Annotated in this window: 44 protein-coding genes and 1 tRNA gene; 27 read left to right on the top strand and 18 right to left on the bottom strand. The window is 73.9% G+C overall.

What is annotated here, in order from left to right; genetic code table 11:
• Both CGE01nite_RS11895 and CGE01nite_RS11900 read left to right on the top strand, forming a co-directional pair.
• Positions 1 to 694, top strand: a 694-nt coding sequence (locus CGE01nite_RS11895) for an endo-1,4-beta-xylanase (protein ID WP_174773449.1), incomplete at its 5' end; no start/stop codon positions are given.
• A gap of 115 nt (positions 695 to 809) precedes the next feature.
• Positions 810 to 1,211, top strand: a complete 402-nt coding sequence (locus tag CGE01nite_RS11900) for a RidA family protein (protein ID WP_141371174.1) — start codon at positions 810 to 812, stop codon at positions 1,209 to 1,211.
• A 56-nt stretch (positions 1,212 to 1,267) separates the two neighbouring features.
• On the opposite strand, the gene CGE01nite_RS11905 is transcribed toward CGE01nite_RS11900, so the two are convergent.
• The 3 genes from CGE01nite_RS11905 to CGE01nite_RS11915 all read right to left on the bottom strand — a co-directional run bounded on the left by CGE01nite_RS11905 (position 1,268) and on the right by CGE01nite_RS11915 (position 4,475).
• The gene (locus CGE01nite_RS11905) at positions 1,268 to 2,353 is read right to left on the bottom strand and encodes a serine hydrolase domain-containing protein (RefSeq protein WP_170210961.1); all 1,086 of its coding nucleotides are present in this window, start codon (positions 2,351 to 2,353) and stop codon (positions 1,268 to 1,270) included.
• A gap of 299 nt (positions 2,354 to 2,652) precedes the next feature.
• On the bottom strand, positions 2,653 to 3,588 hold the full coding sequence (locus tag CGE01nite_RS11910) for an aldo/keto reductase (RefSeq protein WP_048341935.1): 936 nt from the start codon (positions 3,586 to 3,588) through the stop codon (positions 2,653 to 2,655).
• A 20-nt stretch (positions 3,589 to 3,608) separates the two neighbouring features.
• On the bottom strand, positions 3,609 to 4,475 hold the full coding sequence (locus CGE01nite_RS11915) for an aldo/keto reductase (RefSeq protein ID WP_141371178.1): 867 nt from the start codon (positions 4,473 to 4,475) through the stop codon (positions 3,609 to 3,611).
• Between the two features lie 100 nt (positions 4,476 to 4,575).
• Here CGE01nite_RS11915 and CGE01nite_RS11920 point away from each other — a divergent pair, with 100 nt between their 5' ends.
• The 4 genes from CGE01nite_RS11920 to CGE01nite_RS11935 all read left to right on the top strand — a co-directional run bounded on the left by CGE01nite_RS11920 (position 4,576) and on the right by CGE01nite_RS11935 (position 8,677).
• Positions 4,576 to 5,475, top strand: coding sequence for a LysR family transcriptional regulator (locus tag CGE01nite_RS11920; protein ID WP_141371180.1), 900 nt, complete (start codon positions 4,576 to 4,578; stop codon positions 5,473 to 5,475).
• A 168-nt stretch (positions 5,476 to 5,643) separates the two neighbouring features.
• Complete coding sequence (locus CGE01nite_RS11925) at positions 5,644 to 6,177, top strand: MauE/DoxX family redox-associated membrane protein (RefSeq protein ID WP_170210962.1); 534 nt, start codon at positions 5,644 to 5,646, stop codon at positions 6,175 to 6,177.
• Positions 6,174 to 6,761 carry a TlpA family protein disulfide reductase gene (locus tag CGE01nite_RS11930; protein WP_141371184.1) on the top strand — a complete coding sequence of 196 codons (588 nt, stop codon included), beginning with the start codon at positions 6,174 to 6,176 and terminating at the stop codon, positions 6,759 to 6,761. The genes CGE01nite_RS11925 and CGE01nite_RS11930 overlap by 4 nt, the downstream gene beginning before the upstream one ends.
• Positions 6,758 to 8,677: an ABC transporter ATP-binding protein gene (locus tag CGE01nite_RS11935; protein WP_141371186.1), complete on the top strand. Its 1,920-nt coding sequence runs from the start codon at positions 6,758 to 6,760 to the stop codon at positions 8,675 to 8,677. Before CGE01nite_RS11930 ends, CGE01nite_RS11935 begins: the two co-directional genes overlap by 4 nt.
• A 390-nt stretch (positions 8,678 to 9,067) precedes the next feature.
• Here CGE01nite_RS11935 and CGE01nite_RS11940 read toward each other — a convergent pair whose 3' ends face one another.
• Positions 9,068 to 11,011: an AfsR/SARP family transcriptional regulator gene (locus CGE01nite_RS11940; protein ID WP_170210963.1), complete on the bottom strand. Its 1,944-nt coding sequence runs from the start codon at positions 11,009 to 11,011 to the stop codon at positions 9,068 to 9,070.
• A 266-nt stretch (positions 11,012 to 11,277) separates the two neighbouring features.
• Between CGE01nite_RS11940 and CGE01nite_RS11945 the strand changes: the two genes are divergently transcribed.
• The 3 genes from CGE01nite_RS11945 (at position 11,278) to CGE01nite_RS11955 (ending at position 14,361) form a co-directional block, all read left to right on the top strand.
• Positions 11,278 to 13,644 (top strand): carbon starvation CstA family protein, encoded by a 2,367-nt coding sequence (locus CGE01nite_RS11945; protein ID WP_141371190.1) that lies wholly within the window; start codon positions 11,278 to 11,280, stop codon positions 13,642 to 13,644.
• Entirely contained in the window at positions 13,644 to 13,844 is a 201-nt protein-coding gene (locus CGE01nite_RS11950; protein ID WP_048341932.1) for a CstA-like transporter-associated (seleno)protein, read from the top strand. The genes CGE01nite_RS11945 and CGE01nite_RS11950 overlap by 1 nt, the downstream gene beginning before the upstream one ends.
• Before the next feature lie 178 nt (positions 13,845 to 14,022).
• Positions 14,023 to 14,361: a cupin domain-containing protein gene (locus CGE01nite_RS11955; RefSeq protein ID WP_048341931.1), complete on the top strand. Its 339-nt coding sequence runs from the start codon at positions 14,023 to 14,025 to the stop codon at positions 14,359 to 14,361.
• A 29-nt stretch (positions 14,362 to 14,390) separates the two neighbouring features.
• Here the strand turns inward: CGE01nite_RS11955 and CGE01nite_RS11960 are convergent, their stop codons facing one another.
• On the bottom strand, positions 14,391 to 14,711 hold the full coding sequence (locus CGE01nite_RS11960) for a hypothetical protein (protein ID WP_141371192.1): 321 nt from the start codon (positions 14,709 to 14,711) through the stop codon (positions 14,391 to 14,393).
• The gene (locus tag CGE01nite_RS11965; RefSeq protein WP_141371194.1) at positions 14,711 to 15,232 is read right to left on the bottom strand and encodes a hypothetical protein; all 522 of its coding nucleotides are present in this window, start codon (positions 15,230 to 15,232) and stop codon (positions 14,711 to 14,713) included. The genes CGE01nite_RS11960 and CGE01nite_RS11965 overlap by 1 nt, the downstream gene beginning before the upstream one ends.
• A 164-nt stretch (positions 15,233 to 15,396) precedes the next feature.
• On the opposite strand from CGE01nite_RS11965, the gene CGE01nite_RS11970 reads away from it, so the two are divergent.
• Complete coding sequence (locus CGE01nite_RS11970) at positions 15,397 to 15,885, top strand: GNAT family N-acetyltransferase (RefSeq protein WP_048341928.1); 489 nt, start codon at positions 15,397 to 15,399, stop codon at positions 15,883 to 15,885.
• A gap of 38 nt (positions 15,886 to 15,923) precedes the next feature.
• On the top strand, positions 15,924 to 16,790 hold the full coding sequence (locus CGE01nite_RS11975; protein WP_141371196.1) for a hypothetical protein: 867 nt from the start codon (positions 15,924 to 15,926) through the stop codon (positions 16,788 to 16,790).
• Between the two features lie 10 nt (positions 16,791 to 16,800).
• Here the strand turns inward: CGE01nite_RS11975 and CGE01nite_RS11980 are convergent, their stop codons facing one another.
• Entirely contained in the window at positions 16,801 to 17,259 is a 459-nt protein-coding gene (locus CGE01nite_RS11980; protein WP_141371198.1) for a class I SAM-dependent methyltransferase, read from the bottom strand.
• 175 nt (positions 17,260 to 17,434) lie between these two features.
• Positions 17,435 to 17,749 carry a hypothetical protein gene (locus tag CGE01nite_RS11985; RefSeq protein WP_048341926.1) on the bottom strand — a complete coding sequence of 105 codons (315 nt, stop codon included), beginning with the start codon at positions 17,747 to 17,749 and terminating at the stop codon, positions 17,435 to 17,437.
• A 120-nt stretch (positions 17,750 to 17,869) separates the two neighbouring features.
• Here CGE01nite_RS11985 and CGE01nite_RS11990 point away from each other — a divergent pair, with 120 nt between their 5' ends.
• Positions 17,870 to 19,708: a lipase family protein gene (locus tag CGE01nite_RS11990; protein ID WP_141371199.1), complete on the top strand. Its 1,839-nt coding sequence runs from the start codon at positions 17,870 to 17,872 to the stop codon at positions 19,706 to 19,708.
• Positions 19,709 to 19,712: 4 nt separating this feature from the next.
• Here the strand turns inward: CGE01nite_RS11990 and CGE01nite_RS11995 are convergent, their stop codons facing one another.
• Together CGE01nite_RS11995 and CGE01nite_RS12000 are read right to left on the bottom strand one after the other, a co-directional pair.
• Entirely contained in the window at positions 19,713 to 20,708 is a 996-nt protein-coding gene (locus CGE01nite_RS11995) for a permease prefix domain 1-containing protein (RefSeq protein WP_048341987.1), read from the bottom strand.
• A gap of 2 nt (positions 20,709 to 20,710) precedes the next feature.
• Positions 20,711 to 21,046, bottom strand: a complete 336-nt coding sequence (locus CGE01nite_RS12000) for a PadR family transcriptional regulator (RefSeq protein ID WP_170210964.1) — start codon at positions 21,044 to 21,046, stop codon at positions 20,711 to 20,713.
• A 635-nt stretch (positions 21,047 to 21,681) separates the two neighbouring features.
• On the opposite strand from CGE01nite_RS12000, the gene CGE01nite_RS12005 reads away from it, so the two are divergent.
• Together CGE01nite_RS12005 and CGE01nite_RS12010 are read left to right on the top strand one after the other, a co-directional pair.
• Entirely contained in the window at positions 21,682 to 22,821 is a 1,140-nt protein-coding gene (locus CGE01nite_RS12005) for an SPFH domain-containing protein (protein ID WP_141371201.1), read from the top strand.
• A 2-nt stretch (positions 22,822 to 22,823) separates the two neighbouring features.
• The gene (locus CGE01nite_RS12010; protein WP_197080873.1) at positions 22,824 to 23,993 is read left to right on the top strand and encodes a hypothetical protein; all 1,170 of its coding nucleotides are present in this window, start codon (positions 22,824 to 22,826) and stop codon (positions 23,991 to 23,993) included.
• Between the two features lie 67 nt (positions 23,994 to 24,060).
• On the opposite strand, the gene CGE01nite_RS12015 is transcribed toward CGE01nite_RS12010, so the two are convergent.
• A complete protein-coding gene (locus tag CGE01nite_RS12015) occupies positions 24,061 to 24,609 on the bottom strand; it encodes a calcium-binding protein (RefSeq protein ID WP_141371213.1) in 549 nt (182 codons plus the stop codon).
• Positions 24,610 to 24,716: 107 nt separating this feature from the next.
• Positions 24,717 to 25,319 (bottom strand): phosphoribosylglycinamide formyltransferase, encoded by a 603-nt coding sequence (purN, locus tag CGE01nite_RS12020; protein ID WP_141371202.1) that lies wholly within the window; start codon positions 25,317 to 25,319, stop codon positions 24,717 to 24,719.
• Between the two features lie 190 nt (positions 25,320 to 25,509).
• On the opposite strand from purN, the gene pstC reads away from it, so the two are divergent.
• From pstC to CGE01nite_RS12075, 11 genes are all read left to right on the top strand, one after another.
• Positions 25,510 to 26,604 (top strand): phosphate ABC transporter permease subunit PstC, encoded by a 1,095-nt coding sequence (gene pstC / locus CGE01nite_RS12025; protein WP_229747324.1) that lies wholly within the window; start codon positions 25,510 to 25,512, stop codon positions 26,602 to 26,604.
• Positions 26,604 to 27,866 (top strand): phosphate ABC transporter permease PstA, encoded by a 1,263-nt coding sequence (gene pstA / locus CGE01nite_RS12030; protein ID WP_229747323.1) that lies wholly within the window; start codon positions 26,604 to 26,606, stop codon positions 27,864 to 27,866. The genes pstC and pstA overlap by 1 nt, the downstream gene beginning before the upstream one ends.
• Positions 27,863 to 29,692 carry a phosphate ABC transporter substrate-binding protein PstS gene (locus CGE01nite_RS12035; RefSeq protein WP_229747322.1) on the top strand — a complete coding sequence of 610 codons (1,830 nt, stop codon included), beginning with the start codon at positions 27,863 to 27,865 and terminating at the stop codon, positions 29,690 to 29,692. The genes pstA and CGE01nite_RS12035 overlap by 4 nt, the downstream gene beginning before the upstream one ends.
• Complete coding sequence (locus tag CGE01nite_RS12040) at positions 29,689 to 32,241, top strand: type 2 periplasmic-binding domain-containing protein (RefSeq protein ID WP_141371203.1); 2,553 nt, start codon at positions 29,689 to 29,691, stop codon at positions 32,239 to 32,241. The genes CGE01nite_RS12035 and CGE01nite_RS12040 overlap by 4 nt, the downstream gene beginning before the upstream one ends.
• Positions 32,242 to 32,376: 135 nt before the next feature.
• Positions 32,377 to 34,404, top strand: a complete 2,028-nt coding sequence (locus CGE01nite_RS12045) for an Ig-like domain repeat protein (RefSeq protein ID WP_141371204.1) — start codon at positions 32,377 to 32,379, stop codon at positions 34,402 to 34,404.
• 18 nt (positions 34,405 to 34,422) lie between these two features.
• Positions 34,423 to 35,319, top strand: coding sequence for a sortase (locus tag CGE01nite_RS12050; protein WP_141371205.1), 897 nt, complete (start codon positions 34,423 to 34,425; stop codon positions 35,317 to 35,319).
• Positions 35,320 to 35,499: 180 nt separating this feature from the next.
• On the top strand, positions 35,500 to 36,264 hold the full coding sequence (locus tag CGE01nite_RS12055) for a phosphate ABC transporter ATP-binding protein (protein WP_082156422.1): 765 nt from the start codon (positions 35,500 to 35,502) through the stop codon (positions 36,262 to 36,264).
• A 163-nt stretch (positions 36,265 to 36,427) separates the two neighbouring features.
• A complete protein-coding gene (locus CGE01nite_RS12060; protein ID WP_141371206.1) occupies positions 36,428 to 38,656 on the top strand; it encodes a glycoside hydrolase domain-containing protein in 2,229 nt (742 codons plus the stop codon).
• A 77-nt stretch (positions 38,657 to 38,733) separates the two neighbouring features.
• On the top strand, positions 38,734 to 40,041 hold the full coding sequence (locus CGE01nite_RS12065) for a glycosyltransferase (protein WP_141371207.1): 1,308 nt from the start codon (positions 38,734 to 38,736) through the stop codon (positions 40,039 to 40,041).
• A gap of 263 nt (positions 40,042 to 40,304) precedes the next feature.
• Positions 40,305 to 40,946 (top strand): hypothetical protein, encoded by a 642-nt coding sequence (locus tag CGE01nite_RS12070; RefSeq protein WP_218022624.1) that lies wholly within the window; start codon positions 40,305 to 40,307, stop codon positions 40,944 to 40,946.
• An 86-nt stretch (positions 40,947 to 41,032) separates the two neighbouring features.
• A complete protein-coding gene (locus CGE01nite_RS12075; RefSeq protein WP_141371208.1) occupies positions 41,033 to 41,875 on the top strand; it encodes a hypothetical protein in 843 nt (280 codons plus the stop codon).
• 12 nt (positions 41,876 to 41,887) lie between these two features.
• Here CGE01nite_RS12075 and CGE01nite_RS12080 read toward each other — a convergent pair whose 3' ends face one another.
• The 4 genes from CGE01nite_RS12080 to CGE01nite_RS12095 all read right to left on the bottom strand — a co-directional run bounded on the left by CGE01nite_RS12080 (position 41,888) and on the right by CGE01nite_RS12095 (position 46,735).
• Entirely contained in the window at positions 41,888 to 43,516 is a 1,629-nt protein-coding gene (locus CGE01nite_RS12080; protein WP_141371209.1) for a hypothetical protein, read from the bottom strand.
• Positions 43,517 to 43,618: 102 nt separating this feature from the next.
• Positions 43,619 to 44,518 (bottom strand): GNAT family N-acetyltransferase, encoded by a 900-nt coding sequence (locus tag CGE01nite_RS12085; protein ID WP_141371210.1) that lies wholly within the window; start codon positions 44,516 to 44,518, stop codon positions 43,619 to 43,621.
• A 95-nt stretch (positions 44,519 to 44,613) separates the two neighbouring features.
• Complete coding sequence (locus CGE01nite_RS12090) at positions 44,614 to 46,257, bottom strand: methyl-accepting chemotaxis protein (protein WP_141371211.1); 1,644 nt, start codon at positions 46,255 to 46,257, stop codon at positions 44,614 to 44,616.
• A 395-nt stretch (positions 46,258 to 46,652) separates the two neighbouring features.
• Positions 46,653 to 46,735, bottom strand: a tRNA-Leu gene (locus CGE01nite_RS12095).
• Between the two features lie 114 nt (positions 46,736 to 46,849).
• On the opposite strand from CGE01nite_RS12095, the gene CGE01nite_RS12100 reads away from it, so the two are divergent.
• The gene (locus CGE01nite_RS12100; protein WP_141371212.1) at positions 46,850 to 47,632 is read left to right on the top strand and encodes an SDR family oxidoreductase; all 783 of its coding nucleotides are present in this window, start codon (positions 46,850 to 46,852) and stop codon (positions 47,630 to 47,632) included.
• Between the two features lie 10 nt (positions 47,633 to 47,642).
• Here CGE01nite_RS12100 and CGE01nite_RS17360 read toward each other — a convergent pair whose 3' ends face one another.
• Together CGE01nite_RS17360 and map are read right to left on the bottom strand one after the other, a co-directional pair.
• On the bottom strand, positions 47,643 to 48,191 hold the full coding sequence (locus CGE01nite_RS17360) for a superinfection immunity protein (RefSeq protein WP_229747321.1): 549 nt from the start codon (positions 48,189 to 48,191) through the stop codon (positions 47,643 to 47,645).
• A gap of 14 nt (positions 48,192 to 48,205) precedes the next feature.
• Positions 48,206 to 48,967, bottom strand: coding sequence for a type I methionyl aminopeptidase (gene map / locus CGE01nite_RS12110; protein ID WP_141371217.1), 762 nt, complete (start codon positions 48,965 to 48,967; stop codon positions 48,206 to 48,208).
• A gap of 125 nt (positions 48,968 to 49,092) precedes the next feature.
• Between map and CGE01nite_RS12115 the strand changes: the two genes are divergently transcribed.
• On the top strand, positions 49,093 to 49,449 hold the full coding sequence (locus CGE01nite_RS12115; RefSeq protein ID WP_048343512.1) for a YciI family protein: 357 nt from the start codon (positions 49,093 to 49,095) through the stop codon (positions 49,447 to 49,449).
• Positions 49,450 to 49,708: the final 259 nt, after the last annotated feature.

Genomic DNA, 49,708 nt, shown 5'->3' on the forward strand with positions numbered 1-49,708 from the left:
CTTCCAGGCGCACTTCAACTCGGGCAACCCGGTGCCGTCGAACTACGACACCACGCTGCGCAACTTCGCCAACCTGGGCGTCGACGTGCAGATCACCGAGCTCGACATCGAGGGCTCGGGCAGCTCGCAGGCCCAGCAGTACCAGGGTGTCGTGCAGGCGTGCCTCTCGGTCGCGCGCTGCACCGGCATCACGGTCTGGGGCGTGCGGGACAGCGACTCGTGGCGCGCCTCGGGCACGCCGCTGCTGTTCGACGGCTCGGGCAACAAGAAGCAGGCGTACACCAGCGTCCTGAACCAGCTGAACTCGGGCGGCACGCCGGTGCCGGGCGAGACGACGGGCAACCCGACGCAGAACCCGACGGGCAACCCCACCAGCAACCCGACGACGCCCCCGCCCACCGGTGGTGGCAGCTGCACCGCCAGCTACTCCGAGGGCCAGAAGTGGAACGACCGCTTCAACGGCAACGTGACGATCCGCGCGAACGGCAACATCAGCTCGTGGACCGCCACCGTCCAGCTGCAGAACCCGCAGCTCATCAGCGCCGTCTGGGGAGCCCAGGCGAGCTGGCCGGCCCAGCGCACGATGGTCGTGACGGGTGGCGCGCTCGGCAGCGGGCAGTCGACCAGCTTCGGCTTCACCGTGAACCACGGCGGCAACTGGACCTGGCCGTCGATCAGCTGCTCGGCCTCCTGACCTCGCCGAGCTAGACGGGGGCGGACGCGGCACCGTGCGGTGTGCCGCGTCCGCCCTTCGTCGTCCCCGTGGCTCCCCCCGTGCCGGTGTCGGTGGCCGGTGGGACCGTGGCCGGATGGAGATCACGAAGCTGCAGCCGGCCGGGCTCGTCGTGAGCCCGGCCTTCAGTCACGTCGCCGTCGTGCCCGCGGGGGCGACGACGATCTACGTCGGGGGCCAGGACGGCGTCGACGAGAACGGCGCGATCGTCTCCGACGACGTCGCCGAGCAGTCGGTCCGGGCGCTCGACAACGCGAGCACCGCGCTCGAGGCGGCGGGTGCCACGCTCGCCGACGTCGTCCAGTGGACCGTGCTCATCCACGAGGACGCGGACCTGGGAGCCGCGTACGGCGCGATCGCACCGCGACTCGCCGCGGGCGCCGCGCCACCGCTCGTGATCGCCGCGCGCGTCGCGGGCCTCGGCGTCCCGGGCGCCCTCATCGAGATCGCCGCGATCGCCGCGACGCTCCCCGCCTGACCGCGTCACCCAGTCGTACCCGCGCGAGGCGGACCACGCGGCGTATCGGTCGGTGACTACCCGTGCTCGGTGCATGCGTCGGCGACCGCGCCGACCGCCGAGCCGTCCTGGTCCGTGCCCGGGTCGGAGCACATCATCGCGACGACGACGGAGCGCCGGTCGAGGTGCGCGCGCGCGACCGCCTGGAACCCCGCACCCCAGCCGTGCGTCTGGACGACCGTCTCGGTCCCGTGCCGCAGGAGGAACGCGCCGAGCGCCGCATAGCTCGTCGGTCCCGGCGCGGACCACAGGGTGCGCGCGCTCGTGGGCGTCAGGACGCCGTCCGACGACCCGTGCCACGAGTCCACGAGGTCGGTGAGCAGGAGCGCGAGAGCCGTGGGCGTCGCCCAGAGCCCCGCAGCGGCGAGCCCGCGGTACACCGCCCGGTCGCCGGCCACGACGCCACCGGACGTGGTGTGCCCGACCGCGGCGAGATCGTCGACGACCCGCTCGGCTCGCCCGCCCGCACCGGCATCGACGTAGGCCCACGCCGTGCTCGCACCCGGCCCGGCTGCCGGACCGGTCAGGCCGAGCGGCGCCAGCACCAGGTCGTCGACGACGTCCGCGTACGGCCGTCCGGTCGCGCGCGCCACGACGTGCTCGACGACCCAGTAGCCCACGTCGGAGTACGCGAAGCCCTCACCGGGCGGGACGGTGACGGGAACCGGGCCGGTGGTGCCGGGCCCAGTGCTGGTGCCGAGCCCGGTGGTGGTGCCGAGCCCGGTGCGCACGAGCGCGGCGACGTCCGGCGCCGGCCCCGGTGCGACCGGCTCGCCCGCGGCGTCGGGGTCGACGAACCCGGCCTGGTGCGAGAGCAGGTGCGCCAGCGTGACGGGGCGGGCGGGGTCGTCGTCGGAGCGTGCGAGGGGTGCGTCGAGGTGCCGCTCGACGTCGGCGTGCAGATCCACCGTCCCGAGCTCGGCGAGCCGCAGCACCGCGACGGCCGCGACGAGCTTGCTCATCGAGCACGCGTGCAGGAGCGTCCCTGGCCGCAGCGGCCGGCCGGTGCGGACGTCGGCCAGTCCCGTCGCGCCCGCGTCCGGCTCGAGGCCGCTGCCGCCGACGGCGACGCTCAGCCCGACCGAGGGACGGTCGGACGACACACCTGCGATCAGACCCTCCGCCGGCCGACCTCCAGCAGCTCGACGAGCGGGAAGCCCACCAGCATCAGGCCGACGAGCACGAGGCCGACCAGCATCAGGCCGACGAGCGGCAGGCCGGCGAGCAGCGGGCTGATCAGCGGGAACGGTCGACGTCGGAGGCTCGGTCACGCCGCGACAGTAGGCCCGAGCACCCACAACCCCCCGCGACCCAGCGCCTACTCAGGGGAGAGGCCGTGGGAGCCGGAGCAGGCGCTGGGTCGCGGGAGGGGTTCGGGGTGAGGAGGGGGAGGGGGCCGGGGTCAGGGGACGACGTAGCCCGCGGCGCGGAGCAGCTCGTACCACTCCGGGCGTGTGAGGGTCAGGTCGGAGCCGGCGGCCGCCGCGGTGACGCGCGACGGTGTCGTCGTGCCGAGCACCACCTGCGTGCGGCCGGGGATCCGGGTGATCCACGCGGTGGCGATCGCGAGCGGCTCGACGTCGTACTGGGCCGCGAGCCGGTCGATCACGGCGTTGAGCTCGGGGTAGCGGTCCGCGTCGAGGAACACCCCGTCGAAGAACCCGGCCTGGAACGGCGACCACGCCTGGATCGCGATCTCGTTCAGGCGGCAGTAGTCGAGCAGGCCGCCGCCGTCGCGGACGATCGACTGGTCGAGCCCCTGCATGTTGCCCGCGACGCCCTGCGCGACGAGCGGGGAGTGCGTGATCGACAGCTGCACCTGGTTGGCGACGAGCGGCTGACGCACGGACGTGCGGAGCAGGTCGATCTGCCGCGGCGTGTGGTTCGAGACGCCGAAGTGCCGGACCTTGCCCGCGGCCTCGAGCTCGTCGAACGCGCGCGCGACCTCCTCGGGCTCGACGAGCGCGTCGGGCCGGTGCAGCAGCAGGATGTCGATCCGGTCGGTGCCCAGCGCACGCAACGAGCCCTCGACCGTCTCCATGAGGTGCTCGTAGGAGAAGTCGAAGTACGGCCCGTCGGTGACGATCCCGGCCTTGGTCTGGATCGTCAGCTCGTCGCGCTGCGACGGCGTCAGCGCCATCGCCTCGGCGAACCGGCGCTCGCACGTGTGGACCTCGCCGCCGTAGATGTCGGCGTGGTCGACGAAGTCGATGCCCGCGTCGCGCGCGGTGCGCACGAGCTCGCGGATCTCGTCGTCGGACTTGTCCGCGATCCGCATGAGCCCGAGGACGACCTCGGGGGCCTCGATGTCGGTCCCGGCCAGGGTGAAACGCTTCACGGTCAGCTCACCTGCTCAGGTCAGTGCGCGAGCGCGGACAGGGCCGCGATCTCGTCGTCGGTCAGGGTCAGCTCCGCGGCGCGCAGCGAGTCCTGGATGGTCGCGGGGCGCGACGAGCCGGGGATCGGGATGACGACGGGCGCGAGCGCGAGCTCCCACGCGAGCGTCACCTGCTGCGGGCTCACGCCGTGGGCGTCGGCGACGTCCTGGAACACCGAGTGCCGCCCTCCGACCTCGCCTGCGCGGCTGATGCCGCCGAGCGGGCTCCACGGCAGGAACGCGATGCCGAGCGCGGCGCAGTGCTCGAGCTCGCCCTGCGACGACCGGAACGCGGGCGAGAACTGGTTCTGCACCGAGACGAGGCGTCCGCCGAGGATCTCGTTGGCCAGGTCGATCTGCTCGACGTTCGCGTTGGAGATGCCCGCGAGCTCGATGACGCCCTCGTCGAGCAGGTCGCGGATCGCGCCGACCGAGTCCGCGTACGGCACGCGGGGGTCGGGGCGGTGGAACTGGTAGAGGCCGATCGCCTCGACGCCGAGGCGCTTGGCGGAGGCCTTCGCGGCCTCCTTGAGGTACTCGGGGCGTCCGTCCTGCGTCCAGGTGCCGTCGCCCGGGCGCAGGTGGCCGCCCTTGGTCGCGACGAGCACGTCGGACGTGTCGCCACCGTAGGAGCGCAGGGCCGCGGCGATGAGCTCCTCGTTGTGCCCGACCTCGCCGGCGAGCAGGTGGTAGGCGTCCGCGGTGTCGATCAGGGTCACGCCCGCGTCGAGCGCGGCGTGGATCGTGGCGACGGAACGGGCCTCGTCGGGCCGGCCCTCGATGGACATCGGCATGCCGCCGAGGCCGATCGCCGAGACGGTGCGGGGGCCGAGGGTGCGCTGCTGCACGTCTGTCTCACTTCTCTCGTGGTGTGGCTCCGACCGTAGGTACGCTTGATCAAGAAGTCCAACAACTACAAGCGATGCCATTCACCACCGGAGTCGATCAATGGATCTGCGTCAGATGGAGTACCTCGTCGCGCTCGCCGACGAGCAGCACTTCACCCGGGCCGCCGCGATCGCGGGCGTCTCCCAGTCTGGGCTCTCGGCCGCGATCCGCAGCCTGGAGGACGAGCTCGGCACGCCGCTGTTCCTGCGCACCACGCGTCGCGTCGAGCCCACCGACGCGTGCCGCGCCCTGCTCCCGCACGCCCGCACGATGCTCGCCGAGGCGGTCGCCGGACGCGACGCCGTCGTGCGCGCGACGAGCGAGCTGTCGGGCCGCCTGCGCGTCGGCGCCGAGCAGTGCCTCGGGATGGTCGACGTCCCCGCGCTGCTGTCGCGGCTGCAGCGGCGATACCCGCAGGTCGACATCGACTTCACGCAGGGCGGCTCGCACGCGCTCGCCACGCAGGTGCGGGCGGGCGCGCTCGACATCGCCTTCGTCGCGACGACCGACCACCTCGGGGCCACCGCGCGGACCGTGCTCGGCCAGCGCCCCGTGGTGCTCGTCTGCCCGCCCGAGCACCCGCTCGCCTCGACCGGCCGCATCGACTGGCCCGAGCTCGCCGACACCGACTTCGTCGACTTCCACCCCTCGTGGGGCGTGCGCTCGCTCAACGACGCCGCGTTCGCGGCCCGCGGCGTGCACCGGCGCGTGCGGTGCACGGTCGACGACATCCACACGCTGCTCGAGCTCGTCGACCGGGGCATGGGCGTCGCGCTGGTGCCCGAGCACATCGCCGCCAAGCCCCAGGCCGCGCGGCTCACCACCGTCCGCATGGTCCCCGAGGCCGAGCCGCAGTGGATCGTCTCCGCGGTGCATGCCACGCCGGCGAGCCCCGCGGCGCTCGCGCTGCTCGAGCTCCTGGACGCCGCCGAGGTGCCGCGCGAGCCAGTCCCGGCCTGACGGCACTGCTCTGGTCGCCCGGGACTGCGTCGGGGCGGCCGACGTGACGGACCCCGGCACACCCGCGGCTGTATCGGCGCTGTATCGCCCCCGGTGGCGCGCGACCTAGCCTCGCCGCGCGCGCCCAGCACACCGACGACGGGCGCCCGGAGCCCGACGAGGAGTGCCGTGGAGACGCTGAGCCTGGCCTGCCGCTGCCTGCTCGTCCTGGTCTTCCTCGCGTCGTCGACCGGCAAGCTCCGCCGCGAGGCGTTCGGCGAGTTCCGCGCGTCGGTCCGCGCCGCTCGCCTGCTGCCCGAGGCCGCCGTCTCGCCGGCGCTCACGACGGTGGTCGCCGCCGAGCTCGCCGCCGCCGTCCTGCTCGTCGTGCCGCCGACCGTGCGGTTCGGTGCGGTGCTCGCCGGAGGGCTGCTCGCGGGGTTCGTCGTCGTGATCCTGGCGTCCGCACGTCGCCGCACGGGACTCGCGTGCCGGTGCTTCGGGGGCGACGGCGCCGTGCTCGGCCTGCGCCACGTCGCCCGCAACGTGGTCCTCCTGGCCGCGTGCGCGGTCGTCGTGCTGGTGCCGCCGTCGCTGCCCGCGCGCGTGGAGCCCGGCGTCCTCGCGTTCGTCGCCGCGGGCGTGCTGGCCGTCCTGGCCATCCGGCTGGACGACCTCCTGGACCTCGCCGCCCCGCCCGCCCGCACCTGGGAGCCCTCGTGACCTACCTGGCCGCCACCGTCGTCCTGCTCGCCGCCGTCGTCCTCCTGCAGCTGTGGGTCACGCTCGACCAGTCGCGCCGCATCGAGGCGCTGCGGGCGGGCATCGACCGTCTCGAGGCGCGGTTCGACGCGGGCCCCGGCAGCGCCGGCCTGGCCGGGATGCACCCCGTGGGTCTGCCCGTCGCCGAGTTCGACGCGGTCACGGTCGACGGTGAGGTGCTCACGCGCGAGGACCTGACGGGCTGGACGCTCGTCGCAGCCGTCAGCCCGAACTGCCCGCCGTGCCAGGAGCGCCTCCCGGAGTTCCTCTCCGCTGCCGCCCTCGTCCCTGGGGGCCGCGCCCAGGTCCTCGCCCTCGTCATGGACGACGGCGGTCTGCCTCCCGCGCTCGTCGCGCAGCTCCAGGACGTGGCGCGGGTCGTCGCGATCCGACCGGACAGCGCGGTGTTCCGTGCGCTCGGGCTGCAGTACCTGCCGACCTTCCAGTGGGTGTCGCCCGATCGCGTGGTGGAGCTCGCCGGCCCCACGGTCGACCTCGGTGTGGTCGCGCACCTGCTCACGCCCCCGGTCGGGGCCCCCACGTGACGCACGGTCCGCGCGAGGTCACCGGGGAGTCCGAACCCGCACCCGCGGGCACGGGTCGGCTCGCGGGGCGTGCGCTGCGTCTCGCGTGGGACGCCTCGCGCGGTGTCACGTCCGCCTACTTCCTGGTCGCGCTCGCGGCACCGGCGTTGCCCGTGCTCGTCGCCTGGGCGACGAAGGGCGTCCTCGACGCGCTCCAGGCGGGTGCCCCCACCGACGAGCTGCTGCTCGGCGCGCTGGTGCTGGGCGGGCTCGGTCTGCTCGCGGGCTGGGCACCCCAGGTCCAGCAGTACCTGCGCGCCGAGCTCAACCGCGCCGCCGGCCTGCGCACGCTCGAGCTGCTCTACCGGGCCGTGGGACGGTTGCAAGGGCTCGTGCGGTTCGAGACCCCGCGCTTCCTGGACCGTCTGCGCCTCGCCCAGCAGTCCACGCACGGGGTGCCGACGATGGTCGTGCAGACCCTCTTCGGGCTGCTCGGCGGCAGCCTGACGATCGTAGGGTTCCTGACCTCGCTGCTCGCGATCAACGTCGTGATGAGCGTCGCGGTCGTGCTGTCCGCGCTCCCGGTGCTCGTCGTCGAGCTCGCGCTGGCGCGGCGGCGCGCCGACGTCATGTGGCGCACCACGCCCGCGCAGCGACGCGAGTTCGTGTACGGGACGTACCTCACCGACCCGCAGGCCGCGCAGGAGATCCGGCTCTTCGGGTTCGGTCCGTTCCTGCTCGGCCGGATCCTCGCCGACCGCCGCGGCGTGGACGCGGCCGACCGCCGCGTCGACCGCCAGGACCTGCGGCTGCAGGTCCCGCTCGCGCTGTGCTCGGCGCTCGTGGCGGGGGCCGGGCTGGTCTGGGCGGTGCTCGCGGCGCAGGCCGGACGGCTCACGATCGGGGACGTGACGCTCTTCGTCGCCGCCGTCGCGGGCGTGCAGCAGGCGTTGGTCGCCGTCGTCCAGTCGCTGGCGCAGGCGCACGAGAGCCTCCTGCTGTTCGGGCACCTCGACGCGGTGCTCGAGGCGCCGCCGGACCTCCCGGTGGCCGCTGAGCCCGTACCCGTCCCGCCCCTGCGCGACGGCATCCGGTTCGAGGACGTCTGGTTCCGCTACGCCCCCGACCTGCCCTGGGTCCTGCGGGGGGTGGACCTGGTGCTGCCTGCGGGTGACTCGCTCGGTGTGGTCGGCATGAACGGCGCGGGCAAGAGCACGCTCGTGAAGCTCCTGTGCCGGTTCTACGACCCGCAGCGCGGGCGCATCCTGTGGGACGGCGTGGACCTGCGCGACCTCGACCCCGCGGAGCTCCGGTCGCGGCTCGGCGCCGTGTTCCAGAGCTTCGTGACGTACGACCTCACCGCCGCGGAGAACATCGCGCTCGGCCGCGTTGACGCCGTCCGCGACCGCGCCCGCGTCGAGGAGGCGGCCGTCCTGGCGGGGGTCGACGACGTGCTGCGCACCCTGCCCCGCGGCTACGACACGCTCCTGACCCGCACGATGGCAGGCCTCGACGGCGACCAGGACCCGTCGGACGGGGACGCGGACGGCGCCGACGTGACCGGTGTACCGCTGTCCGGCGGCCAGGGCCAGCGGCTCGCGCTCGCGCGCGCGTACCTCGGGGACAGCGAGCTGCTCATCCTCGACGAGCCCAGCTCCGGCCTGGACGCCGCGGCCGAGGACGAGATCCACCGCAGCCTGCAGCACCTGCGGGCCGGGACCACGGCGCTGCTGATCTCGCACCGGCTCGGCGCGATCCGGGTCGCCGACCGGATCGTCGTGCTGGACGACGGCGTGGTCCGTGAGACCGGCGACCACGCCACCCTGATGGCCGCCGAGGGCCTGTACGCCCGGCTCTTCGCGCTCCAGGCCCGGGGCTACCGCGACCTGCTGCCCGCCTCCGAGCCGGGTGGTCCGCTGCCGGCCGGCCGACTGTAGGGGGAATGTGCGGCGGCTCCCTAGCGTCGGTGGCGCCCGGGCCGACCGGTCGGGCGGACGAGAGGAGAAGCCGTGAACGGCTACTGGCAGTACCGGTGTGAAGGAACGACGTACCAGCGGCGTTACTGCACGGGCAGCATCTGCTCGCCCTGGATGTACTACGGCCGCTGCGGCTGACGACTGGTCCCCGGCCGGGCGTCGCACGGACGCGACGCCCGGCCGGGCCTCACCGCCGGCCCACCCCACGGCCGGTCTGCCTCACCACCGACCCGCCTCGCGGCCGGCCTGCCCGACGAGGTCGGCAGTCTCGCGTGAGGTCGGTAGTCCGGACCGACGATCTCGCTGGAGAGTGCCGACCTCGTCGGCGTCGGGCGGCGGTGGCGTCGGGCCTCATCGCCGGTTCGGTGGCCCGCCTGGCTGTGCGGCCCGGAGATCGACCAGCCGACCCAGGGCCTGGGCGACGACCTCGGCGTCGCCCGCTCCGGATGCGACCAGGCCCGTCAGCTCGGTGCGCGACGACCGGCCGAGGGCGACGACGACCGCCGCGAGCAGCTCCCCGTCGGCCGCCGCGTACAGCTCCCCGTCGTCCGCCGCGAGCACCACGCCGTCGTCCGGCGCGAGCGCCTCATGGTCGTCCGGGGCGAGGGTCCGGCCCGCGAACGGCTCGTGGCTTGGGAGCGCTACCACGTTGCCGGAAGGCAGCGGGGCGGAGCGCCTCGACTCCTCGCGGAGGCGCCGTTCGAGGTCCTCGAGGGACACCGCCGTCCCGCCCGCGAGCCGCGCGCCCGCGAGACTGACCTGCCGGGGACGCCGGTCGCACAGCTCGACGACCCGCGCCGCCACCGCGCGCTGCTCTCGGGTGAACGGCCGTCGAGCCGCCGCCTCGAACAGCCTGATCGCCTCCGCCGCGCCGAGCGCCGGGACGGGGACGTCCGCGGCCGAGACCAGCGTCGCCGGGAGGGCGCGGCACGCGACGAGCACCGCCGAACCCTCGTCGCCGGGGAGCAGCGGCAGCACCTGGGCGGCGTCGACGGCGTTGTCGACGACCAGCAGGACCCGGCGGCCGTGGAGGGTCGAGCGCAGCCGGGCAGGTGCGTCGGCCCGCAGCGGCGCGGGCACGCCGGGCTCGGCCCCGAGCGAGCGCAGCGCGCCCTCGACGAGCGTCGCCGGGTCCCGACGCCCGTTCTGCAGGTCCAGGTAGACCTGACCGTCGGGGTACTGCGCCGCGACCGCGCGCGCGGCTGCGGCGACCACGCTCGACGTCCCGGATCCCGACGGTCCGTGCACGGCGACGACGACCGGAGCGACGCGGCGACCGCGCGACCCGTCGAGGGCGCGCACGGCGCGGGCGACCGGCTCGTCGGCACCCACCAGCAGGCCGGGTGGCGCGGGGACCTCGTGCGGGACGACGCCCCGCGGCGCCACCGGGAGCCGCGGCGCCGCGACGGGCTGGAGCGCGCCGTCTCGGGTCCCGGCGGGACCCTCGTGCGCGTCTCGAGCCGCGGCGGCCCGCAGGTGCTCGGCGACGGTCACCTCCACGGCGCTGGGGCCACCGGGCAGGGGAGGGGCCGCGACGTCACCGTTCAGGATGCCGCGCTGCACGCGCTGCAGCCCGGGCCCCGGTTCGATGCCGAGCTCGCCGACGAGCGCCGCGCGCGCGGCGGCGTAGACGCGCAGGGCACCCGCGTGGTCGCCGACGTGCCACAACGCGAGCATCAGCAGCTCCTGCGCCGACTCCGCGAGCGGGTTCGCCGCTGCGTGCTCGCGCGCGAGCGACACGACCTCGCTCCCGCGGTGCAGGGCGATGCCCACGCGCAGCCGCAGCTCCGTCAAGGACCGGTACTCGTCCTCCAGCGCCGTGCGCATGGCGTCGAGGCGGGGACCGAGGAGCAGCCCCTCGAGCGGGCGGCCACGCCACTCGGCGCACGCCGCTTCGAGCAGAGGGAGGGCGGCCGTGAGGTCGTGGTCGCCCACCGCCGCGCGGCCGCGCGCCGCGAGCGAGCGGGCCCGCGAGAGGTCGAGCTCGTGCTCGTGGGTCAGCAGCCGGTAGCCGGAGCCGACGGTCTGGAGCCGTCCGTGCGGCAGACATCGCCGGACCTGGGTGGCGTAGGTCCGCAGGTTGGCGACGGCCGAGCGGGGGCAGCCCTCGGGCCACAGGTCGTCGAGGAGGCCCTCGACCGTGGCGGTGCGGTCGGCGCGCAGCAGCAGGGTGGCGACGAGCGCCTTGACCTTGGCAGCGCGCAGCGGGACCGCGACGCCCTCCACCCGGATCTCCGGCTCGCCGAGCACGCGGCACTCCATCGGCGCGTGCGCCGCCACCTCGTCGGTGCCCATGACAGACATCCCGTGCCCCCTGCCCGGCCGCCGGCGCAGCCTCCGACGCTGGAGAGCCGGCACGACCGTGAACGGTTCGGAACATAGCAGCGCATCTGGTCGATTCGTCGGGATCGCGACGTCGGAAGGCGTCGGGGGGCCGGACCGGACCGGCACCCGCCGCCGGTCCGGCCGGCGGCGGAGTCGGACACGGGTCCAGTCGCCGAGCGCCCGTCGTGGCGTGAGCATGGCGGGGTCCCGACCTGTGCACCGACGGAGCTGCCACCATGACGACCACGACGCGGAACCTGCCCGAGTACACCGACGAGGAAGCCGCCGAAGTTCTGCGGGACGACACCGGGGTTCCGGTCGGGGTGGTCGAGAAGCCACGCTGGACACCCGGGAAGGTCGCGCTGTGGGTCGTGATCTCGCTGGTCGGCGCGACCGGCTGGACGATGCTCGCGATCATCCGCGGCGAAGAGGTCAACACGATCTGGTTCGTCGTGACCGCCGTGGCGACGTACGCGATCGCGTATCGGTTCTACGCGCTGTACGTGCAGCGCCGGATCATGCGGCCCGACGACACGCGCGCGACCCCGGCCGAGCGCATCAACAACGGCCGCGACTTCGACCCCACCGACCGGCGCGTCCTGTACGGCCACCACTTCGCCGCGATCGCGGGGGCGGGTCCGCTCGTCGGGCCGGTGCTCGCCGCGCAGATGGGCTACCTGCCCGGGACGCTGTGGATCATCTTCGGCGTCGTGGTCGCCGGCGGGGTCCAGGACATGCTCGTGCTGTTCTACTCGATGCGGCGCGGCGGGCGTTCGCTCGGGCAGATGGCGCGCGACGAGATCGGCAGGTTCGGCGGGACCGTCGCGATCGTCGTCGTGTTCGTCATGCTGATGATCGTCCTGGCCGTGCTCGCGCTCGTGTGCGTGAACGCGCTCGCGGACAGCCCGTGGGGCGTGTTCTCGGTGGGCTGCACCATCCCGATCGCGCTGCTCATGGGTCTGTACCTGCGGTTCCTGCGGCCCGGACGCGTCAGCGAGGTCTCGATCATCGGGTTCCTCGCGCTGCTCGCCGCGATCATCGGCGGGCGGTACGTCGCGGAGTCGTCGTGGGGCGAGTTCTTCCACCTGACGCCCACCACGCTCGTCGTCTGCATGGTGGTCTACGGGTTCCTCGCGGCGGTGCTGCCGGTGTGGCTGCTGCTCACGCCGCGGGATTACCTGTCGACGTTCATGAAGGTCGGCACGATCATCGTGCTCGCCGTGGGCATCGTGGTCGTGCGGCCGATCGCGCAGATGCCGGACTTCACGGAGTTCGCGTTCAACACCGAGGGGCCCGTGTTCGCCGGCGCCCTGTTCCCGTTCCTGTTCATCACCATCGCGTGCGGCGCGCTCTCGGGGATGCACGCCATGGTCGCCTCCGGCACGACGCCGAAGATGATCCAGAAGGAGTCGCAGACCCGGATGATCGGGTACGGCGGCATGCTCATGGAGTCGTTCGTGGCGATCATGGCGCTCGCGGCGGCGGTCTCGCTCAACCAGGGCATCTACTTCTCGATGAACATGTCCGCGGCGTCCATCCAGTCCACCGCGGGCTCGTCGTACTCCGCGCAGGCGACGCCCGAGGAGAACGCCGCCGCCGCCGTCGCGAACCTCGGCGTGTCCGACCCCGCCGGCAACCAGCCCGAGATCATCTGGGAGACGGTCGTCGACGGCGACGAGGTCACGCTCACCGGAGCCCCTGCGCTCGAGGCCGTGGCCGACGACGTGGGCGAGCCGTCCGTCGTGTCGCGCACCGGCGGCGCGCCGACCCTCGCGGTCGGGATGGCGAACATCATGCACAACGTCGTCGGCGGCAAAGCCATGATGTCGTTCTGGTACCACTTCGCGATCATGTTCGAGGCGCTGTTCATCCTGTCCGCGGTGGACGCGGTGACCCGTGTGGCGCGGTTCCAGCTCGGCGACGCGATCGGCAACGTGCTGCCCAAGTTCCGCGACCCCGGGTGGCGCGTCGGCTCGTGGCTGACCACGGGTGTCGTCGTCGCGGCGTGGGGATCGCTGCTGCTCATGGGCGTGACCGATCCCAACGGCGGGATCCGGACGCTGTTCCCGTTGTTCGGGATCGCCAACCAGCTCATCGCTGCCTGCGCGCTCACGATCGTCACGGTGATGGTGGTCAAGAAGGGCTACCTGAAGTGGGTGTGGATCCCACTGGTGCCGCTCGCGGTGGACACCGCCACGACGTTCACCGCGTCGTTCCAGAAGATCTTCTCGAGCGACCTGGCGCTCGGGTACTGGGCGCTGCACAACGCGACGAAGGACACGATCGCCGCGGGCGGGCTCGAGGGGCAGGCGCTCGCCGACGCGCACGCCACGGTCCGCAACACCGCGATCCAGGGGACGCTGTCGATCGCGTTCCTGGTGCTCGTGGCGCTGCTCATGGTCACGGCGCTGATGGCCGTGCTCAAGGCGGTGCGTGCGGGCGCGGGCCGGGGTGCGCCCGCCCAGTCCAGTGAGGACCCGTACGAGCCGTCGCACTTCTACGCACCGCAGGGGCTGCTCGTGCCGAGCCCGCTCGAGCGCAAGGTCGAGACGGAGTACGCGCAGGTCGGCGACCCGAGACTGCTCGCGGGAGGGCACCACTGATGTGGGCACGGCTGCTCGACGGCGCGCGCGGCGTCGCGACGAGCGTGCGGCGGTTCGTCCGTGAGTCCACAGGTGAGGCGGCGTACGACCGGTACGTCGCCGCGCACGCCGGCGCCGACCACCCGCCGCTGACCCGCGCGCAGTGGTGGCGTGCGCGCGACGACGCCCGCGAGCTCCTCACGCACGACCGCTGCTGCTGACGGCGGGCTCGTCCGACGAACGAGCGTCCGACGAACGCGGCTCCTGGCTCGGACGCGGCGTCCCGACCGGCCCACGGGTGGAGAACGGCACGCCTGGCGTGACCAGGTCCACCCGATACGCGCGCCGAGACGCCTCTCGTGCGGGAAGGTGGGGCTACCGACTGACGAAGGGGTGCAGATGGCTGACCTTGTGGGAGCCGGGCGTGAGCGGCTGGAGGCGGCGCGGGCGTCCGCGCACGGGAGAGACGCGCAGCTCGTCGTGCACGACGGGGTGCTCCGGCAGACCGTGCTCGCGCTCGTCGCTGGTACCGAGCTCGCGGAGCACAACTCGCCGCACGCGGCCAGCCTGCAGGTGCTCGTCGGGCGGGTGCGCGTGACCGGGATCGACGAGTCCGAGGTGGCCGAGGGCGAGCTCGTCGTGCTCACCCACGAGCGGCACGCGGTCCTGGCGCTCGAGGACTCCGTCTTCCTGCTCACGACCGTCACCGGGCTCGAGCCCGGCCAGCGCACCGGCTGACACGCGGGCGCGGGAGCGCGGCCGGGTGGTCAGCCGGCGGAGGACGGGCCGGCGGCGAGCAGGGCCGCGAGCTCGTCGAGCTGCGTCAGGATCGCGTCCCGACCGTCGCTCTGCGGCAGCTCGGCGCGTGCGGTCGTCGGGAGATCGGCGACGAGCCCCACGAGCTCGGTGCGCTGCTCGGGCGTGAGGTCGTCCAGGCTGAGCATGCCGAGGTTGTACTCGCTGATCTCCCGCAGGATCTCGGCGAGCGGCTCGGACGCACGGTCGGCCAGCGCGTCGAGCGTCCAGTAGAAGATCGACGACGACGTGCTCCAGTCGCGGCCGTCCTCGAGAAACACCGTTCCCGCCATCACTTGTCTCCCACGATGACGACCTGGACGTTCGCCAGGCCTCTCACGAACTCGCGGACGAGCACCCGCTGCTCCTCGGTGAACTGTGCCACGTCCACCGGCACGACCTGCGCCTTCTTGAGGTGCAGCACGATCTGCTCCTTCAGCTTGTCCCACTGCTTGTCGAAGAACTTCGCCGGGAAGTTGCCCACGGCGTCGTAGGTCGTGCCGTGCTGGTCGACCCAGTCGTGCCGGGCGCCCGGCTCGGCGCGGCGCAGCCTGACCTGCCGCTCGTCGATGATCCGCCGAGCGGTCTCGTACTCCGACTGCCGGAACTTGCCGACGGCCGGGTCGAACGCGAGCAGGTACGCGGGGGTCCCGGGGGTCGGCGAGGCGGGCAACGCGTCGTCCGGGCCGAGGAACTCGCCCCCGACCGGGAGGTGGCTGAGCGGTGCCGGGGTCAGGGCCGGTGTGGCGGGGGTGGGGACCGGCTCGGGCTCGGGCGCGCTCGGTGTCGCGATCTCGTGCGTCAGCTCACTCACGGAAGGCCCCCTCCGCCCCGACCCGCGGACTGCGTGCCGGTGACGTGGGCCAGCCTCGCGTGCGGCCGGCGGCCCGTGCGTCGGTATCCACTACGCAAAGCGCCGCGTCGGTGTCCGCTGTGCAGAGCGCCGCGCGGCGCCCGGCATCCGTATCGTCGGCAGGCATGAGCACCGAACCGCGGCAGGCAGGCACCGACGACGTCGTGGCGATCCACGCGCTGCGCCGTTCGCTCGAGGACTGGATGGCCGCGCGCGGGATCGACCAGTGGCCCGTCGGCTCGGTTCCGCTCGAGCGCATCGCGGCGCAGGTCGCGGACGGGCAGTGGTGGGTGGTGCGGGACGACGACGGAGTGGTCGCCGCCGTGCGACTCGTCGGTACGGACCCGGAGTACTGGGGCGACGACGACGCGTCGGCGCTGTACGTGCACGGGCTCATGGTCGGGCGGCGCGCGTCGGGCTCCGGGCTGGGCCGGGCGCTCGTCGAGTGGGCGGACTCGCGGGCGCGTGCGGCGGGGGTGACGTGGCTGCGCCTCGACCACCGCGCGTCCAACCCGCACCTGGACGACGTCTACCGCTCGTGGGGCTTCGAGCCCGTCGCGCAGACGGGCCGGCCCGGGTTCGAGGTCGTCCTGATGCAGCGACCGCTCACCTGACCCCCACGCCGTCCGACGGCGCCGTAGGCTCGCTCGGCATGGGGGCCACACCGCAGCAGCCGAACCAGCCTGAGCCGAACCCGTCGCAGCCGCAGCCGTACCCGGGCCCGCCCCCGGGCCAGCCGTACGCGGGTCCGCCATCCTCGGGTCAGCCATCCCCGGGTCAGCCGTACCCGGGTCAGCCGTACCCCGGTCAGCCGTACCCCGGTCAGCCGTACGCGGCGGGGGCGACCGTGCCCTACGGGCCGTACGGAGGGCCGCCGCCGGGCGTGCCGCCGCGGCCGGTCAAGACGTCGCTCGCCGGGCCGATCACGCTCACAGCCGTGGGAGTCTTCCTGGTCGTCGCGACGATCGTCGTCGCGTTCTTCGTCGTGCGGACGTTCGTGTCGATCGTGCCGCTCGGCGTGCTCGACGGCAGCGGGAACCCGGGTTCGTCGTCGCTCGCGTCGACCGACGCCCCCGGCACGACGACCGCCACGCTCGAGCCCGGCTACTACGACCTGTACCTCGTGGTCCCGGCGAGCGAGCGCTACGCGAACCTCGAGAGCACGGCGCAGCTCACCGGCCCCGACGGCGAGCTGGTGACCGCCGAGCCGCCCGGCGTGAACGGCAACGCGAGCATGGGGGGCAGCCGCGCGTTCACCGTCGCGGGGTTCCGCGTCGAGTCGGCGGGCGAGTACACGTTGACGGTCCCGGCCGCGTCGTCCGACGACGCGCTGGTCGTGCTCGTCGAGGGACACGACGTCGCGGGCTTCGTCTCGGGTCTGCTGGGCACGGTCGGGGGCGTGTTCGTCGCGATCGGCCTGGGCGTCGTCGGGTTCGGGCTGACCGTGGGCGGTGTGATCTGGTGGGTGGTGCGCGCCAAGGCGCGCCGCCGGTCGCTCGCGGGACCGCAGGCCGCGTAGCCGAGCGGGGTCAGTGCAGGACCGCGCCCCGACGACGAGCGTGCAGCACGGCGGGACCGTGAGCGCCCGGTCCGTCGGGCGGGGCGGTCTCGACCGTCCAGTCGCCCGGGCCGAGCAGCGCCGCGAGCTCGCCCTCGCCCGCGTCGGCCCCGACGACGAGTGAACCGCGCGGTGCGACGAGCGCCGCGAGCGCGCAGAGCCAGCGGTCAGGTCGAGGAGTGACGCTCGTCGACGTCACGAGGTCGAACCGCTGCGCGGTGAGCCAGGTCGCGGGGTCGGCGCACACCCAGGTGAACCGGCTCGTCGCACCCGCGTGCTCCCGGGCGCGGTCGAGCGAGTCCTGCGCCGGGTCGACGACGGTCACGGTCCAGCCGCGCTCGGCCAGCACCGTCGCGTCGGTGCCCGCGGCGCCGACGACGAGCGCGCGCCCAGGGGTGAGTCCCGCGAACCGCTCGGCGACGCCGCTCATCAGCCGCTCACCTCGTCGTCGGGCGTTGTCACGCGCCCATCCTGGGCCCGGGACGCATGCGCTGTCGACGCCACGGGGTGGTGCCGTTCGGTGCTGCCCGTTCGGTGCTGCCCGGTCGGTGCGCGGGGTCGGTGCTGCTGCGGTCGGTGCTGCTGCGGTCGGTGCCGGCTGGCGGTCAGTCGCCCACCTGGAAGACCGTCGCCGAGCGGGGGCGGCGTGAGCGACGCCGGCGCCACGCGGTCCGGATCCACACCTCGCGGCCCTCGGCGACGGTGTCCTGCGTGAACCGGACCCGCTCGACGCGCCCGTCGGGGAACGTCACGACGGCCTGACCGGGCACGTCCTTGACCTTGTTGCGGCCGTAGCGACGGCCGTCGGATCGGGCCTCGAGCGCCTGGGCGTAGTCGGCGAGGGAGACGCCGCGCGCGGGCGCGGTGCCGGGGCGGTTCTGCACGCGCGTGACCGAGGCGCGCTGGTAGGTCGAGTGCATCGGGTTCTCCCGGGGGGAGTCGTGCGGCGGGGGAGCCGGCGGGGAGGGCGGCGACGCTGCCGCCCGGGTGTCGGGGAGGAGCGGGCCGTGGCCGGCGTGATACCTCGCTACGTTGGCGCCATGCCCGACGGCCCGCCCGCCCCCTCGGCCCCGACGCCCCCGTCGACCGGTCCGGGCGCGCCGGCGTCACCGGCTCGGCCGGGCTCGCGCGGATCGCACGGCGGGCGGACGCAGGCGCGGTTCGCGCGGTGGGTGCGGTTCGCGCTCGGGGTGCTGGCGGTGCTCGTCGGGCTGTTCCTGGCGTTGCGGCCGTTCTCGTCGCTCGCGGTGCTGCTGATCGCGGCGGTCGTGGGGCTCGTCGTCGCGGGCGGCACGCAGCTCGTCGCGGCGGGTCGGGACGGTCGCCACCTGCGCTGGGTGTCCGGTGCGCTCTACCTCGCGGCGGCGGTCGTCGTGCTGGTGTGGCCCGGTCCGACGATCCGTGTGCTCGCGCTCGTCGTCGGCGTCGCGCTCGTCGTCGACGGGGCCCTGGACCTGTGGGCGGGGGTGCGGGCGCGCGGGACCGCGCGGTGGAACGCGTGCCTCGGGGGCGCGGCGTCGGTGCTGCTCGGGCTCGTCGCGCTCGCGTGGCCGGACGTCACGCTGCTCGTCGTGGGACTGGTCTTCGGGCTCAAGGTGGTGATGCTCGGCGCGCGTGCGATCGTCGCGGTGACCACGGGCAGACCCGCCCGGGCGGGCGCTCGCGAGCGGGCGCGCCCGGGACGGTGGCGGCTCGGCGGCAACGCGGCGGTGCTGCTGCTGGCGGTCGTCGTCGCGGTGGTCAGCGTGGGGCTGCAGCGCGGAGCGCACCGGCCCGACGCGTTCTACACGCCACCCGAGGCCGTGCCCGCCGAGCCGGGACGGCTGATCCGCAGCGAGCCCTTCGCGGCGGACTGGGTCCCGGACGGCGTCGCGGCCTGGCGGATCCTCTACACCACGACGCGTGACGACCGGACGCCCGCGGTGGCGTCGGGGCTGGTGCTCGTGCCGCGGTCGTCGGTCGGTGCGGGGGCGCCGCCCGCCGACGTCGTGACCTGGGCGCACGGCACCACCGGCGTCTCGCCGGGCTGCGCGCCGTCCGTGCTCGAGTCGGGGCTCGCGGCCGGGGCGATGTTCGTCGCCGACCAGGTCGCGGCGCACGGCTGGGCGATGGTCGCGACCGACTACGTGGGCCTCGGCACCCGGGGCCCGCACGCGTACCTCGTCGGCGACGCCACGGCACGCTCGGTCCTCGACTCGATCCGCGCCGCGCACCAGCTCGGGGGCGTCGCGCTCGCGGACCGGACGGTCGTGTGGGGGCACTCGCAGGGCGGGGGAGCCGCGCTGTGGACGGGCGTGCTCGCGTCGTCGTACGCGCCCGAGCTCACGCTCGACGGCGTCGCCGCGCTGGCGCCCGCGGCCAACCTGCCGGAGCTCGTGCACAGCCTCGACGGCATCACGGGCGGGGAGCTGTTCGCGGCGTACGTCGCGGAGGGCTACACGAGCACCTACCCGGACGTGCGGTTCGACGACTACGTGCGCCCGGCTGCGCGCACGCTCGTGCGGGAGATGGCGCAGCGGTGCCTCGAGGACCCGGGCGTCCTGGTCTCGGTGCTCTCGACCCTCGTGCTCGACAAGCCCATCTGGGACGGCGACCCGGACCGCGGCGCGCTGCACGACCGCCTCGCGCAGAACGTGCCGTCCGGCCCGATCGACGCGCCGGTGCTCGTCGGGCAGGGCGCCGACGACTCGCTCGTCCTGCCGGCCGCGCAGGACGCCTACGTGCGGGCGCGCTGCGACGCCGGGTACGCCGTGGACTACCGCACCTACGCGGGGCTCAACCACGTGCCGCTCGTCGAGGCGGGCTCGCCGGCGATGCGCGACCTGTTCGCCTGGACGGGTGCCCGCTTCGCGGGCCAGCCGGCCGCGGACACCTGCTGAGGCGTCACCGCACCCGGCGTGCCTTGCGGAACCCGTCGAACGTGTCCCACAGCCCGCTGCCGACGAACACGAACGCCAGCACGGTCGCGACGATGCTCGTGACCTCGGCCGCGTCCCCCTCGACGAGCGCCGGGAAGAACTCGGGGTTGACCAGCCGGTCCTGCGCGTAGAGCCACAGCACGCCGACGACGAGCACCAGGTTGAGCACCGCGTTCGCGGCCGCCAGCGGCATCGTCCAGCGCCGCCGCGCGTACACGGTCACCGCGATCAGCGCCTCCGCGGCGAGCAGGACGAACAGGCCCGTGGTCCACACCGGCCACAGCGAGGGGTCGAGGAACGACTCGTCCGTCTGGCCCGTCACGACGACGCCGCGCGCGTGGTCCCAGAGCACCGCACCGGCGGCGAGCGCCAGCAGCCCGAGGGTCGCGACGAGCTCGCCCAGACCCGTGCCGGTGTCCTGCTTCTCGGGCAGCTTCTCGACGCTCCACGGCGCGAGCGGCTCGTGGTCCGCCCGCGACGTGCGCTCGACGACCGCGAACACGAGCGTCGTCCAGAACGCGAGGTGCACCGCGACACCGATCGCGGTGACGACGACCGAGCCGACGACCGAGCCGAACGAGTCGCCGTCGAGCGCGCCCCCGAGGGCGACCGCGAACGCCACGCAGGGCACGACGATCGCGAGCAGGAGCCTGAGCAGGCGCGACCACGCCAGGAAGAAGCGCGGGCCGATCAGGTGCAGCGGGCGGTCGGTGTAGCCCGCGGCGAGCGCGTCGGGGTCGCCGAGCGCGGTCAGGACGGCGCGCTCGGCCGCCGCGGGGTCCGCGCCCTGCGCGGCGCGCGCCTCGACCTGGTCGTCGATCGACGCGCGCAGCTCGGCGGCCACGTCGGCGCGCTGCGCGTCCGGCACGGTGCGCGTCGCGGCCTCGACGTACCGCGCGGTCAGGCTCGCGTCGGTGAGGGCCTCGCTGGTCGCGCCCGGGTGGGCTGGGGTGCGGTGCATGGTCACTCCTTGTCGGGCAGGGCGTCGACCGCGGCGGCGATCGCGCGGAGCTCGTCGGTCAGGGTGCGGGCGAGCTGCCGGCCGGCGGCGCTGGTCCGGTAGAACTTGCGCGGCCGCGACTCGTCGGTGTTCCACTCGCTCGTGAGGTGCCCCTGCTTCTCCAGGCGGCGCAGCAGCGGGTACAGCGTGTTGGCGTCGGTCTCGAACCCCCGCGCGGCGAGCTCCTCGAGCAGCCCGTACCCGTAGCCGGGCTGCTCCAGCAGGCGGAGGCAGGCCAGCACGACCGTCCCCCGGCGCAGCTCCTGCCGGTGGATCTCCCACGTCTCGTCGTCGGTCACACAGACACAATACTGTGTGTCGCACATCATCGTCCAGCCCCAACATCACGCACCCCATCCAGACCGACCCAGCACCTCCTCCGGCCACACCACCGCTCACCCGGCGCAACCCCTGGGTCGCGGCGGGTATGGCTGCCCGACCCAGGGGTTGCTCCGGCGTGCGCGCCCATCGCCCGGAGCAGTCGCTGGGTCGCGGTGGGGGTGGGTGCGCGACCCAGGGGTTGCTCAGGCCTGCGCGCCCGTTGGCCGGAGTAGGTGCTGGGTCGCGGTGGGGGTGAGTGGGCGAGGCAGGGGTTGCTCCGGCGTGCGCGCCCGTTGGCCGGAGTAGGTGCTGGGTCGCGGTGGGGGTGGGTGGGAGTGGGGGGTGGTTGGGGGTGAGGTGGGGTGTGGGGCGGGGGGGGACAGGCCGGTGTGGGGTCGGCCGGTCGGGTGAAACGCGCCTCGTCGGCCTGGTGATCAGCGGGTGAAAGTCATGATCAGGCAAAGAAGTAGTGGACGGCGTGCGTCTGACCTGCGAGGCTGCTCCGTTCGCCGCTGGACGGTCGGGACACCGGCCACCACGGGGGACACCCGACACGTCCCCGTGCGCTGCCAGCACCGATGCGCACGGACCGGCCTCGACGAAGGAGCAACGCATGGGCTTTGCGGACAAGCTGCGCGGTCAGCTGATCGACATCATCGAGTTCCTCGACGACTCGCGGGACACGATCGTGTGGCGCTTCCCGCGGCAGGGGAACGAGATCAAGAACCAGGCACAGCTCGTGGTCCGTGAGGGTCAGGTCGCGGTCTTCGAGAACGAGGGCCAGATCGCCGACGTCTTCGGCCCGGGCCGGTACGTGCTCGAGACGAAGAACCTGCCGATCCTCACGACGCTCAAGGGCTGGAAGTACGGCTTCAACTCGCCGTTCAAGGCCGAGGTGTACTTCGTCGCGACCCGTCAGTTCACGGACTTCAAGTGGGGCACGCAGCACCCGATCACGCTGCGCGACCCGGAGTTCGGCATGGTCCGCCTGCGGGCGTTCGGCACGTACGCGCTGCAGGTCGCCGACCCGTCGGTGCTGCTGCGCCAGCTCGTCGGGACGGACTCGAACTTCCGCACCGACGAGATCGGGGAGTTCTTCCGGCAGAACATCATCGGCCACCTCGCGCCGGCGATCGCGAGCTCGGGCATCCCGATGCTCGACCTCGCCGCGAACCAGCAGTCGCTCTCCTCGAGGCTCGCGCCCGCGCTGAGCGCCGAGCTCGCCGAGTACGGCGTGACGATCCCGCGGTTCGTCATCGAGAACGTCTCCCTGCCGCCCGAGGTCGAGGCCGCGCTCGACAAGCGCACGCAGATGGGCGTGCTCGGCGACCTCGACGCGTACACGAAGTTCCAGACCGCGACCGCGATCGGCGACGCCGCGAACAACCCCGGCGGCGCGGGCGAGGGCCTCGGGCTGGGCATGGGCATGGCGATGGGCACGCAGATGGCGCAGACCATCGCGCAGTCCAACCAGGCCCACCAGGCGGCGCCCCAGGCCGCGCCGGCCGGACCCCCGCCGCTGCCCGTCACCGACGAGCTCTGGTACTACGCGACCGGCGGCTCGCAGGTCGGCCCGGTGACGCCCGAGGCGCTCGCGCAGCAGGTCGGCGCGGGGCAGGTCACGCGCGACACCCTCGTCTGGAAGCAAGGCATGGCCGCCTGGACCGCCGCGGGTGAGGTGCCGAACCTCGCCGGGCTGTTCCACGCCCCGCCGCCGCTGCCGCCGACGGCCGCCCCGACGCCGGGCGCCTGACCATGACGCACGACTCCTTCGCGCCGCCGCCGCTCCCGCAGGACACGACGGCCGGTCCCTGGACCGACACGCCCTCGACCGACTCGACCCCGACCGCCGCGACGGCCGGCTGGGGCGAGGACTCGGCCGCCGTCGAGCGCGGTCGCTGCCCGGTGTGCGGTGCGGCCCTCGCGTACGGCGCGGGCTCCTCCGCGCTGGTCTGCGGCTCGTGCGGCCACCGCGTCGAGATCACGCACGGCGACGACGAGAGCGTCTCCGAGCACTCGTTCGAGCAGTGGCTCGCGCACAACGACCGCTACGAGGTCGCCTCGATCGGCGGCCAGGTGCTCGCGTGCGACGGCTGCGGCGCGAGCACCGAGACCAAGGACGTCGCCGGGCACTGCCAGTTCTGCGGCGGGAACCTGGTCGCGTCGTCGAACCCCGAGGGCGTCATCCCGCCCGAGGGCGTGCTGCCGTTCCTGGTCGACAGCCGCGCCGCGCGCGACAACTTCACGAAGTGGGTGCGCTCGCGGTGGTTCGCACCGGGCGCGCTCAAGCAGGTCGGGGACACGGAGTCCATCCGCGGGACCTACCTGCCGCACTGGACGTTCGACGCCAACACGACGAGCGACTACACGGGCCAGCGCGGCGAGCACTACACCGAGAAGCAGGGCGACCAGGAGGTGCGGCGCACGCGCTGGCACCACGCCAGCGGCCGCATCCGCAACACGTTCGACGACCTGCTCGTCCCCGCGTCGACCACGCTGCCGCGCAACCGGGTCGCCAAGCTCGGCCCGTGGACGCTCGGCGAGGTCAAGCCGTACAAGGCCGAGTACCTCGTCGGGCACTCGGCGGTGCGGTACGACGTCGACCCGCAGGCTGGGTACGTCGAGGCGAAGCAGACGATGGACGACGAGATCCGCGCCGACGTCAAGCGCGACATCGGCGGCGACGAGCAGCGGATCCACCACATCGACACCACCTACTCGCAGGTGATGTTCAAGCTGATCCTCCTGCCCATCTGGATCGCGACGTTCATGTACGCCGGCAAGCAGTGGCAGGTCATGGTCAACGCGAACACCGGCGAGGTCGTCGGGGACCGCCCCTACAGCGTCCCGAAGATCGTCGCCGCGGTCGTGGTCGGGCTCGTCCTGGCCGGGGTGGCGTTCTGGCTGTTCAACCGCGACGGCTAGCGCCCGCTTCACGACGACGGCGACCTCCCGGGGGTGGGGGGTCGCCGTCGTCATGCTCAGCCGGTGCTCAGTCGTCGTTGCCGTACGTGTGCTCCCAGCGGTCCTCGACCGCCGGCGAGACGCTGCCCTGAGCCACGAGGTCCGTGCCGCGGCCACCGCTCAGCGCGTCGGTGTCGCGCCCGCCCTCGAGCAGGTCGTGGCCGTCCTGGCCCCACAGCTTGTCGCGCCCCGCCTCACCCTCGAGGTGGTCGTTGCTCGTCCCGCCGTAGAGCCGGTCGTCGCCGGTGCCGCCCTCGAGCTCGTCCTTGCCGGCGCCGCCGTCGATCCAGTCCGCGCCCGAGCCGCCGTCGATCTCGTCGTGGCCCGTCCCGCCGCAGATCGTGTCGTCGCCACCGTTGCCGTCGATCTCGTCGTCGCCCCCGAGCCCGACGATCACGTCAGCACCCGACGTCCCCTCGATCTCGTCCGCGGCGCCGGTCCCGACGATCGTCGCGGCCTTGCCGTGGCACGTGGGGACGGCGGCGCTCGCGGCCGTGCCGCCGACCACCGTCAGGGCGAGCCCCACGCCGAGGGCTGCGACGCCCGTCGTCCACGCGAGCACTGGCTTCTTCGTCATGGTCACTCCTCAGTCGATGGCAACCCGTCGTGCACGAGGGAACCGGCCGGCGATGAGGCGCACGTGAGCGCTCCGTGAGAGAACCCTCATCTGACGCGTCGGTGCGGTCAGCGGAAGTGGGTGGCGAGCCAGTCGAGGAGGAGGGACTTCTCGGCGGCCTGGACGCGGGTGCGCAGGGAGGCCACGTCGTCGGACGGCTCGACGGGCACGACCGCCTGGGCCAGGACGGGACCCGCGTCGTACTCGGCCGTGACGATGTGCACGGACGCGCCGGTCTGCGGGGCGCCGTCGGCAAGGACCGCGGCGTGCACGCGGTCGCCGTACATGCCCTGGCCGCCGTACGCGGGCAGGAGCGCGGGGTGGGTGTTCACGACGAGACCGCTGAACGCGTCGAGCGTGCGCGGACCGAGCTTCTTCATGTAGCCGGCCAGCACGACGAGCTCGACGCGCGCGTCCGCGAGCGCTTCGACCATCGCGGAGTCGAGAACGTCCGGGTCGGGGTGCGTCACGCCGGACAGGTGCAGGGTCGGCACGCCACGGGTGCGCGCGTGCTCGAGCGCGCCCGAGCCGCTGTTGTTGCTGATGACCAGGGCGACCGTCGCGTCGATCGTCGTCCCGGCCGCGTCCATGATCGCCGCGGCGGTGGACCCGGTGCCGGACGCGAGGATGGCGAGGCGCGCGCGAGGGACGTCGGAGGTGGGGGAGGTCACGCGCACAGCATAGGAGCGGCTCGTCGTCGGGCGATTCTCCCGGTCGCACGCAGGTGGCCACCCGGGCGACCCCTGCCCGCCCCGGAGCGTTCGTCGGCGCTTCACCTGGCGGTGCCATCGTCGCAGCGCCCCGGCGGCTGCCGGGTCCCACGACGACCGGGCGGACCCGGTGGGAGGAGCGCAGCGCGCGATGGCCGTCGTGCCCGTGCTCGTCGGCACCCGCCCCTTCGGGAGTGCCTCCGCGGAGGCGGACGGCGGGGGAGAGCCTCCGACGATCCCGCCCGCACCGCCGCCGGCCATCCCCCCTGCGCAGCAGGACGAGCCGCGCCGGATCGGCACGCGCCGCTCGGGCAGCGACCGCGTGTTCCGCGCGGTGCTCACCGCGAGCGGTGTCGGGGTGCTCGTCGTCATGGCGACCGTGGGGCTGTTCCTGCTCGCCCGGGCGTGGGACGCGCTGCGCGTGGCGGGGTGGGGGTTCCTCACCACGCAGGCGTGGGAACCGGACTCCGGGAACTTCGGGATCGCCGCGATCCTCGTCGGGACGGTGCTGATCGCGCTCGTGGCGATCCTCGTCGCGGTGCCGTTCTCGCTCGGTGTCGCGCTGTACATCAACGAGTTCGCGCCGCCGCGCATCAAGCCCGCGCTGACCAGCGTGGTCGACCTCATGGCCGCGATCCCGTCGGTGGTGTTCGGCCTGTGGGGCTTCTTCTTCCTGCAGGGGCACGTCACGGGGCTCGCACGCTGGCTGTCGACGACGTTCTCGTGGTTCGGCCCGTTCCAGGTCCCCGGGACGGACCCGACCGACCCGCTCGCGACCGCGACCGTCTACACGTCGTCGACGTTCATCGCGGGACTCGTCGTCGCCATGATGATCACGCCGGTGATCGCGTCGATCATGCGCGAGGTGTTCTCGCAGGCGCCCGTGGGTGAGCGCGAGGGGGCGCTCGCGCTGGGCTCGACGCGCTGGGGGATGATCCGGTCCGTCGTCCTGCCGTTCGGCAAGGGCGGCATCATCGGCGGGACCATGCTCGGGCTCGGCCGCGCGCTGGGCGAGACCATCGCCGTCTACATGATCATCTCGCCGGTGTTCGCGATCCAGTGGCACGTGCTCGCGAACGGCGGCAGCTCGGTGTCCTCGCTCATCGCGCTGCGCTACGGCGAGTCGACGCCGTTCGGGATGTCCGCGCTCATGGCGGCCGGTCTGGCGCTGTTCCTGATGACGCTGGTCGTCAACTTCGTCGCGTCGTCGGTGGTCGCGCGCTCGCGTTCGGGGGCGAGCAGCTGATGAGCACGACGACGAGCACGACGAGCACCGGGACGACGAGCACCGGGACGACGAGCACAGGCACGACGAGCGGGGCGGAGACCCGGCGTCAGCTGCGCGGCATCCGGCTCGGCGACCTGCTCGACGTCGTCGGCGCGGCCGTGGCCGCGTTCGCGCTCACCGGGCTGCTCGCCTCCCAGGTGCTGCCGATCAACCACCCGATGGGCTTCGGCGCGGTCGGGGTCGCGCTGTTCGTCCTGCTGTACGCGCTCCTCGTCGGGCTGACGGAGAGCTCGGTGATGGTCCGTGACCGGCTCGTGGCGGTCGTCGTGCACGGGCTCGCGGGGGCGGTGATCCTCGTGCTCGCGTTCGTCGTCGTGTTCACCGTCGCGCGCGGCGCGAGCGCGCTGCCGCACCTGAACTTCTTCACCGACGACATGGCGCAGGCCGGTCCGCTCGACCCGCTCGACCGTGGCGGGATCTGGCACGCGATCGTCGGGACGCTGCTGCAGATCGCGATCGCGCTGGTGATCACCGTGCCGCTCGGCCTGCTCACGGCACTGTTCCTCAGCGAGATGCCCGGGCGGCTCGCGCGGCTGGTGCGCACGGTGGTCGAGGCGATGACCGCGCTGCCGTCGATCGTCGCGGGGCTGTTCGTCTACGCGACGCTGATCCTCGCGCTCGGGGTGCCGAAGTCCGGCGTGGCCGCGGCGACCGCGATCAGCATCATGATGCTGCCGATCATGGTCCGGTCCTCGGACGTGGTGCTGCGGCTGGTGCCCGGGACGCTCAAGGAGGCGTCGTACGCGCTCGGCGCGGGCCAGCTGCGCACCGTCACCCACGTGGTGCTGCCCACCGCGCGCTCGGGCCTGACCACGGCGGTGATCCTCGCGACCGCGCGCGGCATCGGCGAGACCTCGCCGGTGCTGCTGACCTCGGGCTTCACGGCCGCGCTCAACGCGGACCCCACGCAGGGCCCGATGGTCTCGTTGCCGCTGGCGATCTTCCAGTTCGTGAAGTCACCCGAGCCGACGATGGTCGCGCGCGGGTTCGGCACGGCCGCCGTGCTGATGCTCCTGGTCCTGCTGCTGTTCGTCGTCGCGCGGGTCGTCGGCGGACGCACGCCGCTCACGGTCGACGCGCAGCGTCGCCGCCGCGAGCAGCGCCGCGCCGCGCTCGCCGCCGCGTGGCGGTCCGAGCTGCAGCGCACCCGCGCCCTGCTGCGTCGGGGCCGCGGTCAGCGGCCCTCGCCCGTCCCCGTCGCTCTCGAGGAGATCCCGTGAACCGCACCACGCGCACCACCCTCGCGGGGGTGCTCGCGCTCGTCGTCGCCGGGCTCGGCGCCGTGCTCGCGGCGGTGCCCGCGAGCGCCGCCGACTCCTACGTGCCCGTGAACGGCGCGGGCTCGTCGTGGAGCTCGAACGCGGTCGACCAGTGGCGGCGCAACGTCGAGCAGTACGGCATGCGCATCAACTACGCGAGCACGGGCTCGTCCGACGGGCGCAACCAGTTCAAGGCCGGGACGGTCGACTTCGCGATCACCGAGATCCCGTACGGCCTGACCGACGGCGGCGTGGTCGACACGCCGCCGACGCGCGGCTTCGTGTACCTGCCGATCGTCGCGGGCGGCACGGCGTTCATGTACAACCTCACGGCGGGCGGCAAGCGGATCACGAACCTGCGGCTGTCGGGCGAGGCGGTCGCGGGCATCTTCGCGGGGACCATCACCTCGTGGGACGACCCGGCGATCGCCGACGACAACCCCTCGATCCAGCTCCCGAAGCGCAAGATCGTGCCCGTGGTCCGCTCGGACGGCTCGGGCTCGACCGCACAGCTCACGACGTGGCTGGCCTCGCAGCACCGCTCGGTCTGGGACGCGTACTGCAAGGCCGCGGGCCGCTCGACCCCGTGCGGCGTCACGTCGACCTACCCGGTGATCCCGGGCCGCGGCTTCGTCGCGCAGCCCAACTCCCAGGGGGTCGCGGGGTACGTCGCGCAGACCGGCAACGAGGGCACGATCACCTACGTCGAGTACTCGTACGCCCTGAAGACCGGCTACCCGGTGGCCAAGGTGCTGAACCAGGCGGGCTACTTCGTCGAGCCGACCGCCTCGAACGTGGCCGTCGGGCTGCTCAAGGCGACGATCGACACCGACGAGGGCTCGCCGACGTACCTCACGCAGGACCTCACCGGGGTGTTCACGAGCGCCGACGACCGCACGTACCCGTTGTCGTCGTACTCCTACGTCGTCGTGCCGACCGGGACCGAGAACGGCTTCACGACCGCGAAGGGCTACACGCTCGGCGCGTTCGCGAACTACTTCCTGTGCGAGGGCCAGCAGCAGGCCGAGGTCCTGGGGTACTCGCCGCTGCCGATCAACCTCGTCAAGGCGGGCATGGACCAGATCGGCAAGATCCCCGGCTCCACGACCGTCACCCTCGACGTCGCGAAGTGCCACAACCCGACGTTCTCCTCCGACGGCAGCAACACGCTCGCCACGAACGCCCCGCACCCGTCCGCGTGCGACAAGCGCGGCGCCGACGAGCAGTGCGACGCACCCACCGGCGGTGCTCCCGGCGCGCCGGGCGGCGGCGGTGACGGCGGCAAGGGCGGCGGCGGCTCGGGCAGTGGCTCGGGCGGCGGCGGGACCGGTGGCACCGGCGGGACCGGCGGCTCGGGGTCTGGTGGCACCGGCGACGGGACGACGGACCAGGGCGGCACCGGCGACGGCACGGGTGGCACGGACGGCGTGAACGGCGGCGCCGGCGGCTCGGGTGGGCAGGGCGGGAGCAACGCCGGCGGGTGGGGCGCGCTCGCGGGCGGCGGGCCGGTGATGTGCGAGGACGACACGGGCGTGTGCACCAACGTCGTGGCGATGCCGGTCGAGACCGCCGCGGGCACGACGAGCGGGGTGAACCCGTGGGCGGTCGTCGCGGCGGGGGCGCTGGTGGTCGCGATCGTCGTCGTGCCGCCGCTGGTCGCGCGCGGCGCGGCGGTGCGGGCGGCGCAGGCGGCGGACGGTCCGGGCGGCTCGTCGCGGCGTGCGTCACGGCGTGCGTCACGGGTGAGCCGGCGGCGCGCGCGTCGGGCCGCGGCGGGTGCGGCGTGACCCCGCAGCGCCTGCGCCGGTTCGGCGCGTGGCTCACGGCCACGGGCACGCTCGTCGTCGCGCTGGGGGCGGGGATGCTCGCCGCGGCCGGGGCTCCGGCCGGGGCCGCGGACCGCACCCAGACCGGCAGCTCGCACGTCGTGCAGGCATGGTCCGACGCGTCGGTGGTCGGCACGCGCGACTCGTCGGACGACGACTACGCGACGTTCCGTGACCTCGAGGTCACGGTCAGCCAGACGCGGGACCTCACGCACCAGGGGGTCGTGGTCTCGTGGTCGGGCGGGCGCCCGACGAGTGCGGGCCGGTTCGCGACGAACTTCCTGCAGGTGATGCAGTGCTGGGGCGACGAGGCCAGCGGCCCGACCCCCGAGCAGTGTCAGTGGGGTGCGCCGAACCCCGCGCTGTCGTCGCTGCTGGGCGACCGCGTGGGGCTGCGCACGCTCAAGGCCGGGGAGGACGAGCGGCAGGCGTACGACGCGGCGCACCAGGTCCCACCGCCGATCATCAACCCGAACCTCAAGGCGTACGCGATGCCGTTCACGCCCGTCGGCGGCACGCCGGTCACCGACGTCGCGGACTACTTCACGCCGACCTCCACCAACGAGATCACGGGCGCGCGCACGGGCGACGACGGCACCGGCGCGGCCACCTTCGAGGTGCAGACCGCGCTCGAGGCACCGCACCTCGGTTGCGGCGAGGCGCGTGGGTCCGGCGCGGCGCGCGCGTGCTGGCTCGTCGTCGTGCCGCGTGGCGAGCTGCTCGCCGACGGCACGTTCGCGCAGGACACGCCCTCGGGCGCGATCGCGGGCTCGCCGCTGTCCGCGTCGAACTGGGCGAACCGCATGGTGTTCCCGCTGCAGTTCTCCCCGATCGGGTCGTCGTGCCCGATGGGCAGCGCCGAGCAGCGCCTGGTCGGCAACGAGCTGTTCTCCGCCGCGATGACGTCGTGGCAGCCCGCCCTGTGCCGCACGGGCACGACGTTCGGGTTCTCGCAGGTCGGGGACGACGAGGCGCGCGCGCAGCTGGTCTCCACGGTCCCGGGTGCCTCGGGCTTCGCGGTCGTGAACGAGCCGGTGCCGAGCGAGCCGACAGCGGGCGCCGAGGACCCCGTCGAGGACACCGGCCTGCGTTACGCGCCGCTCGCGCAGGGCGCGATCGTCATCGCGTTCCAGATCGACCGCGCGCTGCGCGCCGACAGCCCCGACATCGGGCGGGCGGGCACGCCGGTCGAGGACCTCGTGCTCAACGCGCGGCTCGTCGCGAAGCTGCTCACGCAGTCCTACCGCGCCGACGTCCCGGGCGGCGGCACGACCGCACCGCTCACGACCAACCCGCGCAGCATCGTCAACGACCCCGAGCTCGTCGCGCTCAACCCCGAGCTCGCCCAGCTCGTGGCGACCGCCGCGCCCGAAGGCCTCCTGGTGAGCATCGGCTCGTCGGACGCGTACGCGCAGCTGTGGCGCTGGATCGTCGCGGACCCGTACGCGCGCGCGTTCCTGCAGGGCGAGCCCGACGAGTACGGCATGCGGATCAACCCCGTGTACGCCGCGCTCGACCTCGCGGACGACACGAGCCTCGACAGCTTCCCCAAGTCGGACCTCACGACGTACCGGCAGGACGAGACCGTGCCGGCACCGGGCTACGGCACCCTCGACCTGCGGCCGTACACGCAGGACATGGCCGACGCCGCGGTGCGCGTGCAGCGCGCGAACGCCGGCGCGAAGGTCGTGTGGGAGCCGAACAAGGTGCCGCCGTCGTTCGTCTCGTCCGGAGCGCAGCTGCCGGGTCAGCGGTTCGAGCTCGCGGTCACGGACCTGACCTCCGCGCAGCGCTACGGCCTGCGCACGGCGCGGCTCGTGAACGCCGCGGGCCAGGCGGTCGGTGCCGACGACACGAGCATGCGCGCGGCCGTCGACGCGATGGTCCCGACGCCGGTCGAGGGCGTCGTCCGCACGGACCCGGGCACCCGGGTGCTGGGCGCCTACCCGCTGACGCTGGTCGAGTACGCGGGCGTCGCGGTCTGCCGCGCGGACGACGAGCAGCGCGGCGACTACGCGAGCCTCCTGCGCTACGCGGTGACGACCGGGCAGCAGCGCGGCGACGCCAAGGGTCTGCTGCCGCGCGGCTACCTGCCGCTCTCCGAGCGCGACGTGCAGCGCACGCTCGACCTCGCCGAGACCCTCGAGGACGACGCGCAGCTCGCGCAGCTGTGCCCGGCGGAGCCGAGCCCCGCCCCGACGCCCACGCCGACCCCGACGCCCACCGCGACGCCGACCACGGCACCCGCCCCCGACCCGGCGGCTCCGGCAGCCCCGCCCGCCCCGGTCCGACCCGCGCCCACGTCCACGCCCGGGTCGACCCCCGCGCCCGCCGCCGACCCCGACACGGGCATCGCCGAGCCGGACGCGCCGCTGACGGGCGCCGCACCGCTCGGGGCCGCGCGGCTCGCGGTCACCGGGTCCATGGAGCTGGGCGCCGCGTGCGCGCTGACCGGGCCGGTGCTCATGCGTCGGGCGCGCGTGCTCGCGGCGCGTGAGTCGTCGCATTGAGCGGCGGAGTTCGTGCCGTGATGACGGGCCGTTGTCAGGCGCGCCACCTGGCGTTCGCCTGCGATTCCTAGGTTGACCTGCGGTGCGGCCTGACCGCGCCGGCACGACCCCTTCGTCGCCTCAGAGAGGAACACCATGAAGGTCTCCACCTTCGGGCGGATCGGCCTGACCGCGGGCCTCGTCGCGCTCGCCGTCAGCACGGTGGGCGCGCCCGCGCTCGCGGACCCGCCGGCCGGCACGTTCGGCACCCTGGCGGGCCTGGGCTCGGACACCACGCAGGACGTCGTCGGCGGACTCGCCACGGCCGTCGGCAGCGGCGTCCTGGCCTCGTACGACGCGACCGGCTCGAGCACCGTCGTGACGCGCTCCGGCGGCGTCGCGATCCCGCGGGCGAACAACTCCGGCGGCGGACGCGACCTCCTGCGGGTCGCGATCGGCCAGACCGAGACGGCCGCGATCCCGGTCTTCAGCTCGAGCCCCGTGACGGTCACGACCGCGCAGGTCGCGGGCCAGGTGCAGTTCGCGCGCTCGTCGAGCGGCCCCTCCAGCAGCGACGTCACCGCGGACGGCGTCCTGACGTACGTGCCGTTCGCGATCGACGCGGTCTCCTACGCCACGGCGCCGGGCTCGGTCGTGCCGGCCAACCTGACGAAGGCGCAGATCGTCTCGATCTACAAGGGCGAGTACACGAAGGTCGTCGTCAACGGCGGCACCACCACCCTGCAGGGCCCGGCGTACACGCCCGTGGCCGGTGACACCGTCACCGCGATCACCACGTTCCTGCCCGCCGCGGGCTCGGGCACGCGCTCCTACTGGCTGGGCCAGATGGGCATCACCGAGCAGCAGATCTCCGACGGGACGTACCCGAACCTCAAGGCCGTGGACTTCGACGGCGAGTCGGTGCAGGAGCACAAGGGTGCCGCGCTCGTCTCCGGCACCGCGGCGCAGAACGCCGGCGCCATCGCGCCGTTCTCGATCGCGCAGTGGGTCGCGCAGGGCAACGCCAAGGTCACCGACCACCGCGCGGGCGCGCTCATCAACGGCGTGAACGGCGTCGCCGCGACCACGGGCGACGCGGGCGCGCACACCCTCGCGCTCAACTCGTCGTTCAACGCGTTCACCCGTCCCGTCTACAACGTCGTGCCCTCGGCGCTGGCCGACGACCCGACCTCGCAGGTGGCGCGCACGTTCGTCGGCTCGAGCTCGCGCGTGTGCCAGCAGACGTCGACGATCACGTCGTACGGGTTCGGTCTGCTGTCCGGCAGCGTGACGTGCGGCGACACGACGACGCGCGCGTACCGGGCGTCGACGAGCCAGGTCGCCGTGACGCTCGCGAAGTCGTCGGCCGTCGTCGGCTCGTCGGTCGGCGCGACCGTCTCCGTGACGTCCGTGGGCAACGGCGGCGGCGTCGTGCGCCTCTACTCGGCCACCGACGCGCTGCTCGGCTCGGTCACCGTGCCCGCGGGCGCGTCGACCGCCACGGGCGCCTTCACGCCGACGACCGCCGGCTCGCTCGCGGTGCGCGGCGTGTTCGTCCCGAGCCTGCTCGGGGTCGCCGCCTCGGAGTCCGCCGCGCAGCCGCTCACCGTCGTCGCCGCTGCGGTCGCCTCGACCACCCGCGTGACCGTGAGCTCGCCGCGCACGGTCGGAAAGTCGTTCACGGCGACCGCCACGGTCACGGCGACCAAGCCCGTGCCCGGCACCGTGACGTTCTACGACGGCAGCAAGGTCCTCAAGAAGGTCTCGATCGCGTCGGGCAAGAAGACGGCGACGCTCTCGATCAAGGCGACCAAGACCACGTACGCGCTCAAGGCCGTGTTCGCGCCGTCGAGCGCCGCGACCGTCAAGGGCTCGACGAGCGCCGTGGTCAAGGTGACCGTCGCCAAGGCGGCCGCGAAGCTCGCCGTGACGGCGCCGTCGAAGATCAGCGCGGGTCGGTCCGCGAAGGTCGCCGTCACGGTGACCGCGACCGGTGTCACGCCGTCCGGCAAGGTCACGGTCAAGGAGGGCAGCAAGGTGCTCGGCACCGCGACGCTCCAGGGCGGCAAGGCGACGATCACGGTCAAGGGCCTCAAGAAGGGCTCGCACACCCTCGTCGTGAGCTACGCCGGCTCGACGACGGTCTCGACCGCGAAGGTCAGCAAGACCGTCAAGGTCGTCTGACGGACTGACGCGCCCACGATGACCACCACCGCCCACCGCCTCGACGTCGCCCTCGCGCCCGTCCCGCCGAGCGAACGCTCCCGCCTGCTCGGCACGACGCTCGCGATCGTCGCCGCCCTGGCGGTGGGCGTGGTGGTCAACGCCGTCCTGCTCTCGCCGCTGCACCACGCGCGCGACCAGCGGCTCGCGTACGCGAGCTTCCGCTACGACCTCGCGAACGGGACCGCGCCCGTCGGTCAGGTCACCCCGTCCGACGAGCTGCTGGCGCTCGGCACGCCCGTGGCGATCGTGCAGATCCCGCGCCTCGGGGTCGACGAGGTCGTGCTCGAGGGCACGACGTCCTCGGTGCTCAAGTCCGGCCCCGGGCACCGGCGCGACACGGTGCTGCCGGGCCAGGCCGGCCCGAGCGTCGTGATGGGCCGGGCCGCCGCGTACGGCGGGGTGTTCGGCTCGATCGCGGCGCTCCGCGCGGGCGACACCGTGCTCACCACCACCGGGCAGGGCACCAGCACGTACGTCGTCTCGGGCGTCCGCCGTCCCGGCGACCCGCTGCCCGACCCGCTCGCGTCCGGCGACGGGCGCCTCACGCTGGTCAGCGCGAGCGGGTCGCGCTGGGCGCCGGACTCGCTCGTGCGCGTCGACGCCGAGCTCGTCACGCCCTCGCTGCCGACGCCCGTGGGCGTGCTGGCCCGGACCGTGCTGGGGGACGACGAGGCCGCGTTCGCCGGTGAGCGCTCGGCGTGGCCCACGTTCCTGCTGGCGCTCGTCGCGCTGGCCGGTGCCGCGGTGCTCGTCGTCGTGATGCGGCGCTGGTGGGGACGCTGGCAGGCGTGGGTCGTGGGGCTGCCGCTCGTCGGCGTGTGCGCCGCGATGGCCGCCGGGGAGCTGTTCTCGCTCCTGCCCAACCTCGTCTGACGCTCATGCCGCGGTGGTCCCCGGTTCGACCGGCGGTGTTCGTCGGGCGTTCACGTCGTCGTCGTCCGGGTGCGGCACGGTGACCCGGTGAGCCTCGACCTCGCGGAAGCGACCCGTGACCCCCTGACCGAGACGCTCGTCCTGGCCGGCGGCCTGGCGCTCCCCGCCGAGCGGCACGCGATGCAGGCGAAGGCGGTCTCGGCGTGGTTCGGCACGCACAAGGTGCTCGAGCGCGTGTCGCTCGACGTGCCGGCGGGCAAGGTCACCGCGCTCATCGGCCCGTCGGGCTGCGGCAAGTCCACGTTCCTGCGGATCCTCAACCGCATGCACGAGCTCGTGCCCTCGGCCGCGCTCGCGGGCGAGGTGCTGCTCGACGGCGAGGACATCTACGACCCGGGCAAGCGCGTGACCCACGCGCGTCGGAACATCGGGATGGTGTTCCAGAAGCCCAACCCGTTCCCGGCGATGTCGATCCAGGACAACGTGGTGGCCGGGCTCGCGCTCACCGGGGTGCGCGTCTCGTCGCGCGCCCGGGCGGACCTCGTCGAGGAGTGCCTGACGCGCGCCGGGCTGTGGAACGAGGTCAAGGACCGGCTGCGCGCGCCGGGCGGGGGACTGTCCGGCGGTCAGCAGCAGCGCCTGTGCATCGCGCGCTCGCTCGCGGTCCGGCCGCGTGTGCTGCTCATGGACGAGCCGTGCTCCGCGCTCGACCCGACGTCCACGCGCCGCGTCGAGGAGACGATCGCCGCGCTGAAGGGCGACATGACGGTCGTGATCGTCACGCACAACATGCAGCAGGCGGCGCGCGTCTCCGACCGGTGCGCGTTCTTCCTGGCCGAGGCGGGCACGCCCGGCGGGATCGTCGAGCACGGCCCGACCGCGGCCATGTTCGGCGACCCGCAGGACCAGCGCACCGCCGACTACGTCAACGGCCGCTTCGGCTGACCCGCGTCGACGCCCAGGTCCGACGCAGGGACCGGGTCGAGCGTCATCTGCGCGCAACACGGGCGTCACACGGCGCTCGTACCGTCGCAGCAACGGGGCAAGGACAGCGCGGTCGCACCGCGCACCGCCCACCCCGAACGGCGGACGTGAGGGAGGAGCGCGGGTGTTCGAGCACGTGGACCCGTTCATCGGCACGGACGCGACCGACCTGCCCGCGCCCACGGGCCTCGCCGCGACGTGGTGGTGGCCCAAGCCGCAGGTCGGCAACACGCACCCGGGGGCGACGTTCCCGTTGGGCATGGTCTCCGCGTGCGCCTACTCGGGTGCCTACCCCACCGGCTACGGACGCTACGACCTGTCGACCGAGGGTCTGCCGCCGGTCCTGCACGACCGGCTCGTCGCGAGCGGGTTCACGCACTTCCAGCAGTCCGGCACGGGCGCGATCCGTAAGTACTACAACTACTTCCGCGTGACGCCGATGCTGCGCCCGCTCGACGACCTCGGCAGCACGTGGGAGATCGTCGACGAGCAGGCGGAGCCCGGGTACTACGCCGCGACGCTCGCCTCGGGGGTGCGCGCGGAGATCACGGTCGGGCCCAAGTCGGCCGTGCACCGGTACACGTTCCCCGCGCACCACGACGCGCGCGTGGTCATCGACTTCTCGCTCGGCGGGCTGGACATCCCGTTCGGACGGACCGTGCCGCTGCGGGCGCACCTGGGCACGGTCGGGGCGGGCTGCGCGGAGGGTGAGGTCGTGGTCGAGGGCGCGCCGCTCGCGGTGCGTGTCGAGTGCGACGCCCCGGGCTGGCGGCAGCTGCTCTGGTACGACCGCCGCCTCATGCCGGGCGGCACGCGCCTGGACTTCGACCGCATCCGCCCGACGACGCTGCGGCCGTTCGGCCTCATGTGGGCCGGACCGACGCACGCCGGCCAGGTCGTCGAGCTGCGGTTCGGGTTCTCGCTGCGGGGGGTCGAGCAGGCGCGCGAGTCGCTCGAGCGTGAGTGCGGGCCGGGCCCGCGCTCGTTCGACGAGCGCCGCGCCGCCACGCGCGACGTGTGGCGCGAGCACCTGGGCAAGGTCGCGGTGGACACGCCCTCGTCGGACAAGCAGCAGGTGCTCGCCACGGCGCTGTACCACTCGCTCATCAAGCCGTGCCTCGCGGTCGACGAGTCCCCGTTCTGGCCCACGCCCGGCCCGTTCGCGTTCGACCTGTCGACCATGTGGGACATCTACCGCACGCACCTGCCGCTCATGACGGCGCTCGTGCCGGACAAGGCGGTCGAGCTCGCGAACGCGTTGCTGCAGATCGCCGAGGAGGAGGGCAACCTCCCGATCGGGTACCGCATGGCGCGCGGCGCGGACCGGTTCTCGCGGCAGGGCTCGGCGCTCGCGCACACGTTCCTCGCGGACGTGTGCGCGCTCGAGCTGCCGGGCGTCGACTGGGACTGGGCGCTCGTGCACATGCACGACGACCTGCGCCGTACGTACGGCGAGGAGTACCTGACCAAGGGCATCACCCACCCGGTGAGCCACACGCTCGACATCGCGTTCGGCTACTGGTGCACCGCGGTGGTCGCGGCGCGGGTGGGGGACCGCACGCTCGTCGACCAGCTCAGCGCGCTCGCGGGCGGGTGGCCGCGCGCGTTCGACCCGCGCGACGGGCTGCTCGTCGACTCCACCTGGTACGAGGGCGGCAAGTGGAACTACTCGTTCCGGCTGCTGCACGACATGGCCTCGCGCATCACGCTCGCGGGCGGCGACGACGCGTTCGTCCGGATGCTCGACCGGTTCTTCGGGTTCGGCGCGGACCCCGTCAAGCAGCCCGGGCACGCGCCCGGGATCGACGAGATGACCGCGGGCTACGCCCTGCACCGGTTCGAGGGGCTCAACAACGAGCCGGACATGGAGGCGCCCTGGTCGTACATGTACGCCGGGCGCCCCGACCGCACCGCGCAGGTGGTGCACGACGTGGTGCAGCAGCAGTTCGGCACGGGTCGCGGCGGGCTGCCCGGCAACGACGACTCCGGCGGGCTCTCGTCCTGGTACGTGTGGGCGTCGCTCGGGCTGTTCCCGGTCGCCGGGCAGAACCTGTTCCTGCTCAACGCGCCCGCGTGGCGCGAGGCCCGGCTCGACGTGGGCGGCGCGCCGCTGTCGATCGAGACCACCGGGTTCGTCGAGCCCGAGCCCGGCGGCCCGGCTCAGCACGTGCAGTCGGTGCACCTCGACGGTGAGCCGCTCGACCGGCCGTACCTGACGGGTGCCGAGCTGCACCGCGGCGGGCGCGTGCTCGTCGGGCTGGGGCCGGAGCCGTCGGGGTGGGGCAGACGACATCGCCCACCCAGCACACCCGCCCCGGCCGGCAGCAGCCTTCCCAGGCCAGCGACCCGCTGACCGGCGCGGCCCGGCGCCGTCCGTCGGGCACCCACGCGTGATCCCCACCCCCCCCCTGATCCGAGAGGACGACGCCCGTGACCCGTCACGTCGCCCGCCCGAACCGCCGCCTCGTCGTCGTCGTGCGCGCCGATCCCGTCATCTGCGGCCACTCCGGCGAGGCCCGCAACCTCGCCGAGGCCGCGCTCGACCGCGGGTTCGACGAGGTGCGGATCGTCACCTGGCCCATCGACCGGCTGCAGGCCGCCGGCCTGCCGCTCAAGCCGCTCGACGGCGTCCTGCCGTACAGCCCGGGGATCGTGGTCGAGCGCCCCGAGCCCGTCGGCGACTACAAGGTGCCCGACGGCCGCTGGCTCGCGGGCCTGACCGGGCGCCTCGTCGAGCTGTTCACCGACGGCGTCCCGACCGTCGCGATGTCGCTCTACCTGTCCCCGCACGCGACCGCGATCGCCGACGCGGTGCACGTCGCTCGTCGGACCGGGCTCCCGGTCGACGTCGTGACGGTGGCCGAGGCCGTCGGCTCCGACGTCACCAACGTGGTGCGCGCGTGCGTCGAGGAGGGCCGGTTCGGCGCCGCCGCGCACGTGCTCGCGTCCTACCTCGAGCACGACGTGTGCCTCGCGGTCTCGCAGTACACGCGCGACCTCGTCGTCGCCGAGGCGGCCGCGCTCGACGCCGAGCACGGGACCCGGTTCGCCGCGCAGCTCGCCGAGCGCGTCGCGATCTCCTACCCGGCCGTGGACGTCGCGGCGTACCTGTCCCGCGACGAGGACGAGACCGCGCGCGTGCTGCACGCGCGGGGCCTGACCCACGGCGGGTACGTGCTCTACCTGTCCCGGCTCGCGCACGCCAAGGGCGTCGACGACCTCATCGCGGGCTACGCGCGCTCCGGCGCCCCCGCCGCGGGTCAGCGCCTGGTGATCGCCGGCAACGGCCCGCAGGCCGACGATCTGCACGCGCTCGCGGCCGCGTCGGGCCACGGCGAGCTCGTCACCTTCCTGCACGACGTCACCGACGACGAGAAGGTGCATCTCATGGCGGGCTGCACCACGTTCGTCCTGCCGTCCAAGCCGCGCCCGGAGTTCGTCGAGACGTTCGGGATCGCGCTGGTCGAGAACATGCTGTCCGGCGGCGGGCCGGTGGTGACCACCGTGACCGGGGGGATCGGCGAGGCGGTCGGTGACACCGCGCTGATCGTGCCCGTGTCCGACCCGGACGCGATCGCCGCGGCGATCGACCGGGTCGTGGCGATGGGCGCCGACGAGCGTCGCGCCTGGTCGGCGCGGGCGCGCGAGCACGCGCTGCAGTTCGAGCGCGGCGTGGTCCTCGACAAGATCCTCGCCCGCGTCGCCGCCACCGCCCGCACCCCGGCCCTCACCCACTGACCCACCGCCCCCACTCGTCGCCCCCACTCGTCGCCCCCACTCGCGCCTTCGTCGCTCCCGCCCGCCGCTTCGTCGCTCCCGCGCCGGTTCGTTGCTCCGAGCCGACGAACCGGCGCCGGAGCGACGAACCGGCTCACGAGACGGTGCGCGCGCGAGCGGGTGCCGACGCGCGGCGACCGGTTCGTGGGCCGTTCGGCCGTCGCGGGGGCGGGTGCGCGGCGGGAACCTGGGTGCCTGCGGGCTGCGCTCAGGGCGGAGGGGTCGTGGCGGTCGAGGTCGTGTGGGTGCCGGTGGGGGCGGGCGAGCGGGTGTCCGTCGTCGCCGTGAGCGGGTGGCTGTTCGAGCGTGCGGTCGCGGCGCTGGCGCGTCGTCGCCCGCGTCGCCTCGTGCACGCGGCGCTCGTCGTCCACCTGCCACCACCGCCCGGCCCCGACGTGAGCGCGCGCGCCACGTGGACCGTCGAGATGGTGCCGGCGTGGGCGGGTCCACCGGGCACGGCCGTGGCGCTGTCGGGGCCGGTCGGGCTCAAGGTGCTGGGCCGCTCGCGCTGGTTCCGGTACGAGGTGCGCGTGCGCCCGGGCGTCGCGATCCCCGACGTCGCGTACGCGGTCGCGCGCACCGAGCTCGACGAGGGCGACGAGCGCGCGGGCCTGCTGCTCGCGTGCACGTCCGACGTGCCGGAGCTGACGTGGGGCCGGCCCGTCGGGACCGCGGGCATGTGGAACTCGAACTCGGTCGTCGCGTGGCTGCTGCGCGCGTCGGGTCACGACCTGAAGGACGTGCGGCCGCCGGACGGGTGGCGTGCGCCCGGGTGGGAGGCCGGTCTGGCGGTCGGTGCCGGCCGCGCGTCACGGCAGCCCGGGAGGGTGCTCGGGGTCTGGGGGCCCCACAGTCGCGTGCCCTGACGTCCTGGTGGGCGAGTCGACAGCCCGCGGGACGAACCGCCACAATCACGACGTCCTGCCTGTGAGCCGACGAAGGGGACGCGCACATGTCCGGGTCCACCCCGCGGGAGATCCCCGTCCCGCGCGTCCCGACGAGCGTGCGGCTGCTGTGCGGCATCGGCGGGACGGGGCTCGTCGTGCTGGGATGCGTCGCGGTGTTCGTCTCCGAGAACAGCGCCGGCACGGCAGCGGTGATCGCCGCCGGGATCGCGCTCCTGCTCGTCGCGGTGCTCGCCGACCGCATCACGGCGGTCGAGGCCGGTGGCGTGAAGGTCGAGCTGGGCGAGGTGGCCGCGCGCAAGCTCGACGAGGCCGACGAGGCGGAGGACCAGGGCGACCACGAGCGCGCGGCAGAGCTGCGCGACGAGGCGCGCGCGCTGATCACGGGCAACGCCGACGACATCGCGCGGTTCGCGCGGACGCGACGGTCGTCACCGGGCTGGCGGCGCTCGGCCGACCAGGAGCTGCAGGTGCGCGCGTGGGCCCAGGACGCGCAGGAGAAGAAGCCGACGAGGGAGGCCCTCGAGGCCCTCTACGCCGACGCTCGCGAGGAGTTCTCCGTCGGCGTCGAGGAGCGCCGGGTCATGGTGCTGGCGATGATGAGCGGCTACCCGCCCGCGGCCAGCCACGCGGTCGCGACCAGGGCGATCACCGAGCCCGTGAGCGCGTTCGAGCAGTACCACGGCCTCGTCGTCGCGCACGTGCTCGCGCTGCACGACCCGGGCTCGGCCGCGACCCACGCGCTGCGCGAGGTGGTGGCCGAGGCCCTGGCGTCCGGCGGTCTCGGCCACGCCGGCACGGATCGCGTCGCCCTGGCCCGCCGCGTGCTCGAGCTCGTGCCGACGCGCCCGCACGCGACCGCTGACCCCGCGCGCACACCGCGCGGCTGATCCCGCACCGCGTCAGTCCTTCGGGAGCGCCGTGCCCTGCGGGTCGCGCGACCACCTCAGCACCTTGGTCGCGTCGGTCTCCAGCTCGTCCCACGTCACCCGGTGCTTGAACATGCTGCGGAACTCGAACGGCAGCAACGGCGCGGCGGGGTCCGACGCGTCCACGCCCACCTCGTTCATCCCCCCGAACAGCACCTGCTGGCTGACCTGCTCGTCACTGCCCAGACCGGCGCGCACGTACTCGCCCAGGGACGCGCTGCCGACGGCCGGGTCGTCGCTCGTCAGGCTGTAGCCCTCGGTGAGGTCCACGCCGAGCTTCTCGCCCAGGTGATCGGAGAACGTGTCGAGGATCTCCTCGACGTTGGCGGAGAGATACCCCTGGGCGGCCGGGTCCAGCATCGAGAACGCCAGTGCGAGCGAGGCCCGGGGGAGCGCGACGACCTTGTTCTTCGGCTGCCCCTTGCCGAACGGCTCGCTGGCGGCCGCACGATCACGAAGACGCTCCCGCGGCTCTCGGCGGTCGTCGAGCTTCGTCTTCTTCTTCTTGAGCTTCTCGAGCCGGTCCGTCTCGTCAGGGGTCAGACCGGACGTCGCCTCCTTGCGCTCGAGCGCGCGGATCTTGGTTCGCAGGCTCTTCACGGGCTTGTCCGTCTTGGCGAGCACCCTCTCGGCGTCCTCGCGCTGCAGGCCGACCGTCCGGTCGATGAACACCCGCATCTGCATGTAGGTCAGCGCGAGCTGGCCGAGGACCTCCTGCTGGACGTCGGCGGTGAACGCGACCGCGGGAGGCGTCGTCACCAGGACGCGCGCCGCGACCTCGCGGGCGTCCGTCGACAGCTGGACCCCCCGGGTCGAGGCAGTGTCCTTGCGGCTGACGTTCGTGACCTTCGTCAGCATCGTGTGCCAGTCGCGGGGCCGGAAGCCGACCGTGTAGTGGACGTACACCTTGCCGTCGTCGCCGGCGGGGTCCGGGCTCGGCGCGACGCGGAACGTCGAGGTGTCGCCGTGGACGCTGGCCTTGGCCTGGTACTCGTCCCCCGGGCCCGCCGCCACGCCGTGGGCGGTGACGTGCGGGACGACCGTCCCGAGCGCGCCATGACCCGCGTAGAGACGGTCGCGCAGCGTCTTCATCGCGGTCAGGCGGACCTGGAGCTGGGCGATCGCGTCGGCCTCCGAGCCGGCGAGCTGGTCGAAGTGCTTCATGACGAACTCGAGGTTCGAGTACTGGATCCTCTTGTCCCGAGCGTTGACGAACGACGTCTTGTCGGACACCAGGGAGAAGTGCGGGTGGCTGAGCACCTTCGTGTCGCCCTCGGCGACCTTGGCTCCCGTGGGCGTCTGGATCTGCCTCTTCGTCTCCGCCTCGAGCCCCATGCTGCGCCGGATCGTCAGGGGACGGGGTGCGGTCGGCGGCGCGTCCGGCTCGTCACCCCCGTACCGGCGGAGCGCGCCCAGCGGGCGGATGGTGGGCTCGGCGTCGGGCCGCCGGGTGCCGGTCGCGCCATCGGGTACGTGGCCTGCGACGGCGAACGGCACGGGACTGGGAGCGAGGTGCGACGCGGCGGGTGCGCCGGGCGCGGCGGGACCACCCTGCTTGCGCTCAGGCGCCGCGTGCGGTGCCGCGTGCTGCTGCTCGGACATCTGCGCCCCCGGCCGAAGTCGTCCTCGCCAGGTTCTCGCCGCGGGGCCGGGCCGTCAACCGCCGCGGGTCGCACGGGTTCCTGACGAGGCGCGCGGGCCGCGCTACGCGCGCCCGGCGGTGCCGGTCCTGCGTCGCCGGAGCGGGCCGGTGACGTCGGGGCGCCAGCCGAACCGACGCGTCGGCCGCGCGGTCGCGGCCGGCACGCGGTAGTACGGCAGGTGGAGCGTGGGGCGGAAGCCCAGGGTCGTCGCGAGCCGGTACGAGCCGACGTTGTCCTCGCGGCACGACCACACGGGCGTCAGGTGCGAGACGAGCAGGTTGTCGATCATGGCCGCCGCGGCGGTCGTCGCGAGGCCGCGGCGCCGCCAGTCGGGCGCGGTCTCGATCCCGAGCTCGACCTGACGGCCCGCCCGGTACGACGCGAACGCCATCGCCGCGACCTGCGGCCCGTCGGCGAGCACCCACCCGCCGCCGTTGGCCAGGAACGTGTCGGCGTCGGGCCAGAACTCGCTCGGCACCACCGACCCGGGCCAGTCGAAGTCGGCGCGCACCGTGCGGCGCACCTGCCACGGCTCGACGGGCAGGTGCTCGTCGCGCCGCGCCCAGAACGCGCCGGCGTCGAACGCGAAGTTCACGCGCGTGTGCCGCACGACGCGCTCACCGCCCGCGAGCTGGTCGTGGTCCTCGAACGGGACGGCGTCGAGCGTGTCGTCCCAGTCGATCGCGTCCCAGCGCGGGTCGACCTGCAACCACTCGCCCTGCCCCTCGTCGGCGCGCTCGCGCAGGTACGCGACGACCAGGTCGAGGGCCTCGTCGACCGCGTCGCCCCAGACGAGCGACATGCCGTACGGGTGCACGGCGTGGAACGCGCGCGGGTCCTCGGCGCGGTCCGCCCACAGCTCACCGGCGACCGTCTCCTCGACCACCGCGCGGGCGAACGCGGTGTTCATGGGGACCTCGGCGAGGGTGCGTGCCGCGATCGCGCGCAGATCGGTGCTCACGAGATCTCCAGGACGGGCCGGTCACCGTCGCGTGAGGCACCCGCCCGTTCGTCCCGCGTCGGACGACGAGGCCGGGCGCCACCGGCGGCGGCGGATCAGAAGGTGAACGTGGCCACCTGCTCACGCAGGCTGCGCGACAGGCTGGCGAGCTCGGCCACGTGGTCGGAGACAGATCCTACGGCGCGGGTGCTCGACAGCGCGGAGGCCGCGACGCCGGTGATGTTGGTCGCGATCTCGCCCGAGCCGGTCGCGGCCTCCGCGACGCCGCGCGACATCTCGTTCGTCGTGGCGGTCTGCTCTTCCACGGCCGAGGCGATCGTCAGCTGGTACTGGTTGATGTTCGCGATGATCGTGCCGATCTCGCCGATCGCCGTCACCGCACCGGTGGTGTCCTGCTGGATCGCCTCGACCCGACGCGCGATGTCCTCGGTGGCCTTCGCGGTCTCGTTCGCGAGCTCCTTGACTTCACCCGCGACCACGGCGAAGCCCTTGCCGGCCTCCCCGGCCCGCGCGGCCTCGATCGTCGCGTTGAGCGCGAGCAGGTTGGTCTGCTGCGCGATCGTCGTGATGAGCTTGACGACGTTGCCGATCTCGGCCGACGAGGTCCCCAGCCGGGTCACGGTGTCGTTCGCGTGGGCCGCCATGTCGGTGGCCGTGGTCGCGACCTTCGCGGCGTCGGCGGCGTTCTGTGCGATCTCCCGGATCGAGCTGCCCATCTGCTCGGCGCCCGCCGCGACCGCTTGCACGTTGCGCGAGACCTGCTCGGCCGCCTCGGCCACGACCCCCGCCTGCGCGGACGTCTCCTCGGACCCCGCGACGACCTGCGACGACGCGGCGGACAGCGACTCCGACGACGCCGCCACCGCGGCCGCCGCGTCCACCACGCGCGACAGCGTGGCGCCCACGGCCTCCTGCGCGGTGGTGAGCGACGCGGCCATCTGTCCGAGCTCGTCGGAGGTCGTCACGCGTGCGCGGACGGTCAGGTCGCCGCGGGCGAGCGCGGTGACCGCGACCTGCAGGGCCTGGACCGCGCGCCGCAACGAGCTCGCCAGCGCCAGCCCGAGCGCGAGCAGCGCCGCGACGCCGACCGCCAGGGTCACGAGCAGGAGCGTGATCTCCCGCGCGGCGTCCGCCTCGGCCTCGCGCGCCATGGCGTCGAGGTCGGCCGCGACCCCCTGCTCGACGGCGTGCAGGTTGTCGAGCATCTGCCCCCCGACCGCGGCCACCTCCTCGCGCGCCGCCTGGAACGCCTCGCGGTCACCCGCGCGCGCGACGGCGACGAGCTTCTGCTGCACCGCGCCGCGGTAGGCGTCGAGCGTGGACTGGAACGCGGAGAACTCGTCCGGGAGTGCGGCGCCGTTCGTCGAGTACTCGCCCTTGAACCGGGAGACGGCGCTGTCGAGGGCGACGCTCGCATCGGCGTAGGCGTCGACGCTCGCCTCGACGTCGTCGCCCACGTACGTCCCGATCACGGCGACCTCGTGGCGCACCGTCCACAGCGCGTCCTTGAGCTCCTGCAACGCGGCGGACACGGACGTCTGCGTGCGCGCCATCTCGGCGGTCGTCGCACGCAGCCGGCCCGTGCTGGCCGTCGCGAGCAGCCCGATCGTCAACGCCACGACGATCGCGACCGCGACGACACCCAGCACCTTGGTGCGCACGGCGATGCGGAACGAGAGCCGAGGCGCCGCGAACCGGGGCGCCGGGAGTCGGGGTAGGGAGAGTCGTGGCAGCGACATCGTGGGCTCCAGAGTCTGGTGCGGCAGCAGTGCCGCTGGTCGTCCCGATCGGCTGCGGGAGCGCCGCGCTGACCGATGTGAGCCCGCGACCTGCGCGTTTCATCCGGACGAGTGAGGTGCCCCGTCACCTGATGGGTGGTTCACCGCTCTCGCGGAGCGCCCGCCTCGTCGTCCGAGGGCGTACGGGGGCGACGACGGGACCGACGCGCCGCCGCCCGTCACGGTCAGCGCGCGACCGTCACGGTCCGGAGGTAGTCCGACGACCGACGACCGTGGGGGCCGCGCGGACGCCCGCCCCCGCGGCCGCCCGTCCGCCCCTTCCTGCGGGCGCACGCCGGGCAAGCAGAAGGGCCTCTGACCCGGGTCATACCCTGGTCAGAGGCCCTTGCTCTGTGTGCGCGAGGGGGGATTTGAACCCCCACGCCCTTTCGGACACTGGCACCTGAAGCCAGCGCGTCTGCCGTTCCGCCACTCGCGCGCGCTGGAGAAGGCTAGCACGATCGAGAGGCCCTCCTGTCCACCCGACGGGCCACCGACCCGCCCTCGGAACGGTCGCTGGTGCGCCGGACGCGTGGGCGGCGAGGATGGCGCCATGACCGACGACGCGCCCGTGCTGGTGACCGGTGGAACAGGGATGCTCGGGCGTGAGGTGGTCGCCGAGCTCGTCCGACGAGGGCGCGCGGTGCGGGTGCTGAGCCGTCGCCCGGGGCCGTCGGTTCCGGGGGTCGAGCGGGTCGTCGGTGACCTGACGACGGGGGAGGGTGTCGACGACGCGCTCGCGGGCGTCACGTGCGTGATCCACTGCGCGAGCGAGCCGGCCAAGCCCGCGCACGACGTGACCGCCGCCGCCCGGCTCCTGCTCGCGGCGCGCAGCACGGGCGGTGCCGCGCCGCACGTCGTGTACATCTCGATCGTCGGCGTCGACCGGATCCCGTACTCCTACTACCGCGCCAAGCACCAGGTCGAGGAGCTGCTCGAGGCCGGCGACGTGCCGTGGACGGTCCTGCGCACGACGCAGTTCCACCCGTTCGTCGCGCTGCTGCTGGACCGCCTCACGCTCGGGCCGGTGACGGTCCTGCCCAGCGGCACGAGTCTGCAGCCGGTCGACGTGGGCGAGGTCGCCGCGAGGCTCGTCGACCTCGTCGAGGCCGGGCCGTCGGGCCGGGTCGAGGACATGGGCGGGCCGCAGGTGCTCACCGTCGACGAGGTCGTCGAGACGCTCGAGCGAGCGACCGGGCGCCGGCGGCGCACCGTGTACGTGCGGCTACCGGGCAAGGCGTTCGCCGCGTTCCGCGCCGGGCACCAGCTCACGCCCGGCCACGCCACGGGTCGTCGGACGTTCGCGGAGGCTGTCGCGCCCTCGTCGGACGGCTGAACCCGTCCGGTCAGGCGACGTGACCCGTCCAGCGCGTCCCGTCCCAGAAGCCGTACCGGCCGTTCGCCAGCGGGTACCAGCCCGGCGGCACGGCCACGGGCGCGGGGTGGAGCACGCCGTGCGGCAGGCACGCCCACACGAGCGTCGCGACCCACCCGACGAGGGTCCAGCCGAGCAGCAGGTTGACCCAGAAGATGCCCCACCGCGCGGCCTTGCCGCGGGTCGCGGCGATCGCCCACGGAAGCAGGTAGAAGCTCGTGAAGACGGTGACGACCCACGCGACCACCACGACCGCGCTCGACGGCGGCACCTGGTCCGTGCGCGTGGCGAGCCAGGGCGGCGGCGGGCCGGTCGGCGCCGGCGGGTAGACCGTGACGTCGTACGGCTGCACGGGCGCGACGTCGTCGTGCACGCCCCACGCGGAGCCCGGTGTGCCCGGAGGCGACACCGGCGGCGTGCCGTAGACGGGCGTGGGCGGGCCGGACGCGACCACCGGGACCCCGTACGGGCTCGTCGGCGGCACGTCGTACGGGCCGCGGTCGCTCTCGGTGCCCCCCACGGCGGTCCCTTCCGTCAGTCGCGTGCGGTCAGGACGAGCGGGCCGTCCTTGGTCAGCGCGACGGTGTGCTCGAAGTGCGCGGCGAGCGACCCGTCCGTCGAGCGGATCGTCCAGCCGTCGTCGTCGACGACGTACCCGTTGCCGCCCGACATGAACCACGGCTCGATCGCGATGACGAGCCCCTCCTGCAGCTTCAGGCCGCTGCGGCGGCGGCCGTCGTTCGGGACGTGCGGGTCCTCGTGCATCGTGCGGCCCACGCCGTGCCCGCCGAAGTCGGTGTTGATGCCGTACCCGGCCTGGTGGCCGACGTCCCCGATCGCCGCGGAGATGTCGCCCATGCGCCCGCCGACCTTCGCCGCCGCGATGCCCGCGTACAGCGCGCGCTCGGTGGTCTCGATGAGGCGCTGGGCCTCGGGCGTCGTCGTCCCGACCTGGAACGTGATCGCGGAGTCCGCGACCCACCCCTGCACCTGCGCCGCGAAGTCGATCGACAGCACGTCGCCGTCGGCCAGCACGTACGGCGACGGCAGGCCGTGCAGCGCAGCGTCGTTCACCGACGTGCACAGCACGCCCGGGTACGGGATCGCACCGAATGAGGGGTGGTAGCCGAGGTACACCGAGTGCGCGCCCGCGTCGGCGATCATCCGGTGCGCGTGGTCGTCGAGCGCCTGCAGCGTCATCCCGACCTTCGCGACGTCGCGCAAAGACGAGAGCACGCCGGCGACGAACTTCCCCGCGGGGCGCATCGCCGTCAGCTCGGACCTGGTCTTCAGCATCACGCCCTCACCTTGCCACCTCGCGGCGGTCCGCCGTAGCCGCATCGCCCCTACTGTCGAACCGGCGTCCCGCGCCCCGTCACCTCGACGAGCGGGACGGTCCCGCACACCCTCGGGAGGACGACATGACCACGGCGACCCACCTGGTGCTGCTGCGCGGCGACGAGCGTGCGTGGGAGGCGCGCACCGACGACGAGATCGCGGCCAACGACGCCGCGCACGTCCGTTTCAACGCGCTCGCCGCCGAGCGCGGGCACACGATCATCCGCGGCGAGGAGCTGGGCCCGACCGCCGTGGGGAAGGTCGTGCGACGACGAGCCGGCACGACGACGACCGTGACCGACGGCCCGTTCGGCGAGACGACCGAGATCGTCGGAGGCCTCTACCTCGTCGCCACGACGGACGTCGACGACCTGGCCACCCTCGTCGCCGACACCCTCACCGAAGACGCCGAGATCCGCCCCCTCGTCCCCCACCCCTGACCCCTCCAACCCGCCTCGCCCGCGCCCGACCCGCCGACCCAGCACCTGGTCGGGCTTGCGGCGCTGATTCCGCGAGCAACCGCTGGGTCGGGGGTGGGGGGATCGTCGAGACAGCGGTTGCTCCGGCGAACGAGGGCTGGGGGGCGAGTAAGCGCTGGGTCGGCGGGGTGGGTGGGGAGTGTGGGCCGCACCCCGCCGACCCGCACCCGCCGACCCGCACCCCGCCGACCCACGCCCGTCGACCCGCACCCGCCGACCC

This window comes from Cellulomonas gelida, from assembly GCF_006538725.1.
Classification (GTDB): Bacteria; Actinomycetota; Actinomycetes; order Actinomycetales; family Cellulomonadaceae; genus Cellulomonas; species Cellulomonas gelida.

Coding starts and splice junctions, on each gene's coding strand:
- CGE01nite_RS11900 (WP_141371174.1), top strand. CDS start 810: ATGGAGATCACGAAGCTGCAGCCGGCCGGGCTCGTCGTGAGCCCGGCC.
- CGE01nite_RS11920 (WP_141371180.1), top strand. CDS start 4,576: ATGGATCTGCGTCAGATGGAGTACCTCGTCGCGCTCGCCGACGAGCAG.
- CGE01nite_RS11940 (WP_170210963.1), bottom strand. CDS start 11,011: ATGGGCACCGACGAGGTGGCGGCGCACGCGCCGATGGAGTGCCGCGTG.
- CGE01nite_RS11945 (WP_141371190.1), top strand. CDS start 11,278: ATGACGACCACGACGCGGAACCTGCCCGAGTACACCGACGAGGAAGCC.
- CGE01nite_RS11950 (WP_048341932.1), top strand. CDS start 13,644: ATGTGGGCACGGCTGCTCGACGGCGCGCGCGGCGTCGCGACGAGCGTG.
- CGE01nite_RS11955 (WP_048341931.1), top strand. CDS start 14,023: ATGGCTGACCTTGTGGGAGCCGGGCGTGAGCGGCTGGAGGCGGCGCGG.
- CGE01nite_RS11960 (WP_141371192.1), bottom strand. CDS start 14,711: ATGGCGGGAACGGTGTTTCTCGAGGACGGCCGCGACTGGAGCACGTCG.
- CGE01nite_RS11970 (WP_048341928.1), top strand. CDS start 15,397: ATGAGCACCGAACCGCGGCAGGCAGGCACCGACGACGTCGTGGCGATC.
- CGE01nite_RS11975 (WP_141371196.1), top strand. CDS start 15,924: ATGGGGGCCACACCGCAGCAGCCGAACCAGCCTGAGCCGAACCCGTCG.
- CGE01nite_RS11980 (WP_141371198.1), bottom strand. CDS start 17,259: ATGAGCGGCGTCGCCGAGCGGTTCGCGGGACTCACCCCTGGGCGCGCG.
- CGE01nite_RS11985 (WP_048341926.1), bottom strand. CDS start 17,749: ATGCACTCGACCTACCAGCGCGCCTCGGTCACGCGCGTGCAGAACCGC.
- CGE01nite_RS11990 (WP_141371199.1), top strand. CDS start 17,870: ATGCCCGACGGCCCGCCCGCCCCCTCGGCCCCGACGCCCCCGTCGACC.
- CGE01nite_RS11995 (WP_048341987.1), bottom strand. CDS start 20,708: ATGCACCGCACCCCAGCCCACCCGGGCGCGACCAGCGAGGCCCTCACC.
- CGE01nite_RS12005 (WP_141371201.1), top strand. CDS start 21,682: ATGGGCTTTGCGGACAAGCTGCGCGGTCAGCTGATCGACATCATCGAG.
- CGE01nite_RS12010 (WP_197080873.1), top strand. CDS start 22,824: ATGACGCACGACTCCTTCGCGCCGCCGCCGCTCCCGCAGGACACGACG.
- CGE01nite_RS12015 (WP_141371213.1), bottom strand. CDS start 24,609: ATGACGAAGAAGCCAGTGCTCGCGTGGACGACGGGCGTCGCAGCCCTC.
- pstC (WP_229747324.1), top strand. CDS start 25,510: ATGGCCGTCGTGCCCGTGCTCGTCGGCACCCGCCCCTTCGGGAGTGCC.
- pstA (WP_229747323.1), top strand. CDS start 26,604: ATGAGCACGACGACGAGCACGACGAGCACCGGGACGACGAGCACCGGG.
- CGE01nite_RS12045 (WP_141371204.1), top strand. CDS start 32,377: ATGAAGGTCTCCACCTTCGGGCGGATCGGCCTGACCGCGGGCCTCGTC.
- CGE01nite_RS12050 (WP_141371205.1), top strand. CDS start 34,423: ATGACCACCACCGCCCACCGCCTCGACGTCGCCCTCGCGCCCGTCCCG.
- CGE01nite_RS12055 (WP_082156422.1), top strand. CDS start 35,500: ATGCAGGCGAAGGCGGTCTCGGCGTGGTTCGGCACGCACAAGGTGCTC.
- CGE01nite_RS12075 (WP_141371208.1), top strand. CDS start 41,033: ATGTCCGGGTCCACCCCGCGGGAGATCCCCGTCCCGCGCGTCCCGACG.
- CGE01nite_RS12080 (WP_141371209.1), bottom strand. CDS start 43,516: ATGTCCGAGCAGCAGCACGCGGCACCGCACGCGGCGCCTGAGCGCAAG.
- CGE01nite_RS12090 (WP_141371211.1), bottom strand. CDS start 46,257: ATGTCGCTGCCACGACTCTCCCTACCCCGACTCCCGGCGCCCCGGTTC.
- CGE01nite_RS12100 (WP_141371212.1), top strand. CDS start 46,850: ATGACCGACGACGCGCCCGTGCTGGTGACCGGTGGAACAGGGATGCTC.
- map (WP_141371217.1), bottom strand. CDS start 48,967: ATGCTGAAGACCAGGTCCGAGCTGACGGCGATGCGCCCCGCGGGGAAG.
- CGE01nite_RS12115 (WP_048343512.1), top strand. CDS start 49,093: ATGACCACGGCGACCCACCTGGTGCTGCTGCGCGGCGACGAGCGTGCG.